The 55893-nt window shown below is 63.7% G+C and carries 54 protein-coding genes (1 of these 54 only partly in view); 21 read left to right on the top strand and 33 right to left on the bottom strand.

Annotation, left to right across the window (positions count from 1 at the left end; translation table 11 throughout):
- Positions 1–507 carry the 5' portion of a LysE family transporter gene (locus BGP00_RS08555; protein ID WP_292690343.1) on the bottom strand. 114 nt of this gene lie to the left of the window's left edge, so only the first 507 of its 621 coding nucleotides appear in the window; its start codon is at positions 505–507; the stop codon falls past the left edge of the window.
- A gap of 72 nt (positions 508–579) precedes the next feature.
- On the opposite strand from BGP00_RS08555, the gene BGP00_RS08550 reads away from it, so the two are divergent.
- Positions 580–1464: a LysR family transcriptional regulator ArgP gene (locus BGP00_RS08550; protein WP_168602000.1), complete on the top strand. Its 885-nt coding sequence runs from the start codon at positions 580–582 to the stop codon at positions 1462–1464.
- 63 nt (positions 1465–1527) lie between these two features.
- Positions 1528–2484, top strand: a complete 957-nt coding sequence (locus BGP00_RS08545) for a GNAT family N-acetyltransferase (RefSeq protein WP_292690340.1) — start codon at positions 1528–1530, stop codon at positions 2482–2484.
- On the opposite strand, the gene BGP00_RS08540 is transcribed toward BGP00_RS08545, so the two are convergent.
- From BGP00_RS08540 to BGP00_RS08530, 3 genes are read right to left on the bottom strand one after another with little or no spacing between them, the layout of a single operon-like run.
- Positions 2481–3794 (bottom strand): TolC family protein, encoded by a 1314-nt coding sequence (locus BGP00_RS08540; protein WP_292690339.1) that lies wholly within the window; start codon positions 3792–3794, stop codon positions 2481–2483. The genes BGP00_RS08545 and BGP00_RS08540 overlap by 4 nt on opposite strands.
- The gene (locus tag BGP00_RS08535) at positions 3791–4888 is read right to left on the bottom strand and encodes an efflux RND transporter periplasmic adaptor subunit (RefSeq protein WP_292923856.1); all 1098 of its coding nucleotides are present in this window, start codon (positions 4886–4888) and stop codon (positions 3791–3793) included. The genes BGP00_RS08540 and BGP00_RS08535 overlap by 4 nt, the downstream gene beginning before the upstream one ends.
- An 18-nt stretch (positions 4889–4906) precedes the next feature.
- Positions 4907–8032, bottom strand: a complete 3126-nt coding sequence (locus tag BGP00_RS08530; RefSeq protein ID WP_292690333.1) for an efflux RND transporter permease subunit — start codon at positions 8030–8032, stop codon at positions 4907–4909.
- A gap of 225 nt (positions 8033–8257) precedes the next feature.
- Here BGP00_RS08530 and BGP00_RS08525 point away from each other — a divergent pair, with 225 nt between their 5' ends.
- From BGP00_RS08525 to BGP00_RS08515, 3 genes are all read left to right on the top strand, one after another.
- On the top strand, positions 8258–8962 hold the full coding sequence (locus BGP00_RS08525; RefSeq protein WP_292690330.1) for a response regulator transcription factor: 705 nt from the start codon (positions 8258–8260) through the stop codon (positions 8960–8962).
- A complete protein-coding gene (locus BGP00_RS08520; RefSeq protein ID WP_292690328.1) occupies positions 8959–10308 on the top strand; it encodes an ATP-binding protein in 1350 nt (449 codons plus the stop codon). The genes BGP00_RS08525 and BGP00_RS08520 overlap by 4 nt, the downstream gene beginning before the upstream one ends.
- Positions 10309–10469: 161 nt before the next feature.
- The gene (locus BGP00_RS08515) at positions 10470–10826 is read left to right on the top strand and encodes a hypothetical protein (RefSeq protein WP_292690325.1); all 357 of its coding nucleotides are present in this window, start codon (positions 10470–10472) and stop codon (positions 10824–10826) included.
- A gap of 72 nt (positions 10827–10898) precedes the next feature.
- On the opposite strand, the gene BGP00_RS08510 is transcribed toward BGP00_RS08515, so the two are convergent.
- Together BGP00_RS08510 and BGP00_RS08505 are read right to left on the bottom strand one after the other, a co-directional pair.
- A complete protein-coding gene (locus tag BGP00_RS08510; protein ID WP_292690323.1) occupies positions 10899–11306 on the bottom strand; it encodes a VOC family protein in 408 nt (135 codons plus the stop codon).
- Positions 11307–11309: 3 nt separating this feature from the next.
- Positions 11310–11777, bottom strand: coding sequence for a MarR family transcriptional regulator (locus BGP00_RS08505; RefSeq protein ID WP_292690321.1), 468 nt, complete (start codon positions 11775–11777; stop codon positions 11310–11312).
- A 140-nt stretch (positions 11778–11917) separates the two neighbouring features.
- On the opposite strand from BGP00_RS08505, the gene BGP00_RS08500 reads away from it, so the two are divergent.
- Genes BGP00_RS08500 through BGP00_RS08490 form a run of 3 tightly spaced genes read left to right on the top strand, consistent with a single transcriptional unit; the run spans position 11918 to position 16022 of the window.
- A complete protein-coding gene (locus tag BGP00_RS08500; RefSeq protein ID WP_292923860.1) occupies positions 11918–13288 on the top strand; it encodes a sodium-dependent transporter in 1371 nt (456 codons plus the stop codon).
- Positions 13289–13314: 26 nt separating this feature from the next.
- Entirely contained in the window at positions 13315–14472 is a 1158-nt protein-coding gene (locus BGP00_RS08495) for an aminotransferase class V-fold PLP-dependent enzyme (protein ID WP_292690317.1), read from the top strand.
- A 26-nt stretch (positions 14473–14498) separates the two neighbouring features.
- Positions 14499–16022 carry a M20/M25/M40 family metallo-hydrolase gene (locus BGP00_RS08490; RefSeq protein WP_292690314.1) on the top strand — a complete coding sequence of 508 codons (1524 nt, stop codon included), beginning with the start codon at positions 14499–14501 and terminating at the stop codon, positions 16020–16022.
- Positions 16023–16129: 107 nt separating this feature from the next.
- Here the strand turns inward: BGP00_RS08490 and BGP00_RS08485 are convergent, their stop codons facing one another.
- Positions 16130–18517 (bottom strand): TonB-dependent receptor, encoded by a 2388-nt coding sequence (locus BGP00_RS08485; protein ID WP_292690312.1) that lies wholly within the window; start codon positions 18515–18517, stop codon positions 16130–16132.
- Positions 18518–18655: 138 nt separating this feature from the next.
- Here BGP00_RS08485 and BGP00_RS08480 point away from each other — a divergent pair, with 138 nt between their 5' ends.
- Positions 18656–18907: a hypothetical protein gene (locus tag BGP00_RS08480; RefSeq protein WP_292923865.1), complete on the top strand. Its 252-nt coding sequence runs from the start codon at positions 18656–18658 to the stop codon at positions 18905–18907.
- Positions 18908–18948: 41 nt separating this feature from the next.
- Positions 18949–20013: a cupin domain-containing protein gene (locus BGP00_RS08475; protein ID WP_292690309.1), complete on the top strand. Its 1065-nt coding sequence runs from the start codon at positions 18949–18951 to the stop codon at positions 20011–20013.
- Positions 20014–20068: 55 nt separating this feature from the next.
- On the opposite strand, the gene BGP00_RS08470 is transcribed toward BGP00_RS08475, so the two are convergent.
- The 3 genes from BGP00_RS08470 to BGP00_RS08460 form a co-directional block, all read right to left on the bottom strand.
- Positions 20069–21241: a monodechloroaminopyrrolnitrin synthase PrnB family protein gene (locus BGP00_RS08470; protein WP_292690308.1), complete on the bottom strand. Its 1173-nt coding sequence runs from the start codon at positions 21239–21241 to the stop codon at positions 20069–20071.
- Positions 21242–21382: 141 nt separating this feature from the next.
- Positions 21383–21835 (bottom strand): Lrp/AsnC family transcriptional regulator, encoded by a 453-nt coding sequence (locus BGP00_RS08465; RefSeq protein WP_292690307.1) that lies wholly within the window; start codon positions 21833–21835, stop codon positions 21383–21385.
- Positions 21836–23155, bottom strand: a complete 1320-nt coding sequence (locus BGP00_RS08460; protein ID WP_292690305.1) for an amidohydrolase family protein — start codon at positions 23153–23155, stop codon at positions 21836–21838.
- 189 nt (positions 23156–23344) lie between these two features.
- On the opposite strand from BGP00_RS08460, the gene BGP00_RS08455 reads away from it, so the two are divergent.
- Together BGP00_RS08455 and BGP00_RS08450 are read left to right on the top strand one after the other, a co-directional pair.
- Positions 23345–24769, top strand: a complete 1425-nt coding sequence (locus BGP00_RS08455) for an amidohydrolase family protein (RefSeq protein ID WP_292690303.1) — start codon at positions 23345–23347, stop codon at positions 24767–24769.
- 2 nt (positions 24770–24771) lie between these two features.
- Positions 24772–26184, top strand: coding sequence for an amidohydrolase family protein (locus tag BGP00_RS08450; RefSeq protein ID WP_292690302.1), 1413 nt, complete (start codon positions 24772–24774; stop codon positions 26182–26184).
- A gap of 47 nt (positions 26185–26231) precedes the next feature.
- Here BGP00_RS08450 and BGP00_RS08445 read toward each other — a convergent pair whose 3' ends face one another.
- The 3 genes from BGP00_RS08445 to BGP00_RS08435 all read right to left on the bottom strand — a co-directional run bounded on the left by BGP00_RS08445 (position 26232) and on the right by BGP00_RS08435 (position 28155).
- The gene (locus BGP00_RS08445) at positions 26232–26795 is read right to left on the bottom strand and encodes a sensor histidine kinase (protein WP_292690800.1); all 564 of its coding nucleotides are present in this window, start codon (positions 26793–26795) and stop codon (positions 26232–26234) included.
- A complete protein-coding gene (locus tag BGP00_RS08440; RefSeq protein ID WP_292690301.1) occupies positions 26740–27363 on the bottom strand; it encodes a PAS domain-containing protein in 624 nt (207 codons plus the stop codon). The genes BGP00_RS08445 and BGP00_RS08440 overlap by 56 nt, the downstream gene beginning before the upstream one ends.
- 168 nt (positions 27364–27531) lie before the next feature.
- Entirely contained in the window at positions 27532–28155 is a 624-nt protein-coding gene (locus tag BGP00_RS08435; RefSeq protein ID WP_292690299.1) for a hypothetical protein, read from the bottom strand.
- A gap of 26 nt (positions 28156–28181) precedes the next feature.
- Here BGP00_RS08435 and BGP00_RS08430 point away from each other — a divergent pair, with 26 nt between their 5' ends.
- Positions 28182–28598 (top strand): DUF4031 domain-containing protein, encoded by a 417-nt coding sequence (locus tag BGP00_RS08430; protein ID WP_292690297.1) that lies wholly within the window; start codon positions 28182–28184, stop codon positions 28596–28598.
- 94 nt (positions 28599–28692) lie between these two features.
- Here the strand turns inward: BGP00_RS08430 and BGP00_RS08425 are convergent, their stop codons facing one another.
- From BGP00_RS08425 to BGP00_RS08415, 3 genes are read right to left on the bottom strand one after another with little or no spacing between them, the layout of a single operon-like run.
- Positions 28693–29220 (bottom strand): peroxidase-related enzyme, encoded by a 528-nt coding sequence (locus BGP00_RS08425; RefSeq protein WP_292690295.1) that lies wholly within the window; start codon positions 29218–29220, stop codon positions 28693–28695.
- A gap of 45 nt (positions 29221–29265) precedes the next feature.
- Entirely contained in the window at positions 29266–30030 is a 765-nt protein-coding gene (locus BGP00_RS08420) for an SDR family NAD(P)-dependent oxidoreductase (protein ID WP_292690294.1), read from the bottom strand.
- Between the two features lie 38 nt (positions 30031–30068).
- Positions 30069–30875 (bottom strand): SDR family oxidoreductase, encoded by an 807-nt coding sequence (locus BGP00_RS08415; RefSeq protein ID WP_292690292.1) that lies wholly within the window; start codon positions 30873–30875, stop codon positions 30069–30071.
- 136 nt (positions 30876–31011) lie between these two features.
- Between BGP00_RS08415 and BGP00_RS08410 the strand changes: the two genes are divergently transcribed.
- Positions 31012–31938: a GlxA family transcriptional regulator gene (locus BGP00_RS08410; RefSeq protein WP_172249138.1), complete on the top strand. Its 927-nt coding sequence runs from the start codon at positions 31012–31014 to the stop codon at positions 31936–31938.
- Between the two features lie 152 nt (positions 31939–32090).
- The gene (locus BGP00_RS08405) at positions 32091–33425 is read left to right on the top strand and encodes a methyl-accepting chemotaxis protein (protein WP_292925740.1); all 1335 of its coding nucleotides are present in this window, start codon (positions 32091–32093) and stop codon (positions 33423–33425) included.
- Positions 33426–33450: 25 nt separating this feature from the next.
- Here BGP00_RS08405 and BGP00_RS08400 read toward each other — a convergent pair whose 3' ends face one another.
- The 15 genes from BGP00_RS08400 to BGP00_RS08330 form a co-directional block, all read right to left on the bottom strand.
- Positions 33451–35016, bottom strand: coding sequence for an AMP-binding protein (locus BGP00_RS08400; RefSeq protein ID WP_292690287.1), 1566 nt, complete (start codon positions 35014–35016; stop codon positions 33451–33453).
- A gap of 7 nt (positions 35017–35023) precedes the next feature.
- Positions 35024–36031 (bottom strand): alcohol dehydrogenase catalytic domain-containing protein, encoded by a 1008-nt coding sequence (locus tag BGP00_RS08395; protein WP_292690285.1) that lies wholly within the window; start codon positions 36029–36031, stop codon positions 35024–35026.
- 12 nt (positions 36032–36043) lie between these two features.
- On the bottom strand, positions 36044–36580 hold the full coding sequence (locus BGP00_RS08390; RefSeq protein ID WP_168602030.1) for a 2,4'-dihydroxyacetophenone dioxygenase family protein: 537 nt from the start codon (positions 36578–36580) through the stop codon (positions 36044–36046).
- Between the two features lie 38 nt (positions 36581–36618).
- Positions 36619–37374, bottom strand: a complete 756-nt coding sequence (locus BGP00_RS08385; RefSeq protein ID WP_292925739.1) for a glucose 1-dehydrogenase — start codon at positions 37372–37374, stop codon at positions 36619–36621.
- Positions 37374–38993 carry an FAD-binding oxidoreductase gene (locus tag BGP00_RS08380; RefSeq protein WP_168602032.1) on the bottom strand — a complete coding sequence of 540 codons (1620 nt, stop codon included), beginning with the start codon at positions 38991–38993 and terminating at the stop codon, positions 37374–37376. Before BGP00_RS08380 ends, BGP00_RS08385 begins: the two co-directional genes overlap by 1 nt.
- Positions 38990–39310 carry a cytochrome c gene (locus BGP00_RS08375; protein ID WP_292690278.1) on the bottom strand — a complete coding sequence of 107 codons (321 nt, stop codon included), beginning with the start codon at positions 39308–39310 and terminating at the stop codon, positions 38990–38992. The genes BGP00_RS08380 and BGP00_RS08375 overlap by 4 nt, the downstream gene beginning before the upstream one ends.
- The gene (locus BGP00_RS08370; protein ID WP_292690276.1) at positions 39307–40146 is read right to left on the bottom strand and encodes an SDR family NAD(P)-dependent oxidoreductase; all 840 of its coding nucleotides are present in this window, start codon (positions 40144–40146) and stop codon (positions 39307–39309) included. The genes BGP00_RS08375 and BGP00_RS08370 overlap by 4 nt, the downstream gene beginning before the upstream one ends.
- 13 nt (positions 40147–40159) lie before the next feature.
- The gene (locus BGP00_RS08365; RefSeq protein ID WP_292690274.1) at positions 40160–40693 is read right to left on the bottom strand and encodes a 2,4'-dihydroxyacetophenone dioxygenase family protein; all 534 of its coding nucleotides are present in this window, start codon (positions 40691–40693) and stop codon (positions 40160–40162) included.
- A gap of 22 nt (positions 40694–40715) precedes the next feature.
- On the bottom strand, positions 40716–41249 hold the full coding sequence (locus tag BGP00_RS08360) for a 2,4'-dihydroxyacetophenone dioxygenase family protein (RefSeq protein ID WP_292690272.1): 534 nt from the start codon (positions 41247–41249) through the stop codon (positions 40716–40718).
- Positions 41250–41316: 67 nt separating this feature from the next.
- Positions 41317–43872, bottom strand: coding sequence for a TonB-dependent receptor (locus tag BGP00_RS08355; protein ID WP_292690270.1), 2556 nt, complete (start codon positions 43870–43872; stop codon positions 41317–41319).
- A 132-nt stretch (positions 43873–44004) separates the two neighbouring features.
- Positions 44005–44943 carry a helix-turn-helix domain-containing protein gene (locus tag BGP00_RS08350; RefSeq protein WP_292690268.1) on the bottom strand — a complete coding sequence of 313 codons (939 nt, stop codon included), beginning with the start codon at positions 44941–44943 and terminating at the stop codon, positions 44005–44007.
- 19 nt (positions 44944–44962) lie between these two features.
- Positions 44963–46201 (bottom strand): MFS transporter, encoded by a 1239-nt coding sequence (locus BGP00_RS08345; protein WP_292690266.1) that lies wholly within the window; start codon positions 46199–46201, stop codon positions 44963–44965.
- Positions 46198–46752, bottom strand: coding sequence for a VOC family protein (locus BGP00_RS08340; RefSeq protein WP_292690265.1), 555 nt, complete (start codon positions 46750–46752; stop codon positions 46198–46200). Before BGP00_RS08340 ends, BGP00_RS08345 begins: the two co-directional genes overlap by 4 nt.
- A 66-nt stretch (positions 46753–46818) precedes the next feature.
- Complete coding sequence (locus BGP00_RS08335; protein ID WP_292690263.1) at positions 46819–47835, bottom strand: NAD(P)-dependent alcohol dehydrogenase; 1017 nt, start codon at positions 47833–47835, stop codon at positions 46819–46821.
- A gap of 127 nt (positions 47836–47962) precedes the next feature.
- Positions 47963–48778 carry a helix-turn-helix domain-containing protein gene (locus tag BGP00_RS08330; RefSeq protein WP_292690261.1) on the bottom strand — a complete coding sequence of 272 codons (816 nt, stop codon included), beginning with the start codon at positions 48776–48778 and terminating at the stop codon, positions 47963–47965.
- 114 nt (positions 48779–48892) lie between these two features.
- On the opposite strand from BGP00_RS08330, the gene BGP00_RS08325 reads away from it, so the two are divergent.
- Genes BGP00_RS08325 through BGP00_RS08305 form a run of 5 tightly spaced genes read left to right on the top strand, consistent with a single transcriptional unit; the run spans position 48893 to position 54267 of the window.
- A complete protein-coding gene (locus tag BGP00_RS08325) occupies positions 48893–50152 on the top strand; it encodes a Tm-1-like ATP-binding domain-containing protein (protein WP_292690260.1) in 1260 nt (419 codons plus the stop codon).
- Positions 50149–50607, top strand: a complete 459-nt coding sequence (locus BGP00_RS08320; RefSeq protein WP_292690258.1) for a biotin/lipoyl-containing protein — start codon at positions 50149–50151, stop codon at positions 50605–50607. Before BGP00_RS08325 ends, BGP00_RS08320 begins: the two co-directional genes overlap by 4 nt.
- An 11-nt stretch (positions 50608–50618) precedes the next feature.
- Positions 50619–51947, top strand: coding sequence for a biotin carboxylase N-terminal domain-containing protein (locus BGP00_RS08315; RefSeq protein ID WP_292690256.1), 1329 nt, complete (start codon positions 50619–50621; stop codon positions 51945–51947).
- A 3-nt stretch (positions 51948–51950) separates the two neighbouring features.
- On the top strand, positions 51951–53432 hold the full coding sequence (locus tag BGP00_RS08310; protein ID WP_292690254.1) for a biotin carboxyl carrier protein: 1482 nt from the start codon (positions 51951–51953) through the stop codon (positions 53430–53432).
- The gene (locus tag BGP00_RS08305) at positions 53419–54267 is read left to right on the top strand and encodes an HAD hydrolase-like protein (RefSeq protein WP_292690252.1); all 849 of its coding nucleotides are present in this window, start codon (positions 53419–53421) and stop codon (positions 54265–54267) included. Before BGP00_RS08310 ends, BGP00_RS08305 begins: the two co-directional genes overlap by 14 nt.
- On the opposite strand, the gene BGP00_RS08300 is transcribed toward BGP00_RS08305, so the two are convergent.
- Positions 54264–54719 carry a DUF1810 domain-containing protein gene (locus BGP00_RS08300; RefSeq protein WP_292690250.1) on the bottom strand — a complete coding sequence of 152 codons (456 nt, stop codon included), beginning with the start codon at positions 54717–54719 and terminating at the stop codon, positions 54264–54266. The two genes, BGP00_RS08305 and BGP00_RS08300, sit on opposite strands and share 4 nt — an antisense overlap.
- A 3-nt stretch (positions 54720–54722) precedes the next feature.
- Positions 54723–55256 carry a hemerythrin domain-containing protein gene (locus BGP00_RS08295; protein WP_292690249.1) on the bottom strand — a complete coding sequence of 178 codons (534 nt, stop codon included), beginning with the start codon at positions 55254–55256 and terminating at the stop codon, positions 54723–54725.
- 189 nt (positions 55257–55445) lie between these two features.
- Between BGP00_RS08295 and BGP00_RS08290 the strand changes: the two genes are divergently transcribed.
- The gene (locus BGP00_RS08290) at positions 55446–55763 is read left to right on the top strand and encodes a cupin domain-containing protein (RefSeq protein WP_292690247.1); all 318 of its coding nucleotides are present in this window, start codon (positions 55446–55448) and stop codon (positions 55761–55763) included.
- Positions 55764–55893: the final 130 nt, after the last annotated feature.

The following is a 55893-nucleotide window of genomic DNA, read 5'->3' as shown; positions in this document are numbered from 1 at the left end:
CGCGCCATAGCCAAGGCCGACGAACCAGAGGATGCTGGCGCCGGCAGCCCCGGCGACGAACACCGGACGCAAAGCGGGCGCCTGAGCCGAACCCGCCGCCCCCATCAACAGCACCGTGTCGAGATAGACATGCGGATTGAGAAAGGTGAACGCCGCCGTCGTCGCCAGCGCCCGGCCCAGCGAAACGCCGCCCTGCGCGGTCACGGCCATGGCCTCGGGCGTCATCATCCGCGCAAACGCCTTTATCGCATACCAGCCCAGAAACAGCGCACCGCCGATGGTCAGCGCCATGGTCCATTGCGGCATCGCGCCCAGCAAGGCCCCCACCCCGCCCACGCCTGCGGCAATCAGCAGCGCATCGGCGCCTGCGCAAAACAGCACGATCGGCCCGACATGCTCACGCTTGAGCCCTTGCCGAAGGACGAACATGTTTTGCGCGCCGATCGCTATGATGAGCGCCGCCGACATGGCAAATCCGGTGAGGAAGGTGGAGAGAATGTTTGTCATGGGGGCGCTATGACGCGGCGTTGCAATTCAGGAAAACTTGTTCTACTAATCCAGATGAAGTAAAACTTCATCATGCTGGATTACCCCGCCCTTGCCGCCGTCGCCTGCGTTGCCCGCGAAGGCAGTTTCGAACGCGCCGCCGAAAGGCTGGGCATCACGCCATCGGCGGTCTCGCAAAGGGTGCGGGCGCTGGAGGAGCGGCTGGGCAGCATCCTGATCGTGCGGGGCCAGCCTTGCGTGGCGACCGAGCTGGGCCATCGCCTGTGCGCCCATGTCGATCAGGTGCAATTGCTGGAGGCTGAACTGGCCCCTGCGCTGGCCCTGCCCACGAACGCGCCGGTCACGCTGCGCATCGCGGTCAATTCCGACAGTATCGCCTCATGGTTTCCGCAGGCCGCCGCCGATTTCGCCCGCGCCACCGGCCATCTGCTCGACTTCATGATCGAGGATGAGGAGGTCACCGCCAACCGCCTGCGCTCGGGCGAGGTGTTGGCGGCGGTATCGGCCGATCCGGGCGCGGTGCAGGGCTGCAAGACAGTGGAACTGGGCAGTCTTGAATATCAGGCCTGTTGCAACCCCGATTTCGCCGCACGCTATTTCCCCAATGGCGTGACCGGGGAAAGCCTGTCGCGCGCACCATGCCTGCGTTTCGAGCGGCGCGATGGATTGCAGGCGCGATGGGCCCGCGAAAGCCATGGGCTGGCCCTGAACGCGCCGATGCATTGGGTGCCATCGACCTATGGTTTTCTCAACTTTGCGCTGGCGGGGATGGCATGGGGCATGCACCCGGCGATGATCTCGCGTCCGCTCGTCGAACAGGGCCTGCTGGTCGAACTGACGCCCGACACGCCGCTTCGGGTCAAACTCTACTGGACCGTGACGCGGCTCCACGCTTCCGCGCTCAAGACGCTGACCGATGCGGTCCGGCGGGTGGCGGCGGCGAAATTGCTGCAATAGGGGAGGGTCTTGACAGGCACTGCAATTCCATATCATGTTATATAACGTGATATGGAGAATGCGATGCGCGATGTAATTGCCGATATGGGGCCCGCCTTTCTGGGCAGCAGGCTCAAGCGTCTGGCCGAACGAATGCAGGCGGGCGCGATGAGCACGATTGCCGACGCCGGAATGCCGCTGCAGCCGGGCCATATGGCGGTGCTGGCGGCGCTGCGCGCGGGGCCGATGACGATTGGCCAACTGGCCGAGACCATCGGCATCAGCCAGCCAGGCATCACGCGCAGCGTTGGCCAGTTGGGCAATCTGGGCATCCTTGCCGATGCGCCCGCCGCCGATCAGCGCACCCGATTGGTCGAATTGACCGAGGCGGGCCGCGCCGCCGCGCATCAGGCCGCCAGCGATCTGTGGCCCCGCATCGGCATGGCGGCGCAAGAATTGCTGGATGGCTTTGAGAACCGCTTCATGGCCCAGATTGCCGCCATCGAGCGTGCGCTCGACCAAGCCTCGATTGCCGAGCGGGCCGCCCGCGCCCGCCCCGACGGCTTGCGCCTGCGCGAATTCAGCGACGATCTCGCCCGCGATTTCCACGATATCAACGCGCAATGGATCACCGCGATGTTCTCATTGGAGGCCACCGACCGCGAGGTGCTGGAAAACCCGCGCGCGCGGATCATAGAGCCGGGCGGCGCGATCTTGTTCGTCGAGGCGCCCGGCCTCGGCGTGGTGGGGGCCTGCGCGCTGCAAAAGACCGGCGCGTCGAGCTTTGAGTTGACCAAGATGGGGGTGCGAGAGAGTGCGCGGGGCCTGAAAGCCGGGGAATTCCTGCTGGATGCCATGATTGCGCGCGCGGGCGAGATGGGAGCCGATCCGCTCTATCTGCTGACCAATCGCAAATGCGCGGCCGCGATCCATCTCTATGAAAAGCTGGGCTTTACCCATGATGCGGACATCATGGCCAGCTATGGCGCCCGCTATGCACGCTGCGATGTCGCCATGCGCTATACGGCGGGCGGGGCCTAACGCCCGCCCGTGGCCAGATCCAGATCGTTGCGAGCCGACCAGTAGCGGGCAAGATTGTCGGCATAGGCCGAGCGAGCCTCCTGGACATTGGCCTGCGCGATCAGCACAGGATGCAGAATCGCGGTGCCTGCCTGCAATCCTGCGCGGGCCAGCGCCAGCGCGCTCTGGCTGGCCACCAGCCTTTCGCGGGCCAGCGGAATCGCCTTTTGCGCCGCGATCATCTCCTGCCGCGCCGAGGCAACCTCCTTGCGCAAATCCTCCAGCCGCCGCCGCATCGCGATCCGGGCCAGCGCGCGCGAGGCCGCCGCGCTCTGCGCCTTGCCGATCACGCTGGCCGAAAGAGTCAGTGACAGGCTGGCATTGGCGCTGGGCAGGCGAAACATCGTGTCGCTGGCCTTGGCGGTTGGGATGGGGTCGGCGGTGATCGCGCTGGCCGAAACCTGAGGCCCCACGGCGGCCAGTATCGCTGCCGCCCCCGCCGCATCGCTCACCCCCACCTGCTGCCGGATCGCGGCCAGATCGGCACGGTGCGCCAGCGCGGCGGCGGTCAGCACGTCCAGCGCAGGCTCCTCAGCCGATGCCGGTTCGGGCAAGGCCCCCTGCGCGGGGACCAGCAGCACCGCCGGATCGAGATCAAGCAGCCCGGCCAGACGCAGCGAGGCGGCATAATAGGCATTGAGCGCCTTGATCTGATCCATCGCCGCGCGGGCCGCGCTTTCACGCGCCATTTGCGTGTCCAGCGCAAGGCCCAGCCCCGATGCCTCGCGCGCGCTGCTCAGGCGCAACAGCTCGCGGCTTTCCTCAACCCGGTCGGTGCTGGCGGCAATATGCGCCTGCGCCAGAGCCAGCGCGTAAAAGGCCTGCGCAATATCGTGATCGACCCGCCGACCGGTGAATTCGGCATCATGGCGCAGCGCGGACAGATTGCGCCGCGCGGCCAGAATATCGAACACCACCTGTCCGGGCCGCATGATCCAGCTGGCCAGCGCAAAGGGGCTGACGCGCTCAAACCGGCCTACCTGATAGGCGCCGCCCGCGCCCGGCAAGGCCCCGTCCAGCCGCATCGCATCGACCCCCACCGCGATCCCCGGCAGGGCCGCGCCCAAGGCCCCGCTGACCACGCCGCTGCCCTGCTTCACCCGCGCCTTGGCCTCCTCCAGATCGAGGTTGCGCGCATGGGCCAGTTGCAGCGCATGGGGTAGATCGAGGCTGACCACATCGCGCGCCAGCGTTGCCAGTTCGCCGGAAGCAGGCTCCTGCGCCATGGCGGGCGCGGCGATCAGCATCAGCGCCAGCGCGGCCCGCTTCATGGCGCCACCTTGACCGTCACGGCATTGTCCACCGGCGGCGCGGATTTGGCATTGGCCAGAATGACATCGCCCGCGCCCACCCCATCGGTGATCTCGGTCAGCTTGCCATCGGTGATCCCGGTGGTGATCGCTCTGCGCGCGACCTTGCCGCCGATGACGGCCATCGCGAAACTGCCCTTGTCATCCTTGCCGATGGCCGCATTGGGCAGGCCCAGCACGCCGGTATGGCGCGCCGTCTCAATCCGCGCGCGGGTAAAACCGCCCGCCAGCAGCCGCCCGCCCGGAATGTCGATTTCGGCCATCATCGTGCGCGTGGCCTGATCCAGGCTGCCTGCGGTGCGGGTGACACTGGCCTTGACCGGATCGTCGCTCCCCGTGCTCAGCGTCGCGCTCTGCCCCTTGCGCACTGCGGCGGCCTGCGCGGCGGGCACGGCCACCATCACGCGCAACCGGTCAACCTGCTGCACCGTGAACAAAGGCGAGGACAGGCCATTGGTGGCCGCCTGAATGAAGGCGCCATTGTTGACCATGCGCCGCGTCACCACCCCGGCAAAGGGCGCGACAATCCGCGTATAGGCCGAAACCGCCTGCGCCTTGGCCAGCGTGGCGGCGGCCAGATCGGCCTGCGCATGGGCGATGCTGGTGTGCGCTTTTGCCTCGTCCATCGCCTGATCGGTGATGCCCTTGGCGCGATAGAGTTCCTCCTGCCGCTTCTGCGTGATCTGTTGCAGCGACAATTCTGCCCGGCGCGCGGCCAAAGTCGCGCGGTCCTCGGCCAGTTCATGCACGACCTCGGGCAGGCGGATCGTGGCCAGCACCTGTCCGGCGGTCACCTTGTCGCCAATATCGACCCGCATATCGGCCACATAGCCCGAAACCTTGGCGAAGAGGTCGGCGCTCTGCCATGGCTCGATGCTGGCGTCGGCCTCAAAACTGGCGGCAATATCGGCGCGGGCGGGATGGACGGCATCCAGCGCCGAGGCCGCCGCAGGCGCGCTGGTTGCCGCTGGCGCGCTTTGCCCATGCCACCACAGGCCCCCGGCGATCAGCACGCCCGCGCCCATGGCCATCGACAGAGCCTTGGATGAAGTCATCGTCATGACGGCAAACCTTTACGCATGAGAAGAAGCCGCCGGATCATCGGGATCGAGCGAAGGGGAATGGCGCGAGGCCGAGGCGCGCAGCAGGCCAAAGATCACCGGCAGGACGAACAGCGTGGCCAGCGTGGCAGTGATCACTCCGCCCGCCACCGCCCGGCCCAGCGGCGCGGTCTGCGCCCCGCTCTCGCCAAGGCCCAGCGCCATCGGGGCCATGCCCGCCACCATCGCCATGCTGGTCATCACGATGGGACGCAGGCGGGTCGATGCGCCATGCCATCCGGCCTCCATCGCGCCCATGCCTTCGATCCGCGCCTTTTCGGCGAAACTTACCAAGAGGATGGCATTGGCCACCGCCACGCCGGTTGCCGTGATCGCGCCCATATAGCTTTCCAGATTGAGCGTCGTGCCCGTCAGCCCCAGCATCAGCACCACCCCCACCAGCGCGGCAGGCACGCTGGCCAGCGCGCAGAGCGCCAGACCGGGCGACTGGAAATAGGCCAGCAGCATCAGGAAGATCGCCAGAACCGCCACCAGCAGGCCGGTCTGCAGATTGCCCAGAATATCGCGCAAAGGCTCGACCTGACCGCGCAGCATCACGGTGATACCCTTGGGGGGCGGGCCAAGGCTGTCAACGGCGGCCTGCACCTGCCCCGCCACGCTGCCCAGCGCGGCATGTTCGTAATTGGCGGTCACGCTGACCACCCGCTGGCCGTTATAGCGGTCGAACTGGCCCGGAACGGTGCCCGGCGCCACCTGCGCCACATTGCGCAAAAGCATGGGATGGCCGCTGGCCGAACTGACCGGCAGATTGCGCAGATCCTCCATCGTCGCCGGTTTGGCGGGCGCGCCCTGCACCTGCACCTGATAGGAAACGCCAGTGTTGGCCGCCCAATAGACCGGCTGGGTAAAGCGGCTCGACGAAGTGAAAGGCGTGAGCGAGCGGGTAAGATTGTCCGCCGACACCCCGGCCAGCCCGGCAAGGCCCCGGTCCAGCGTCACCTTGACCGCCGGATAATCCAGCGTCTGGGCGATCTGGACATCGCGAAGGGCCTCAATCCGGCCCATCGCGGCGCGGATCTTTTCGGCATAGGCCCGATTGTCCTCCAACGATTTGCCCAGCACGGCCACCTCGATGGGGGTCTGCGCGCCAAAACTCATCACGCGGCTGACGATATCGGCGGGTTCGAAGGACACGCGCAACTGCGGCAATTCCTTCGCCAGATCGCCGCGCAGTCGGTCGCGCAGCGCGGCCATATCGCCATGGTCCTTAAGCTGAACCTGAAGCACCGCCTCATGTGTGCCGCCGTTCCATTGGTGGATGAAATTGATCGGATAGGCCGACCCATGCATCCCCACCAGCGCCAGACTGGCCGCCACGCCATCGCCTGTATCGCGCGCGATGATGGCCAGCGCCCGCTTGGTCAGATCCTCGGTCAGATCGAGTTTTGTCCCCGCCGGTGCGCGCAGGCGCAATTGCAATTGCGCCGCCGACCCCTGCGGGAAAATATCAGCGCCAAGATAAGCCCCTCCCAGCCCCACCACCAGCGCCGCCACAGCCAGATAGGCCCCGGCCACCAGCCCGGCGGGCAGGCCCGCAACCCGCTCCTTAGCCCCCTGATAGCGCCGCCGCAGCCCTTCCTCCGGCCCGTCATGGCCAATCGCCTCGGGCTTCAGCCACCAAACCGCCAGCACCGGCACCAGCGTGCGGTCGAGCAGCCAGGAGGCGATCATCGCAAAGCCCACCGCCAGCGTCATCGGCAGGAACAGCGCCCGCGCCGCGCCCTGCATGAACAGCGCTGGCACGAAAACGCACAGCACGCAGAGCAGCGCGATCAGCAGAGGCCCGGCCACCTCGCGCCCGGAATCGGCCACCGCGCGGGGCAGAGCCTTGCCCTGCGCCAGTTGCACATGGATATTTTCCATCGTCACGGTGGACATATCCACCAGAATGCCCACCGCCAGCGCCAGCCCGCCAAGGCTCATCAGATTGATCGTCGCCCCGGTCAGCCACAGCGCCAGACTGGCCGCCAGCAACGCCAGCGGGATATTGACCACCACCACCAGCGCCGCGCGCCCATCGCGCAGAAACAGCAGCACCATCACGCCCGTCAGCAAGGCCCCCAGCGCCGCCTCCAGCGTCAGGCTGGCCATCGCGCGGGTGACGAAGCCGGACTGGTCGAATTCATAGCTGACCGTCACATCCTCGGGCAGCGCGGCCTGAAACTTGCCCAGATTGGCCTTGACCGCATCGACCACCGCCAGCGTCGAAGCGTCGGCCCGCTTGGTGACGGGAATATAGACCGTGCGCCGCCCGTTCGAGAGCGCATAGCTGGTGACGATATCCGATCCATCGACCACCTTGGCCACATCGCCCACATGCACGGCCGGGAAGGAACCGGGGCGCAGCGGCACGCTTTCCAGTTCCTTGGCATCCGTCACCATCGCATTGGTCGGCACGATGGGATATTTGCCGTCCAGCGCGATATTGCCCGATGGGCTGACCACCTGCGAGCGGGCCACGGCATTGACCACATCATCGAGCGAGAGATTATATGAGGCCAGCTTGGCCGGATCGGTGTTGAGCACAATCGTGCGCGGCGCCCCGCCAAAGGGCGGCGGCGCGGACACGCCCGGCAACGTGGCAAACATCGGCCGGATCGTGTTGAGCGCCAGATCCTGCATCTGTCCCACGGGCCGCGCCGCGCTGGAAAACACCAGATTGCCCACCGGCACGCTGCCCGCGTCAAAACGCATGGCAAAGGGCGGCACGGTGCCGGGCGGCATAAAGGCACGGGCGCGGTTCACATAGGAGATCGTCTCGGACATGGCCTGCGACATGTCGGTGCCGGGATGGAATTGCAGCTTGAGCACCGTGGCGCCCTGAATCGATTTCGATTCAACATGTTCAAGGCCGGTGATGTAGAGAAAGTGATATTCGTAATAATAGGTGACCAGCCCTTCCATCTGGGCGGGGTCCAGCCCGCCATAGGGCTGGGCCACATAGATGGTCGGCACGTTGAGGTTGGGGAACACATCGCGCGGCATACGCGACAGGCCGAAAAAGGCCGACAGCGCCATGGCCAGAACCAGGACCACCACCGTCCATGGACGGCGCAGCGATTGATGGACCAGATTCATCGGCGCCTTGGACCTTTTCCCCCGCCCCGCCGCATGGTGCGGGCGCATCCCCTTATGGCCGCCGAAACAGCCTCTTATCGACGTTCGTAGCAGAGGGGGCCGTTCTTTCGGCGTTAAGACTTGTGGGGAAAGGTCAAGAAATGTGAAGGTCATCGCCCAAGGGTGACAAGACCGGGCCGCGCGGCTAGGCAGAACGGCAACAAAGCCCATGGGAGAGGCGCAGGCATGAACTGCCCGGTGCTGATCATTGATGATGACGCCGAACTGACGGATATGCTCGGCGAATATCTGGGCGCCGAGGGTTTTGCCGTGAGCGCGGTGCATGATGGGCTCGAGGCTCTGCGCGTGGCGGGGCAAGGGCACTATGCGCTGGCGGTGCTGGACATCATGCTGCCCGGCCTTGGCGGGCTGGAGGTGCTGCGCCAGCTCCGCCAGACCTCGATGATGCCGGTGCTGATGCTGACCGCGCGGGGCAGCGATCTGGACCGCATTGTCGGGCTGGAACTGGGCGCGGATGATTACATGCCCAAGCCTTTCAACCCGCGTGAGCTGGTGGCGCGGATGCGGGCGATCCTGCGACGGTTCGAGGCGCGCGAACCGGCGCGCCCGGCATTTTCCGGCTTTGCCGGGCTGGAGGTGGATTCCACGCGCTTTGTCGCCCGTCTGGCGGGCGTGCCGCTGGGCCTGACGGGCACGGAGTTCCGCATCCTGGAAACACTGGCGGGCGAGGCGCAGCAGATCCACCGCCGTGATGCCCTGACGCAGGCCGTGCTGGGGCGGCGGCTGCTCAATCAGGATCGCAGCATCGACACCCATATCAGCAATATCCGCCGCAAATTATCCGCCGCCGCGCCGGGCATGGTCGATATCAAGGCCATCCGCGGCCAGGGTTATGTGCTGGTGGCGCTGGGCGGCAAGGGCGCGGTGTGAGGTCGATTTTCTCGCGTATTTTCCTCAGCTTCTGGCTGGCCATGGCGTTGATCGCCGCTTCGGCGGTGGGGGTGACGGTGGCCGTGGCATGGGCGCGGGCCGAGGCGCTGGAGGCCTTCGATCCGGGCGCCTTGCTGCGCGGCGCATCGCGGGCGTGGCGCGCGGGCGGCGATGCGGGCCTGCGCCAATGGCTGGCGCGCGAGGCGCGCAGGGACGGCAATATCATGGTCTTTGTGCTGGATGCACAGGGGCGCGACATGCTGGGCCGCGCGGTTTCGCTGCGGCTGCGCCCGGATCAGGCGGCCGCCGACAGCCCGCCGGCCCCTCCGACCACCCCCGGCTTTATGCGGCGGCGCAGCCATGTGCTGCTGTTTTCGCCCTTGCCCGGCGGGCGCTGGCGGCTGGTGGCGGGATGGTCGGGGGCCACCGCTTTCGATGTGCTGGGCTCTTATGATGTCTGGGTGGCGATGGGCCTGCTGGCGCTGGGGGTCAGCGGGGCGATGGCGTGGTGGCTGGCGCGCCAGATCAGCCATCCGGTGGTCGCGCTGCAGGCCAGCGCGCGCAGGCTGGCCGAAGGCGATCTGGGCGCGCGGCCCGAAGACTGGCTGATGGCGCGGCGCGATGAACTGGGCAGTCTGGCGGCCGAATTCACCACGATGGCGCAAAAGTTGCAGCAGCAGCTCGTCAGCAAGGACGAGTTGCTGCGCGATATCAGCCATGAATTGCGCTCGCCCCTGACGCGGCTGCGGGTGGCCGCGGCGCTGGCGCGGCAGAATGCGGGGGATCTGGAAACCCATCTGGCGCGGGTCGAGCGCGACATTGACCGGCTGGACCGGATCATCGGCGACACCTTGCGTTTTTCGGCCATGAACACGCCGGGGCGGCAACTGGACAGGCAATTGGTCGATCTGGCCGAATTGCTGGGCGAGGCGGTCGACGATGCGCGGATCGAGGCCGAACAGCGCCGGATCGCGCTGCACCTGACCGCGCCCGACGGGATTGCGATGCCTTGCGATCCCGATCTGCTGCGCCGAGCTTTTGACAATGTTTTGCGCAATGCGATCCGCCATTCAGGCGAGGGCGAGGCGATTGCCATTACGCTCGAGACCGGCCCCGACCGGATCTGCATTGCGATGGCCGATCGCGGCGAAGGCGTGCCCGAGGAGGCACTGGAGCGGATCTTTGAAGCCTTCTATCGGGTGGACAAGGCGCGCGGCGCGCAAAGCGGCGGGGCCGGATTGGGGCTGGCGATCACGGCGCGCATCGCGGCACTGCATGGCGGCACCGTGGCGGCCGACAACCGGCCCGGGGGCGGCCTGATCATCCGCTTCGTTTTCCCCAAATAAGCCTTGTCAGGCGGAGTTTTGACGGGCGCCGGGGCGGTTTTCCATACGATTCGTCCAGAACAGCTTATCGCGCCCAAGCAATATTTTATCGCATTTGAATAGATATCTCGACCCATAGACAATAAATGGAATGACACCGGGAGGAAACCGGAGATTATGCCATGAAAAAACTTAAATTCATCCTCGCTGCGACCTTTATTGCTGCAGCGCCCTATGCAATTCATGCCCAAAACGTTCCGCAGACTTCACAGGATCCTACTGATTCTGCCGCAGCGGACACGACCAGTCATGCCGTTACGCCTAATATTGGCGACAATATCTATGACAAGATCGGCGAACAGGTCGGTACAATTTCGGAAGAGAACGACAAGAACGTCGTTGTCACCACCACGCAGGGGAAGGTCACCATTCCCATCGCCTCGCTGGCGCCGGGCGAAAAGGGATTGATGATCAACATGACCAAGGACGAATTTCACGCCGCCATTCAGGCAGCACGCGGTGGGCAGGCCGCCCGCTAAGGGCGCTTGATGGGCCGGTTGGGAGGAGGCATGGTCGCCCCCCCTCTCAACCGGCCTTAGGCGTGCCGACGATCAGATCCACTCAAAAAATTCGACGCAATAACCGCCCGGATCACGCACCTTGAACTCCAGCGTGCGCCCGTCGACTCCGGTCTGCAGCCCTTCGCCCGCGCCCGCCACGCCCATACGGAACAGGCGAGCGTGCCAGCCTTCCAGATCCTCGGTTTCCAGCGAGAGGATCACGCCCTTGTTCGCCTCGCGCACCGGCATCTGGCTGCCGTGGCCCGCGCCCACCAGCGCAACGCAGGACGAACCGCCCAGGCGAAAAATCTCCAGCCCCGGCGCCGACAGCATCCGCGTCAGGCCCAGCACATTGGCATACCAATCCGCGGCCGCGCCCAGATCGTCATAATAAAAGATCGTATAGGCCCCGCCGATATGGGGATGCGGCTCGCCAGAATCGGTTGCGCTGTCGGCCATCAATCAAACCTCGCTGATATTCGCCTCAATCTGCGACAGGGCGCGGCGCAATGCGGTAATGTCGGCCTTGCTGACCCCGTCGAGCGCAATTTTCTGATGCCGCACCGCCGAAACCGCGATCTCGTCGAACAATTCGCGCCCCCGCTCGCTCAGCGACACCAGCGCCACGCGCGAATCCTCGGGCGAAATCTCGCGTTCGACCATCCCGTCATTGTGCAACTGGCTGATGACGCGGCTGATCGTGGGCTGCTCCATCAAGGTGCGATCGACAATCTGCGACATCGACATCTGCCCCTGCGATCGCAAAACCGACAGCACGCGCCATTGCGAGAGGTTGATCCCGCTGGCCTTCAGCCGCCCGCTCAGGCGGATGTTCATCAGGCTGCTGACGCGATAGATCTGATATGGCAGGAAATCTCCCAGCCATCCATTGCCATCGGCCTGTGTCTCATCGGTCATATCAGGGTTCATAGATAAGGCTCCCCCTGGCTCCTTTACGCAATTTGGCGAGGATTTCCATCCGGTGACTCCATATTGCACAATTCATTTCAGAATGTATATGATTATGAATATGAATGGCGCCGCCCCCGCAAAGCGCCATGGGGACAATGATGAGCAGCCAAAATAACAAGGACCTGTGGACCTCCAACCTTGGATTCGTGCTGGCAACGGCCGCGGCGGCCATCGGGCTGGGCAGCCTCTGGCGCTTTCCCTATGTGGCCGGGGCCAATGGCGGCGGAGCCTTTGTACTGGTCTATATGCTGTTCATCGCGGCGCTCTGCGTGCCTTTGATGATCGCCGAAATGAGCCTTGGCAAAGCGGGCATGGGCAGCGTGGTCGGATCGGTCCGTCGGCTGGTGGCCGAAGAGAACGCCTCGCCCTTCTGGCGCGTGGTAGGCTGGCTCAGCCTTGCCGTCCCCTTCTTTGGTCTGAGCTATTACAGCGTGGTGGCTGGCTGGTCGCTCGATTACACGCGCGTGGCCGTCGCGCAGGGTTTTGCCGGGACCGATGCCGGGGCCTCGCGCCACCTGTTCGAAACGCTGATCGGATCGCCATGGCGACAGGGGGCGATGCAGTTCACCTTCATCATGGGCACAGCCACGGTGGTCGCCCTTGGCGTTCAGCGCGGGATCGAGATCGTGTCGCGCATCAAGATGGTGGCGATGTTCACCGTTCTGATCGGGCTGGTGCTGTATAATGCAATCACGGTGGGTCTGGGGCCTGCGGTCGATTTCCTGATCGCGCCCGATTTTGCCCGCCTGACGCCCGCCAGCCTGCTGACCGCGATGGGGCAGGCGCTGTTTTCCACCGCCATCGGCGCGGGCGTGCTGATGACCTATGCCGCCTATCTGCCCGCTGGCGTTTCGGTGCCCAAATCGGCGGGCGTGGTGGCCGGATCGGTGGTGGCCGTGTCGCTGCTGGCGGGTCTGGCGATCTTTCCTATCGTGCTGGCCCATGGGCTTACCCCTGCCGAGGGGCCGAACCTGATCTTCGTCACGCTGCCGGTTGCCTTTGGCGCGATGCCGGGCGGGCAATTCATCGCCGCGCTGTTCTTTGGCCTGATTACGCTGGGGGCTTTTACCACGGCGGTGGGCATGCTCGAACCGGTCGCGGCCTATTGGCTGGAGCGCAAGCAATGGCCGCGCCCGCTGGTGGCCTATGGCACGGGTCTGGCGATCTGGATGGTGGGCCTGCCCTCGCTGCTGTCTTTCAGCACGCTTAAAGATGTCCATCCCCTCGCCTTCATCCCCGGCTTTGGCGGCAAGACTTTCTTCGATGCGCTCGACCATGGGATCAGCGAGTTTCTCCTGCCGATCAACGCGCTGCTGATCGCGCTCTTTGCCGGATACGCGCTGCGCCGCCGCCTCAGCGCGTCCGAAACCACCCTCCCCCCGGCGCTGCACAAAGTGTGGCGGCTGTTCACCGCGGTCATCGTGCCGCTGTCCATTCTGGTGCTGATGATCTCGCAGCTCAGCCGCTGATCCGCCCTTTATTCGGAGACTATCGCGTGACCCCTTCCTTTGATCTTGACGCCCTGCGCAGCCAGTTCCCCTCGCTGCCGCGCCTCGCCTATTTCAATTCCGGCTCTTATGGCCTGCTGGCGCGCGGGGTGCGGGCGGCTTTCGATTCCTATCTCGACCGGCGCGAAGAGGTCGGCGCCGACTGGGGCGGATGGGTGATGGCCAATGAAGGGCTGCGCGAGGCCATGGCCGCGATGCTGGGCGTGGCGGGCGATGAGGTGGCGATCACGGCGTCGGCCTCGGCAGGGATCAATGCGGTGGCCTCCTCGCTCGATTATGCCGCGCGGCCCAAGATCGTGGTGACCAATTTCGATTTTCCCACCAGCGCCCAAATCTGGCACGCACAGGAAAAGGCGGGCGCGCAGATCGTCCATGTCGCCGAAGCGGAAGACGGCCTGATCCCGCTCGACGCGCTGTTGAGCGCGATTGACGAGCAGACCGCTATCGTGGCGCTCTCACATGTCTGCTATCGCCATGGCGGGCGCATTCCCGACGCGGATATTCGCGCCGTGATGGCGCGCGCACATGAATTGGGCGCGCTGGTCATCCTCGATGGCTATCAGATTATCGGCACGCAACAGATCCGCCCCGCCGATCTGGGCGTCGATTTCTATGTCGGCGGCTTCCTCAAATATCTGCTGGGCACGGCAGGCGCAGGTTTTCTCTATGCCAGCGCCAGTTCCACCGCCCACCTGACCCCGCGCACCAGCGGTTGGTTTGCGCAGGCCGACATCAACGCGATGGACATTTTCGCCAACACCCCCAGCCCCACCGCCCGCCGCTTCGAAGCAGGCACGCCCCCTGTCCCCAGCGCGATTGCCTGCGCGGCGGGGCTGAAGGTTCTGGGCGAGGTCGGCTTGCCCGCCGTGGGCGACTGGATCGGGCAATTGACAGCGCTCGCCATCACCCGTCTGGCGCAGGAGGGCATCGCCACGAACTCGCCCACCGATCCGGCGCGACGCGGGCCTTTGCTGACCGTGGTGGCGCAAGATGACAATGCTCTGGTGGCCGCTCTGGCCGAGCGCGATGTGATCACCTCCTGCCGCGATGGGCGGCTGCGCGCGGGGTTCCATTTCTACAATACGCTTGCCGATGTGGATCGCTTTGTGGATGCTCTGCTGGCCAACCGCGCCCTGTTGGCTTGAAGGCTGGCTTGAGGAAATTGCTGAAAATGATCAAATTTCATCGCTCGCTTCTTGCCATCCCGCTGGTCCTGATGGCGGGCAGCGCCTTGGCCGGGCCGATCACGCCCGCCGAAACCAAGGCCACCACCGCCACGCTTGGCGAATTGGTGGAATTTCTGCGCCTGCCCAATGTCACGCCCAAATCCAGCGCCGATATTCGCGCCAATGCCGCGTGGCTGGAGGCCAAATTGAAGGCCCATGGCTGGAAGGCGCGGCAATTGCCCGATGGCGAAACGCCGATGGTGTGGGGCGAATGGGCAGGCGCCGGAGCAAAGGCGCCCACGGTGCTGTTCTATGCCCATATGGACGGGCAGCCGGTCAATCCCAAGGAGTGGAAACAGGCCGATCCCTTTACGCCCGTTTTGCGCGCCTGCGCCAATATGGACACTTGCGCCACGCTGCCGCTCGACCAACTGAGCGCGCAGGCCGGGCCGCAATCGGACGCGCGCCTGTTTGCCCGCTCCGCCGCCGATGACAAGGCTCCGATCATGATGCTGATCGCGGCGGTGGACGCAATGAAGGCGTCGGGCCGCAAGCCTGCCGTCAACATCCGCTTCATCGCGGATTCACATGAGGAAGGCGGCCCGCCCACTCTGGCCAAGGTGGTGGCCGACAATCGCGCCGATCTTACCGGCGATGTCGTGGTGATGCTGGACGGGCCGATGCACGCCAGCAACAAGCCCACGGTGATCTTTGGCCATCGCGGCGGCGGCGGGCTGACCATCAAGGTCTATGGCCCGTCCGAGGCGATGCATTCGGGCCATTACGGCAATGTCGTGCCCAATCCGGCGCAAAATCTGACCCGCCTGATCGCCAGTTTCAAGGATGCCGACGGTAAAGTGACATTGCCGGGCTATTACGATGGCATCGACCCGGCGTTCAAGGCGGCGGTGAAAGCCTATCCGGTCGAGGATGACGAGGCGGGCCTGTTGAAACGCGCGGGCGTGGCCAAGGCGGAGGGCTTCGTGGCCAACTATCGCGAGGCGATGGCGGTGCCCACGCTCAATCTGGTGGGCCTGTTTGCGGGTTCGGGCGGCGTGCTAGACCGCTCGATCATCCCGGCGGATGCCAGCGCGGCACTCGATCTGCGCACGGTGCCCGGCGTCAGCTTCGACCATGAATTCGCCCTCATCCGCGCGCAGGCCGAGGCCATGGGCTTTCACCTGATCGACGGCGCGCCAACGCCTGAGGATCGCGCGCGCTATCCCCTGCTGGCGACGATCAAGGGCGGCAGCTTTTCCAAGGCTTTGTTCACCGATCCGGCGCAGCCGATGGGGCGCTGGCTGATCGGGGGATTGAAGGACAGTTTCGGCGGCGATCCGGTGGTAATCCCGCTGATGGGCGGCGGCGTGCCGACCGAGCCTCTGGTGCGCGAATTGAAGGCCCCGGTGGTGATCCTGCCGCTGGTCAATCTGGACGACAACCAACATGCCGCCAATGAAAACCTACGGCTGGGCAATTATGCGCAAGGCGTTCACAGCCTCGTTTCGCTGATTTCGCGCAAGCCGTAATCGCGCCGGAACGACAAAAAGGGCGAGCGGGATATGTCCCCCTCGCCCTTTTTGTTACCTGTCCTGCGGCGCAGGGAAGGAGGCGAAACGCCCCCTTTCCCTTATCCTTACCAGCGATAGGTGAAATTGGCGCCAATGGTGCGCGGCGCCAGCGTCGAGGTCATCAGGAAGATATTGGCCGCACCCGACTGCGAGCTTTTGTACAGCGTGGGATAGGCATTGGTCAGGTTCTTGGCAAAGACCGAGAAGGTCCATGCGTCCTTCGCCACACCCGCGCGCAGATTGACTAGTTCATAGGCATCGCCCTGAAAATTGATGGCATTATACAGGGTCGAACCCAGCGCCGGGGTGCGCGTATATTGGCCCGCATACTGATAATCGACGCGCAGCGAGCCGTTCAGCCCATACCACGGCAGCGGATGGTTGAGATCGAGCGCCACATCCGCCGTCCAGTCCGGCACGAAGGACAAGGCGCTGCCCTTTGTGGCCAAAACCGGGGCGACGCCCGTGCCGGCATTGGCGGTGCCGGTGACGTTCTGGTCCAGCGTGGCCTTGGTATAGCCAACATTGCCGCTGATCGTGGCCCATGTGGTCGGGCGCGCGGAAACCGACAGGTCGAAGCCCTTGCTGGTCGCGTCCCCGAAATTGCCGACATAGCTGAACGAGCAGTTCGAAAGCGACAGGTTCTGCTGAACATTGTGCCACTTCAGATAGAAGCCGCTGCCCGAAACCGACAGCTTGCCGCCCATGAAGCGGCCCTTCATGCCGCCTTCAAAGCTCCACACGCTGTCATCGCCATAGGTCTGGGGGATGCTGCCGTTCTGGGCAATATCGGCGGCGCAGCGCGCGGCCGGGATCGGACGGTTGGCCCCGCCTGCACGGTTGCCCTTGGCGGCCGTGGCATAGAGCAGCAGGTTGGGATTGGTCTGCCACGAGATGTTGAACTTGGGATTGATCGGCGTCGATTTAGTCGAGGTCAGAGGCAGGATCTGGACCCCGCCCTGGAAATAGCCATTGCCGATATATTGGAACGAATAGCTCTGGCGCGCCACGCGAACGCCTGCATTGATCTTCAGCTTGCTCGTTACGTTCCATGTCGCATCGGCGAAAGCCGAGGCCTGACGGTCGATTTCCACTTGATACTTGCTGGCCAGAATGCCGCCCGCCGAATAGGGACCGCTGTTCACATTGTAATTGAACGCATTGCCCGGCACCAAGGCACCGCCCTGCAGGAAATAGACCGCCGCGGGATAGGACGCATTGGCATCGCCCCATTCGACCTGAAGCAGCGACTGTTTTGACGTGGAAAGGAACACGCCCACCGTGCCATAGATCGGCGCGGTCTGGTCATTGGTGGTCAGGCGGATTTCCTGTGTGAACAGGGTCTGCTTGGTGGCGGTCGATTGGGGCGAGCCGAAATTGGGATTGGCCGCCATGAAGGCCGCCGTCTTGCTGGCGCCAAAGATGTTATAGGCAGCCACCTGTGTGTAATCGTCCACGCGCGACAGATCGCGCCAGTTGCCCGAGGTGATCGACGTCAGCGTGGCTCCGCCGAAATTGTAGGCCATCTTCAGGCTGCCGATCTTGATCTCGTCCGTATAGGGCGTGCCGATCTGTTCAAAGCTCTGGTACTTGCCCGAGGTGGGCCAGACGCCCGACCAGATCAACCCGTTGTCATTGCCGTGAAGGCGCTGATAATTGAAGAAGGGCGTGATGGTCAGCTTGTCATTGGGCGCATAGGTCAGCGCCACGCGCAGCGAGGTATTGTCGGTGCTGTTGATGTTGCTGTTCAAAACCTTGCCGGTCTGGGTGCGCGACATCTGATCGACGAAACCGCCGTCGCGGCGATTGTCGACCGAGACGCGGATGCCCAATTTGTCGGCGATCAGCGGGCCGCCCAGGGCAACGCCGGTTTCATAGCCGATGCCGCCATTGGCGTTGAAGTTGACCTCGCCAACCGCCTTGCCGCTCCACTGGCTCAGGCTGGGCGCGGTGGTGATGAAACGGACCGTGCCGCCTTCCGAGCTGGCGCCGTAAAGCGTGCCCTGCGGGCCGCGCAGCACTTCGACGCGTTCAAGGTCGAACAGGCTGGGGCTGACCGGCTGGGTCCAGTTGTTGGCGCGGCTTTGGGTGGGCACGTCGTCAATATAGATGCCGACCGTGGCCGCGCCTTGCGTGGTGGAAACGCCGCGGATCGAGATATTATTGCCGCCACCGATCGTCGCGCCGGGGCTGACGTGGAAGCCGGGGGTCGCTTTCGACAGTTCCGACACGTCGGTGATGCCGGTCTTTTCCAGATCCTTGCCGCTGAAGGCCGCGATGCTGATGGGAACCTTGGAGAGCGATTCATTGCGGCGCTGGGCGCTGACCACGATTTCGCCGGGGGCCGAGGCAGCCTCAGCGCTTTGCGCATGGGCGCTCATCGGGGCAAGCGCCAGAAGGCTGGCGGAGGTGCAGAGCAGAGCGGTCAGACGCGAGAAAGTGGCAGGTCTCATGTTCCCCCCTTGATGGGTTATGGATTGGTCTGGCCCGGCCCTTTTGGCTGATGGTTTGTGCTGTTGGTCGGCCAATCGGGGTCTTGCCGGGATGTGACGCCATCATTGAATGCAAAATCATATGAAATCAACTGGCGCATGACGCAGCATTTTACCAGCTTGGCAAATTGCCCGGTTTTGCAGGATTGGCGGGCCGGGCAAAGGCGCGCAATTCCGCCATTTAACTTGCATATGACACTATTTTACATCGCCTACGCAATTTTGCCCCTTGCCATGATTTTGGCGGTTTCGCTGCGCCGCAGCATGGAAAAATGGCGGAAAGCCGGGGGTGATAGCGATTCGGACTTGCCGCAAATTGCATCAGGATATATATCCGTTTTCATGTTTTAGACGGAACAACCCCCGACCCGCATCAATCAAGGAAGTCTGCTGTGACCGAGTGCAAAGCCGCTGACACCTGCCCCGCCCGCAAGGCTCATATTGCCAGTCGCAAACCCTATTACCGCGAATTGCGCGCCGGGCAGAAGATCAAATGGTGCGCCTGCGGCCTCTCCAAGCGCCAGCCTTTCTGCGACAGCGTTTCGCACGAGGGCACCGGGTTCGAACCCATCGAATATGTGGCCAAGGAAGCAGAGGAAGTGCTGCTGTGCGGATGCAAGCAGACGAAAACCGGCCCCTTCTGCGATGGCGAACATTCGAACCTGCCTGGCGGATACAAGGACGAGGAAGAGCCGCAGAACACCACGCTGGTCGAGGCCGATGCCGAAGGCTTCGCCCGCCTCAACACGCCCTGCTATGTGGTTTCGCCGCCCGCGATGGGCGATGTTTATGCGCTGGCCCGACTGGTCGCGCCCGACACCGGGGCGCAATATCAGTCGCAATTCTATCTGACGCTGCCCTCCGGTTCCTCGCCGGTGCTCGCCTCGGATGTGGGCGATGTGGTGCTGTGGGTGCGGCATGGCGCGGGCACGGTCGAAATCGAGGGGCGCAGCTTTCCCCTCGATGGCCCCTGCGGCGTCTATATCCGCCGCGGCGAGGGCTTCCGTCTGACCGCCTCCAGCCCACTGGCCGTCTATGTCTCGGAATGCCCCGGCGGCAACAGCCTGTCCGAGCGGGCGGCCATGGGCGACGCCTTTGACGAAACCTGTCCCGAACGCATCGCGCTGATCGACGAAGCCGCGCGGCAGGCCATGGGCCCGCGCTATTTCCAGGTGCTGCTCGACGATCGCCACGGGTTGCGCAACACCGCGCAATTCATCGGCCATATCCCGCGCTCCAAGGCCGAAATGCACCGCCACCTTTACGAGGAAGCGCTTATCATCATCTCGGGCACCGGGGTCATCTGGAACGATGATTTCCGCGCCCCGGTCAAGGGCGGCGATGTCATCTTCTTCCCGCGCAAGATCCGCCATTCGCTGCAATGCACATGCGATGAAGGGCTCGACGTGCTGGGCCTGATCCATCCCGGCACCAATCCGGGCATCAATTACGAATAACTCCGACCGGGTATTCGCAGGAGGAGCAAGGGGAGCGTGACGGCTCCCCTTCTCTTTACGCGCCGATGGCGGCGCGGAGACGCGCCATATCCTCATGCCTGCTGGCAATATCGCCGCGCGGCGCGGCCATGCGCAGATCGCGCAGGATCTCCAGCGAACGCAGCAAAGCCTCCAGCGGCGGCCCGCTGGCGGTGATGCCCTGCATATGGCCCGGCGCCATTGTCTGCGCAGGACCGGCCACGAAACGGCTGACCAACTGATCGTGATGCTGGGCCGCAATCGCGCCAAACGCATCGCACACCCCCAGAAAGGCCCGCACATTGGCCACGAACCAAGGCGCATCGCGGTCTGTCTCCACATGATCGAGCAATTGATCGAGGATCGAGCGGCGGCTCATACACTCACGCAGGCGCAATTGTTCGGCCGGAAGCATATAGGGCAGCTTTTCATGCAGCAATTGCGCGTAATAGGGATCGCTGGCCCGGCACAGGCCCAGCATCAGGTCGATCTCATTGATCCCGGCAAAATCGCCCGCATTGGCCCCGCGATAGACCTGCCGCCCCACGCGATAGGGTTTGTAATAGGGTCGGACGCAATAGAAAAAGCGATCAATGTCAAGCGTTTCAAACAAGCGCGCATTGCACGCCGCCACGCCTTTCAGCGCTCTTTCTGCCTCGGCAAACAGCACATCGGCCACCGGGCTGCTCGCGCCCAGCGGCACCAGACGGGTCAGCGCATAGGCCGCGCTTTGCAGGCCGAAAATGCCGCGCGTGTTTTCATCGATGAACAGGAATTCGTCGTGCAAAGTGGTAAAACTGCGCCGCAATCCGCCCACCGCGCGATTATGCGTGGCCAGATGCGCGGTGGCGAAACGCGGCGCCATACCGATCGACACGCCCACATGCAGCGCCAGCGCGCTGGCCGTGGCAAAGGGCGAGGTAGTCTCGCGGTCCGGGTTGGTCAGTTCGTGGCGGCGCAGCGCCCCCAGATACATGCCCACATCGCCCAGCAATTCGAGCGCGCCGTCAAACCCGTCATGCGTCCGCCCCTCGGCCAGCAGGGGGGCCAGCAATTCCTCGCCCCGGCGCACCAGTTCCTCTTTCAGCTCGCCGCCTATGCCCTCGACCTGCGCGCGGTCGCCTTGCGCGAAATAGAGTTCCTCCAGCGCGGTGTTGATCGCGGCGAAATCGTGGCGGATCCATTGGTTGAGGGCGACATCAGGGGACATGGCGGGGGGCATGGCGCAAAGCTCCGGCAAGAAGTGAACCGCAACATCCTATTCCAGCATATCCGGAAAAGGGTTCCTGATTTCCCGCCACAGCGCCCTTGCGCAAAATAGATCACAACGCCAAAGGGCCACCAAGGAACTCTATTCCGCCGCCGCCATCACCGCGCCCGCCCGCTTGATCCGCTTCATGCCGATGGTGGTGTTGAACCGCTCCACCCCCGGCATCCGGCGCAATTGCCCGCGCAGCAATCCGTCCAGATGGGCCACATCGCGCGCCATCACATGCAGCAGATAATCCGCATCGCCCGCCGTGGTATAACAGGCAATCACACTGGGATGCTCGCAGGCCGCCGCCTCGAACGCGGCATGGTCGGCAAAGCTGACCGACACCTGCACAAAGGCGTCCAGCGTCAGCCCCACCGCTTCCGGCTCGACCATCGCGCGATAACCAAGGATCGCGCCCGACGCCTCCAGCCCCTGCACCCGGTTCCAGCAGGGCGTCTTGGACATGCCCACCTCCTGCGCCAAATCGGCGAAGGACTGGCGGGCATCGCGCTCCAGCGCGCCCAGGATGGCGCGGTCGAACCTGTCCATTTACAGTGTGCTCTTGCCCGATTGCTTCACCACGGCACCGCCCTTCATGACGAAGGAAACCTTTTCCAGCCGCCGCACATCCTGCAACGGATCGCCATCAACCGCCACCAGATCGGCAAAACGCCCCGCCTCAACGCGGCCCACATCCTTGCTGCCCAGCAATTCGGCGGCAACCCCGGTGGCGGCGCGGATCGCGTCCATCGGCTTCATCCCGGCCTCGACCATCAGCGCAAATTCCTGCGCGTTCTCGCCATGGGCCGACATGCCGAAAGTGTCGGTGCCAAAGGCGATCTTCACCCCCGCCAGATAGGCGTCATGAAGGTTCTTGCGTAGCACCGGCGCGACATGCAAAGCCTTGTCGGCGGTCGAGGGATTGAGCTGTTCAGGGTGGGTCTTGGCCCGCTGATAGACCTTGTCGCCCACCAGCATCGTGGGCACCAGATAGGTGCCATATTGCTTGTAGAGCTTATAGCTGCCCGCATCGCCAAACGATCCATGCTCGATCGAATCGACGCCCAACGTAATGGCATGGTCGATCGCCTGCTTGCCATGGGCATGGGCCGCCACCTTCATCCCCAGCGCATGGGCGGTTTCCACCACCGCCTTGATTTCATCGTCGCTCATCAATTGCCAGTCGGGATTGTCGCCAATCGACATCACCCCGCCCGAAGGCATGATCTTGATCAGATCCACCCCTTCGCGATGCAACCGGCGCACGGTGCGGCGCGCATCATCGGCCCCATCGACCAGATTGTCGGCAATATGCGGAATTTCCGCGATTTCCGGGTTCAGCCCGTTGGCCCCGTCGCCATGCCCGCCCGTCGGCCCCAGCGCCGATCCCGCCACCCACAGGCGCGGACCGGGCACGGCGCCTTCGTTGATTCCGCGCTTTAATGCCACGACCACCGCCGTCTCGCCCCCGCAATCGCGCACCGAGGTAAATCCCGCCAGCAAGGTGGCGCGGGCATAGGCGGTCGCGTCGATGGCGTGCTGGAAATCGCTGCGCGTCACGGCGTTGCGGATCGGGTCGCCGGGGTGGAAACCATGGGTGATATGGTCATGCGTGTCGATGAGGCCGGGCAGCACCGTCTTGTCCGACAGATCGACCACCGCCGCGCCGGGACGGGTAATGAAACCCGCCTCGATCCCGGTGATGCGATCATCATGGATCAGGATCGAGACTTTCTCGCGCACCGCATCGCCAGCGCCATCGATCAGCCGCCCGGCATGGACCACCACATCGCCCGCATGGGCCGGGGCAGACATCAGCGCGGATGCCAGAAATGTTGCCGCCAAAGCCCGTCCTGCCACTTTACGCATAAATTCCCTTTCCCCCGGCGGCGATGGCCTGCCCGCATCGTCATGATAGCGCAATTTTGATCGAACGCTATCGCTGAAACTTGCGTCAGCATGAATTATATCATATGATTTTGCATACGTTAAAGAGCGAATTGCTCCAGGCTGCTTTCCGCCCTTCCATCCGCCCACTCCCACCTTATGAGGTCAATCATGCCAAACCTGCTTCGATGGGCTATGCTGTCCGGCCTGCTCTGCGGCGCGGCGATGGCGCCCTATGCGCTGGCCCAAAGCGCCCTGTCGCCCGCCGCGCAGGCCGCTCTGGCCACGCCGGGCGCCCCGGCCCAACCCGAAGCCGAACATAGCCGCCTGCGCCTGCTGCGCGCCGGGGCCTTGCTGGCCGTGCCGGGTGAGGCGGTGCGGGGGCAAAGCACGCTGGTGATAGGCGCGGATGGACGGATTACCGCTATCCACCCCGGATGGCCCGAGGCCGCCACGCTTGGCCTGCCCGCCAATACCGAGGTGATTGATCTCAAGGATCAATTCGTGATGCCCGGCTTCATGGATGTCCATGTCCATCTGACCAGCGGCGGCATCGCCGGGCATATGCCCGATGCTGCCCTGCGTGAAGAGGATGGGTTCTTTGCCCTCAACGGCGCGCGCAATGCGCGGGCAACGCTGATGGCGGGCTTTACCACGGTGCGCGATCTGGGCGCGGCGGATGGGGCGATCTATCCCTTGCGCGATGCGGTGCGGGTCGGGATCGTCGCCGGGCCGCATATCCTGGCCGCAGGCGCCGGGATCAGCCCCACCAACGGCCATGCCGATGTCCATGGCCTGCGCAAGGCTTTGTTGGCGGCGGCCGATCGCGGCAACACCTGCAACGGCGCCGATGATTGCATGCGCGCCACCCGCGAGGCGATCCGCGCGGGGGCCGATGTCATCAAGGTCCATGTGACCGGCGGCGTCACCGACAGTTCGGACACCGGCACCGGCCAGCAATTCACCGATGCCGAATTGCAGGCCATCGCCTGGACCGCGCATTCGATGGGCCGCAAAGTGACCACCCATGCCCATGGCAAGGAAGGCATCGATGCCGCCGTGCGCGCAGGCTATGACAGTATCGAACATGCGATGTGGGCGGATGAGGAAAGCCTCAAGGCGATGAAGGCGCGGGGCACATGGCTGGTGCCCACGGTCTGGCCCATCGACTGGGTGGGCGATACGCCGGACAAGGTGCGCGCTGGCCCGTTCCGCAATCTCAACGAAAACTCGATGGCCAAGATGCTGCTGCTGGGCGATCAGCCCAAGAAGCTGGCGCGCATGGCGGTGCGGCTGGGGGTTCCGATTGCGCTGGGCACGGATTCGGGCATTTCGCCCCATGGCACCAACGGGCGCGAGATGATCGAATATGTCGCGGTCGGGATGAGCCCGATGGAGGCGCTGAAAACCGGCACGGTCAATGCCGCCGCCGCCATGGGCCTGAAGGATCGCGGGCGGATTGCGCCGGGGATGCTGGCCGATGTGATCGCGCTGGGCGGCGATCCGATCCGCGACATTGCGCAGGTTCTCAATGTCCGTTTCGTGATGCGCGACGGCATTATTTTCAAACAATCAGGCATCGCGCAGGGAGAGTGAATATGCGTGCGTTTCTATCCGTCATGGCCATGGCCGCCGCGCTGGCCTCCGCTCCGGCGCGGGCCGAGGATCTGATTATCGACCATGTGACCTTGCTCGACGGCACAGGCACGCCTGCCCGCGCCGATATGAGCGTGGGGATCGACAAGGGCCGCTTTACCTTTATCGCTCCCACCGCCTCGGCCCCGCGCGCATCGGGTCGGCATATGGATGCCAAGGGGCAATTCCTGATCCCCGGCCTGATCGAAACGCATGCTCATATCCGCCTGCCCTCCAACGCCAATCCGGCGGCCGAGGCGCCGCTTGATGAAAACGACCTGCCTATCCAGCCGACCTATTCCGCCGCCGAGCTGGAAAAGGCCCATGAGATGGGCGTGGGCGTGCTGGCGGGCTATCTCTATTCGGGCGTGACGACGCTGTTCGATGCGGGCAATTATGCGCCCTATATCCTGCGCCTGCGCGCCGAGGAACGCGCGGGCAAGATCGCCGCGCCGCATATCATGGCCACCGGCAATCTGGTGACCTATCCGGGCAGCCATGCCGATGCGGTGGCGGTGCGGATCGCCGACTGGCCTGCGGATCGGCCCAAATTCCTCGCCTATCTGCGCGAGCAAAAGCCCGATATCGTCAAGATCACCTATGAGGAACATGGCTGGGGCACGCGCCCGATGGTGTCCCTGATGCCGCTGCCGCTGATGCAGCAGATCATTGTGGAGGCCAATCGCCACGGGGTACGCACGGTGATCCACACCTCCAACGAAATCCGCTCGGTCGAGGCGCTTTCGGTGGGGGCCGATGCCCTGGCCCATCCCGTCATTCAGGCGCCGATCAGCGAAGGTTTTGCCCGAGAAATGGGGGCGAAAAAGACGCCCTTTGCCACCACGCTGACAATTGGCGATGGCTACAGCCGGTTGGTCGAACATCCCGAATATCTCGATCAGCCGCTTTATCAGGCCACACTTTCGCCGCAGGAAATCGAGACCCTGCGCAAGGAAACCCTGCCCGCGTGGAAGGCGCGGGGATGGACATGGTGGATGAAGCTGATGACGCCGGTGGCGGCCGAGAATATTCGCAAGGTCTATGAGGCAGGCGGCGTGGTGGCGATCGGCACCGATCAGTCGCTGGGCCCGGCCGTGCATCGCGAGATGGAACTGCTGCAACAGCAGGGCATAGCACCCGCCGCGATCCTGCGCATGGCCACGCTCAATGGCGCGATGCTGTTGGGCCGGGCGGCGGATCTGGGCAGTATCGAGTGCGGGAAACTGGCCGATGCGGTGTTGCTCTCGGCCGATCCGGCGCGGGACATCAACAATGCCAAGGCCATCGTCGCGGTGATCAAACAGGGCGTGCTGGTCGATGAGGACAAGCTGCCCCTGCCCGGCGGCAGGCGGGGACTGCGGCGCCCCTTGCGGTAAAAAGCGTCAAAGGCGAGCGCCGCCCCGTCGGGCGGCCTCACCGGCGATTACGACGGCTCCTTGCCAAGACGGCACAGGGCGCCGCTGTTCGCCTTGATGGTGCAGACCAGACCCTCGGCCGCGTAATCGAGATCGACATCGGCCTCCAGATCACCCGCCAATGCCCGCTCCAGCATTCTGGTGCCGAATCCATATTTCTCGGGCGGAGAAACCTGTGGACCGCCCGCCTCTGTCCAGACGAAATGCAATTGGCCTCCAATCCATTCCCAGGCGATGGTCACGCTGCCGTTCGGGCGGGAAAGCGCGCCATATTTGATCGCGTTGGTGCAGAGTTCATGCAGGGCCAGAGCAAAAGTGACCGCCGCCCTCGGGTCCAGCAAGACCTGTGGACCGCTGGCCTGCGCCTGATCGGAAACGCCGCAGGATTCGACAGATCCCGCAATAACATCGGCCAGCGTGGCATGTTCCCAATGGGTCTGCGTCAGGGAATCATGCGCGCGGGCCAGCGCGACAAGGCGGCGGCTGAACGTCTCATGCTGGGCGGCTGATGCCGCCTCAAGCCCAAAGGTCTGGCGCGCCAGAGCCTGGACGACCGCCAGCGTGTTTTTCACGCGGTGGTTCAGTTCCTCGATCAGCAATTGCTGGCGGCGCGCACTGTCGGCCAGAGCGCGCGGCGCGAAGTTCGGTTGAATCATAATAATAGCAAATCACGCCCAACTGATCATCCGGCAGGCGCACCCGGTGCAATTCCCACTCATAGCCTTCCACATCATCCACATCGTTCCTGTTCCGCACGAAATTGCGCGAAAGATAGGGTTCGCCCGTTTCCAGCGTATGGCGAAACCGGCCGATGATTTCCTCCGCCGTTTCGGGGGGCCACAGAATATGCATGGCTTCGCGAAAGGGGCGGCCGATCACGGGGCGGACATTGCGGAAGGCGCCGTCTTGCGAACGCTCGTTCATGGCAAGGATGCACATGTTCTCATCAATCACATAGATGCCAAAGGGGCATCGGTTGATAAGTTCGATGAAAATATCGTCCTGGCGGTCGGTATGCTGGATGATCTGCTCCAGCCATTCATCGGGATTGTTGCTCGTAGAAATACGGAGCAATAAGCTGCTGCGCTTAGACAAGCGGCCCGAAATATTTTCAACTTCAAAGCCGGAACGATGCCCCATGACTTTTTCCTTAAGGGGTTTTACATTGGCATGATAACCTAAACATCCTCAGAGAACATGCGATTTTTTGCAAACATATCGCAGCAAATTCATTGCCCGCCCCGCTATTGGCATCAGGATGATTTTCGGCAATAATCAAGGGCAGTCATGGGCGGTGCTGAGAAGCAATCAGCCAGGGCCAAAGTTGCTTGTGCCCAACTCCCACCCGATATTGCGCTCCAGCATTTTGGCCTCTGCCACGGTCAGTTGGCGGCTCTGAAGCAGATCATCGCCAAGCCCGGTCAATATTTTCACCCGCGCCGCGCGGAACGGATCCTCGGGCACGAAGGCATATTCCTTGCGGACGCCCGCCGCATACCATGCATAGACAGCAGGATCGGAATGCCACAGAATGCTCAGATCGGCCTTGAGGAGAAGATTGACCGCTTCATCCTCGACCTTGCGTTCCTGCCGGAAATGGTGGCTCTTGGTTGCCATGATCATCGCTGAAACCAATGATCTGTCGAGCGGCGGCGGTGCGCATTTGTCTGCAACGGACTCGAACAGGGCCAGTGATCTTTCCTCATTGTCGGAGCGGGTCGGGTCATAAATAATGTCATGAAACAGCGCCGCCGCCGCCATTTCGGACGCGAAAGGATGCTCGGCCGGAATCTGGCGCAGCATAAGATCGATATGGCGAAGCGTATGGTAGTAGCGATGCGGTTCGCTATGATGGTCGATGATCAGCGCGCGGATATCGCCGGGAATATTCAGCCGGTCGAAAGCGGCAATCAGCCAAGGATGGTCGGACATGCTCTGGCCTCCGGAGCCCAGACTAGATGGACGGGAATGACAGTGCAACCGCCGGTGATGCCATGAGTGTCTATGTCGACAGCGCCATTCACACCCTGCGCGGGCGGTTGATGTGCCATATGTTCTCGCCGAATCTGGACCAGTTGCACGCCATGGCCGAAAGGATCGGCATCGAGCAACGGTGGTTTCAGGACCCTTTGACCATGCGCGTATCCTGGCCCCATTACGATCTGGATCAGGCGCGCCGCGCCATTGCGATAGATATGGGCGCGGTCATTTGCGACAGGTATCAGACTGTTGCCATGGCCGCGATCATTCAGGGCAGGCCCGACAAGTTGCGGCGCATCCGGGCCCTTGCCGATCCGGGCCGTGGCTTTGCCCCGGCGGTCCACGTTCCGGCATGGCTGGCCGAGCAGGGTTTCCCGCAGGTCTGGGACTGGTAAGCGGGATCTGGGGACACAATGACCCTTATGCGCCAAGACATCGCACGAGCGGGTCGCACGATGCCTTGCCATGGCCTAAAAACCGGCGGAACATTCAGATTGCGGGGAAATCGACCTGCGTTCCGGCCACATTGTTGATCAGGTTGGTGAAGAAATTCTCCGCCACCGTGGCCACGATTTCGATAATCTGCGCCTCGGTGAAACCGGCCGCGCGCAACGGTTCGAGATCGGCCTGCGTCACCTTGCCGCGCGTGTGGGCCACCTGCCGGGCGAAGGCCACAACGGCGGCATCCCTGACTTCCGGCGCATCACCCTGCTTGGCCATGGCGATTTCGTCATGGCTCAGCTTGGCGAAGGTGAAGGCGGTAAAGCTGTGCGCGGCATCGCAATATTCGCAGCCATTGACCGCCGCCACGGCCAGAGCAATCCGCTCGCGCGTCTTGAGATCAAGCGCCTTGCCGAGATTTTGGCTGAGGGCGGCATGGGCAGTGATGACGGCGGGGCTGTTCGACAGGACGCGGAAGAAGTTGGGCACCTGACCCAGCCTGGCCTTGATCGCCTGCAGGGTGGCCTGTGATCCCTCGGGGGCGGCATCCATGGCCGGGGCGCTGATACGTGACATGGGATTATCCTTTCAAATTCAGGGTGTAACTTGCAATGGCGCGGCTCATGCGCCGGTGGGGATGGGATTTTCGGCAAGGCTCTGGTTGAAGGCTTCGAACAGCGTGTGTTCACCCGCCCCCGGATTGTCGCGCAGCGGGCGAACGGCATCGACAATCACTTCGGGATCATCCTTGGCCAATTCGACCAGCGTCTGTTCGATGAAATCGGCCAGCGGCATCGCGCGCGGATCGCCGCTCTTGTAGATCAGGTCCGTATCCACCCAAGGCGGCGCGATTTCCTGTACCCGCACACTGGTGTTCCGCAATTGAAAGCGCTGCGACAGGGCGAAAGAATGGATCGCCGCCTTGGTGGCCGAATAGATCGCATTGCCCGCCAGCGGCACGAAGGCTAGAACGCTGCTGGTATAGAGCACGGTGGCCTCGGGCCTGCTCTTGAGATGCTCGATCAGCGCCGCCGTCACCCGGACAGGGCCGAGCAGGTTGGTGGCAACCAGTTCCTGCGCCACCGCATCGTCGATCGGGCCGGACACATCGTCAAAGGGCATGAAACCGGCATTGTTGAACACGACATTGAGGTCGGGATATTTGGCGATCAATTCTTGCGCGGCGGCCTGGATGCTGTCCAGCCGGGTGACGTCGAGCGTGATAGCCTCCATACCGGGATTGGCCGCGGTCACTTCATCGAGCAGCGCGGCGCGCCGACCCGAAATGATGACCTTGTTGCCAAGTCTGTGAAGCGCCTCGGCCAGACCGCGACCGATGCCGCTGGTGCCGCCGGTGATGAAAATGGTGTTGCCGGTAAGTTTCATGGGATCGGTCCTTTGATCGGGGGACTGGGTTGGCGGGATCAGGCCGCCTGTCCAAAGCGCGGGGCGGAGCGGGTGGCGGAAAGTTGGGGCCCGAGCGCATGGCGGGCCGCTTCAAAAGCGTGCCAGAGCTTCACATCGCGCAAGGCGGGGATGGTGGTGGTCTCGCCCTGATCCAATCCGGCCAGCGCCGCATCGACCATATCGGCTGCGTCCATCACGATCTCGCTGGGGAGATGTTCAACCGGCAGGCCGCCCAGCGCCCAGAAATCGGTGCGCGTGGCGCCCGGCAGCACGGCCTGCGCCCGGATGCCCTTGTCGGCCATTTCGTGGTTCAGCGAAGCGGTGAAGGCATGAACGAAAGCCTTGGTGCCGCCATAGACGCCGTTGAGCAATTCGGGCGCCAGCGCCACGATCGAGGCGATGTTGATCACCACGCCCCCGCCGCGCGCCACAAAGCCGGGGACGGCGGCATAGGTCAGCCGCATCAGCGCGGTGACATTGAGCTGCACCATGGCATCCATCCGCTCGACATCGCTTTCCAGCAGCGGGCTGTGGGTGCCGATCCCCGCATTGTTGACCAGCGCGGTAATGCTGGCATCTTCACGCAGCACTTTTTCGACGCGGGCGAGGTCCGCCCTGTCGCCCAGATCGGCGGCAAGCACTTCGACAGCGCGGCCGGTCCTGTCCGAAATCCGGGCGGCCAGATCCTGCAGCTTGTCCTTGTTGCGGGCCACAAGGATGAGGTCATGGCCGCGGGCCGCAAGGCGGTCGGCATAGATGGCGCCGATACCCGTGGAAGCGCCGGTGATCAGCGCGGTGCCTTGGTGGGATGAGGTGGTGGTCATGGGCCGGGTCCTTTCTGGGGGAGAGCGCCGTCGCTCTCGACAAGGGCCTTATGGACGTGATCCGCCATGTCTGATATGACGTATAAACTACGTTTTTCAGACATTGGTTTTGGAGGCCTCGATGCCGCATGTTTCCATGGTCCTCACCCCCGGCTTCCAGTTTCTGGCGCTGGGCGTGCAGGCAGGCTTTGAACTGGCCAATGCCCAGAAGGGTGAGGAATATTATACGCTTTCCATGGCATCGGTGGAGGGCGGGCCGGTCATATCCTCCAGCGGCTTTGCCGTGCCGACCGTCAGGCTGGACGAGGTGGGGCCGATCGACACTTTGCTGATGATGGCCGGGCTGGAGCCGCCGCCGCAACAGGATGAGGCCACGCTGGACAGGCTGCGCGCAATGGCGCGGGAATCGCGGCGGATCGCGGGCCTGTGCACCGGCGCCTTCCTGCTCGGACAGATGGGGTTGCTCGACGGGCGGCGGGCCACCACCCATTGGGCCTATGCCCGACAGATGCGCGACACTTTTCCCAACGTGCGGGTGGAGGATGACCGCATTTTCATCAACGAAGGCACGGTGTGGACCTCGGCCGGTCTGACTGCCGGTCTCGATCTTGCCGTGGCCCTCATCGAGAAGGACCTTGGGCGCGACCTCGCTTCCTCCGTCGCGCGGCGGCTGGTCATGCATCATCGCCGCGCGGGCGGACAGTCCCAGCATTCCGAGCTGCTCGACCTGGCGCCCAGCAGCGACCGGATCCAGAAAGCGCTGATCCATGCCCGCGCCCATCTGGCCAACCCACTGACCGTGGACGAACTGGCCGAGGTGGCCGCACTCTCGCCCCGCCAGTTTGCCCGCGCCTTTCGCGCGGAAACCGGCCAGACGCCCGCCAAGGCGGTGGAGCAGATCCGCCTTGAAGCGGCCCGCCTGATGATCGAGGAAACTCGCCACCCGATGGACCGGATCGCCCGCGAGTCAGGCTTTGTGGATCTGCGCCGGATGCGCGAGGCCTTCATGCGCCAATACGGCCAGCCACCCCAGACCCTGCGCCGATTGGCAAGGGTCGATTAGAGGCGGCCGATCAGGGACGGCCGATTTGCCGCCTTTGCGCCCCGCCCCGGACGTTTTGATTTGGCTAGGGGAAACTCCTAGGCGCCGGAATTGGACTATATTATTCCGCCTGGGCCAGAAGATGGGCCATCGTGATCAATGGTCGAGATCCCATGTTCAGAAAATCATCCAAGCCATCACTGGAAACGCGCCTGGCCGAAGCCATGTTTGAACAGTCTCCTGATGGTATGCTGCTGATTCAGAATGGCGTGTTCACTGCCTGCAATGCCGCGTCCGAAAAGATCTACGGCTATCCGCGCAGCCGAATCATCGGCGGCACGCCGGTCGACTTTTCCGCGCCGATCCAGACGGATGGCCGCCCGGTTGCCGAATGCGTGAACGAAAGGCTGCATGAAGCCTTCTCCAACGGATCGGCCCGGTTTGAATGGATCAATCTGGACAATGCCGGCGCAACCAAGCGCATTCTGGTGACCCTGCTGCCCACGCGGATCGAGGGCGATCAGGAAGTTCTGGTCATCGTGCAAAGCCTTGCCGAAACAGCGCAGGTCGTCGACCAGCTGCGCGAAGGGCTGGAACAGCTCTCGCGGGGCAATCTGACCTATCAGATCACCACGCCCTTCCGTTCGGATTACGAAGGGCTGCGCACCAGTTTCAACGCGGCGGTCGATGCCATCGGCTCCTCGATGGAGCGGGTCGTAAAAACCGCGCAGATGGTGGCCGCCGGCTCCAGCGAAATCGGCGGGGCGGCGCAGGACCTCTCCTCTCGCACCGAGCAGCAGGCGGTCAAGGTCGAGGCCACCGTCAACGCCTTGCATGAAATTGGCAACACGATGGCGCAGGCCGCGCGTTCGGCCCAGACGGCCAATGCCATGGTCGAGCAAACGCGCAAAAGCGCCGAGCAATCGGGCGATGTCGTGGGGCGCGCGGTCGAAGCGATGGGGGCGCTAGAAGCATCCTCGCGCGAGATTTCGGACATCATCAGCGTGATCGACGCCATTGCGTTTCAGACCAACCTCCTGGCGCTCAACGCCGGGGTGGAGGCCGCGCGCGCGGGCGATGCGGGGCGCGGTTTTGCCGTGGTCGCATCCGAAGTGCGCGCCTTGGCCCAGCGCAGCGCCGATGCCGCCAAGGACATCAAATCGCGCATTCAGGGTTCGGCCGTTCAGGTGGAAAACGGCGTCCGTCTGGTGATGGAAACGGGCAATGCCCTCTCGCGCATTGCATCGGGCGTGGGCGAGATCAGCGGCATGGTCAACGCCATTGCCGCCGACACCAATGAGCAGGCAGGCAAGCTGCAAAGGGCCAATCAGACCGTGGCGGAAATGGGCACCATCGCCCAGAGCAATGCGGCCATGTCGGAAGAGACGTCGGCCGCCGCGCGCGGGCTGAGCGAGCAGTCCGACACGCTGATCCGCGAGTTGCAGCAGTTCCGGACCGGCGGCCCCGCCCATGCCGAAGCGCAGCGCCAAAGGCGGTGGGCGGCCTGATCGCCTGCAGGGATCAAAGCGCGGCCTAATTGACGCTGCGGCTTTGGCCCTGCCAGAACTCGGCGCGCATGGCCTTCTTGTCGAATTTGCCCACCGGGGTGCGCGGCAGGTTTTCACGAAAGAACACATGTTTGGGCGCCTTGACGCTGCCCAGCCGCGCCTTGCAATGGGCCATGATGGCGGCGGCATCGGGCGCCTTCGCCGGATCGGCCACCACCAGCACGCTGACCGCCTCGCCCCATTTTTCATCGGGGATGCCGATGGCGGCGCATTCATGGACACCCGCCATTTCGGACACCACCGCCTCCACCTCGCTGCAAAAGACGTTGAAACCGCCGGTGACGATCATGTCCTTCTTGCGGTCGACGATATAGAAAAAGCCGTGCTCGTCGCGGCGGCCAATGTCGCCGGTGTGATGCCAGCCATGGGTGCGCACCTCGGCGGTGGCTTCCTCCATTTCAAAATAGCCGTCGCAAACGATGCCTCCGCGCCCGACGATCTCGCCCACCTCGCCTACAGGCAATAACGCGCCATCGTCATTCATCAATTCGACGCGCACCGATATGGTGGCCCGCCCGCAACTGGCCAACCGCTCAGGGTGATCGCCGGCAGCGGCGGCGGCCACGATTTCGGGCGGCAGCCATGTGGCGATGAGATGGAATTCGCTCTGTCCATAGGATTGGCACAGGCAAGGGCCAAAGACTTCGACCGCCTGCCGCAGCTTTTCCGGGCTGCAGGCCGAGCCCGCGAGCAGAAAATAGCGCATGCTGGAATAGTCATAGTGGCGCACATCGGGGTGGGCCAGCATCGAGTAAAGCGCCGTGGGCGGCAGAAACATATGGGTTACGCGATGAGTCTGGATCGCCTCCATCACCGCATGAGCGTCAAACGCGGGCAGCATCACAATCGTCGCCCCCATGGCGATCCCCGCCAGCGCGAAAGGTCCTGCCGCATGGGACAAGGGCGCGGTGGCAAGGAACACCGGTATCTCTTCAACCGCCATCAACATGGCGATGCTTTCCAGCATCGTGCCCCAACTGCGGTTCAGCGCGCGCACCCCTTTGGCCGGGCCGGTGGTGCCGCCTGTGGCGATGATCGCGCATAGCTCGCGGTCGCCACCATCCGGGCTGCCCAAATCGGGCATATCCGGCGCATCGGCGGGCAGCATGAAGCCATCGAGGCAAGGATTGCCTGCATCGGGCGCATCAAGGCAGATCAGATGCCGGATCGATGGCACTTGCCGCGCGGCCTCATGCGCCTCGGCAGACAAGCTGGAATGATAAAACAGCCATCCCGCGCGCACATAGCGCAGATAGGCAATCGTATCAGGCAGCGCATTGCGGGTGTTGACCGGGATCCACACCGCCCCTGCGCGCCACAGCGAGAGCATCGCCGTCAGCACGCCCGGATGGTTGGGCGACATGATCGCCACCGCCTCCTGCGGCTGCAGGCCCGCCGCCGCCATGGCGCCCGCCAGACGGTGCGTCATCCGCTGCATCGCGGCATAGGTGATCGCGCCCTGCGCGGTTTTTAGTACAGCACGGTCCGGATAGAGCCCGGCGGATTTGTCGAAATAGTCGATGTTGCGCATGGGCCTGCTATCCAAACGGGTTGATCAGCACCTTGCAGTCATGGGTGCGCCGCCGCAGCGCCTCGAAACGCTCCGGCGTGGCGGCCAAGGCAATCGTGTCGGACACGAGATGGCGCGGCTCGGGCGCCCCGCTGCACAGGGCGTCGAGGGCGGCCTCATATTCCTGTCTGTGGAAAAAGGCCGAGGTGACCAGCCGCACTTCCTTCGACAGCATGGCAAAGGAATTGAACGTGTCGGGCTGGGTGCAGAGGCCCAGCAGCAGGATCGTGCCGCGCGGGCGGATCTGCTCAACCGCCTGCGCGATCAGGCCGGGGCGGCCTACGCATTCGATCACCACATCGGCCTTGCCGCCAAGGGCGCGCTCTGCCGCCCCGACCGGATCGTCGGGTTCGGCGACAAAGCCGGTCGCCCCCATCGCCAGCGCGCGCTCGGCCTGAAACAGGGCCACATCCTGCACCACCACCGCGCCCGCCCCGCGTCGCCGCGCCCAGAAGGCGGCGGCAAGCCCGATCGGCCCGCCGCCCAGCACCAGCACCTTGTCGCCGGTCTTCATCCCCGACAGATTGATGCCATGCAGCGCCACGGCCAATGGCTCGATGATCGCACCATCGGCAAGACTGGCGGTTTTGGGCAGGCGCACGCACTGGTTGGGCCGCGTGACGGCATATTCGGCATAGCCGCCGCCCTGCAGCCCGAAATGCTCGCACCAAGCCACCTCACCCGCCACGCAGGCGGGGCAATGGCCGCAGCTTTTGAGCGGGCTGACCGCGACGAGGTCACCCGTGGCAAAACCCTCGACATCCTTGCCCAGCGCCACGACTTCGCCCGCGAATTCATGGCCCAGAACGCTGCCCGCGGTCATGCCATAGGCAGGGTCCTCCGTCATATGCAGATCCGACCCGCAAATGCCGCAGCGCCCGACCTTGACCACAATCTCGCCAGCATCCGGCGTGGGATCGGGCAAGGTTTCGAGCGCCAGCGGCCTGTGCAGCCCCTGCATCACGACTGCACGCATCAGCCCAGCCCTTTAAACGTAGAGCTTGGGATTGATGGCGATGCCATTGTCCCGGCAATAGGTCTCATAGTGGTTGATGAACCACCACACATCAGCGGTATCGACCAGATTGGCCTGATCGTCGAAGAAGTCGATCGGCCCCTGCATCCAGCCAAACAGCTTGCATCCTTCGGGATGCTCGGTCACCAGCGTATGGCTTTCACCCGGCACTTCGAGGATGAGGCCGCCCGGCGTGGCGGTCCAGTCATATTCCAGATAGCGCACGCTGCCTTCGAGACAGACCATGGTGATCGTGCCGCGATGCAGATGGGTGCCGATCACCCCCGGCCCCTTGACCCACAGGATGTTCGAAAACAGGTTTTGCCGCACGTCAAAGGCCAGATGCTTGATCGCGGCATGTTCGCCAAAGGGCACCCATGGGCTGTCCACATCGGTCTGCGCATCGATATAGCGCCCGCCGGGGCTGAGGCGATCAACCAGGGCCTTGTGCGGGAATTTCACATCGACAATGGCGGCCTTGTTCGAAGGCGGCGCGGTCATAACGGCCATGGCAATTCTCTCCTTTATAATTTTGTCTGTGATACATACTAATGCGCCGTCTGGCCGCCGTCGATCACAAATGTGGCGCCATTGATGAAACTGGCCCCATCGCTGCACAGATGCAGGACGGTGGGGGCGATTTCCTCGGGTTGCGCGGCGCGGCCGGAGATGTTCTGTGCGAAGAACATGTCGGTAAAGGCGTTGCTTTCGGCCCAATGGCGGGTCATCGGCGTGACGACAAAGCCGGGGGCGATGCAATTGGTGCGGATGCCCACCCGCGCATATTCCACCGCCGCCGCCTTGGTCAGGCCCGCCACGGCATGTTTCATCGCGCAATAGGCGCTCATATTAGGGTCCGCGATCAAGGCCCCCACGCTGGCCGTATTGACAATCGCCCCGCCGCCTACGGTCAGAAAGTGCCGGATTTCCGCCTGCATCGCATAGAACACGCCCTTGAAATCAACATCGATGGCCAGATCCAACTCCTCCGGCGTTACCTCATGGATGGGGCGCTGGGGCGGCAAAACGCCCGCATTGTTGAACGCGCAATCCATCCGCCCGAAATGGGACAGGCAAGCCTTGACCAAAGCCTCAACCGCCGCCGGATCGCGCACATCGGTATGGCAAAACTCCGCCTTGCCGCCCGCCGCCGCGATCATTGCGCGGGTTTCCTGCGCGCGCGGGTCGATGTCGCCGATCATCACGCTGGCCCCCTCGGCGGCAAAGGCAAGGGCGGTGGCCCGCCCTATGCCCGTTGCCGCCCCGGTGATCAGCACAGCCTTGCCCTCAAACCGCGCGCCCATCATGCGATCCCCGATTTGCCGGGGGCAAGGATATGGTTGGGGTCAAGCGCCTGTTTGATGGCGGCATTCACCGCGCGATTGGTCTCGCCATATTGCGCCGCCACCAGGTCCATCGCGTGAACCCCGGTACGATAGGAGCACCAGCCGCGATCGCCAAATCCGGTGACGAGTTCGCGATAGCAATCATCGGCGCGCTTTTCCTCGGCCGGGTCGCTCTTGTCATACAGCAGCGCGATGATGTGGTGCAATTCGCGCATGCCCACGGCAAAGGCGGCGGTATAGTCAAAGCCGTGACGCGCGAGGATCTGTTTGGCCAGATCGATCTGCCCCTGCGTCTCGCTGCCCTTGGCCGGGGCCACGGGCGCAAACCAGGCAAGGCCCCCGCCCGCGCCCTTCCACCGCGCAAGGCCCACTTCCTCAAGGCTGAGGCCGCCGCGCATCAGCGTGGCGTGGTGGTGGAACCACGGGTTGTCCTTCATCTGCTCCTGCGTCATCACATCGCCGTCGATGGCGGCAAAGGCGCCCCGGATGATGCGCTCGCTTTCGGCCACCTGCGCGGGCGTGCCGTAAAGCGCGATATAGGTGTTCCACATGCCCAGATCATGCTTTGCGGCGAATTGGGCGATTTCCTCATCGCTGACCTGTGCGGGTTTGGTGGTGACTTCGCCGCGCCGGTGGAACATGGCCAATTGATAGGCCGCCCCCATCATCAGCACCACATTGGGCACAATCCCGGCTATGCGCAAAGGCCGCATGGCATCGGTAATGCGTGCCACATCCTCCATCTTCTTGTGGCGCACCACCAGCGGTTTATAGACCGGCGGCGCGGGCATCAGCCACAGGCCCATTTTCGTCACCACGCCAAAATTCGACTGGGTGAAAATGCCGTCCAGATAAGGGCCATAGCCCCATTTGAACGCCTGCCATGCGCTGGGGTTCTTGGTGCTGCCCATGCCGGTTTTCAAAATGTCGCCATTGGCCATGACGACCTCCATGCCGCATTGCACCATGAAATGCTCACCATAGGGCGTATAGCCCACGCCGCGATCCAGCGTATTGCCGACCGGGCCGACAATCGGGCCAACGGTGGGCACATCGATCCACAGCGGGATATTGTGCTCGTCCAGATAGTCGCGCAGCTGCTGATAGGTGACACCCGGTTCGACCAGCGCGGTGCACAGCTCGGTATCGACCGAAAGGATGCGATTCATGCGCTTGAGATCGAGGACGATCTGGCCCGGCGCGGCGGTGGTGGTGCTGCCATAGCCCATATTCTTGCCGGTGCTGACCGGCCAGAGGGGCTGGCGATATTGGTTGGCGATTTTCAGGATCGCCTGCACCTGCTCGACATTTTCCGGCGCCACCGCGCCCACTGGCGCATGGCGGCCCGTAGGGTCGGGCGTATAGCTTTTCGACCATGGCCGCAGGCTCTCGGCATCGCCCGCCACCCAAGCATCGCCCACCACGGCGCGCATGGCCTTGAGCGCGGCGGCCAGATCAGCCTTGCTGACGCCCGGTGCCAGAACGGCGCCCTGCGCCATCGCCTGTCCGGCAATACCAATGGTCGCCGCCACGCCCGCGCCCAGCAATCCGCGTCTGTCGATGGTCGCCCCGCTCATTGGCCGTGCTCCTTGATGTCTTTGGGGGCCTTGGAAATCCATGCGGCCAGTGCGTCGAGTTCGGCGGGCGAGATTTCGGTCGGGCGCATCGCGGGCATCCCGTTGCGGCCCGCGCGCACCATCGCCTGAATATATTCAACCGGCAGTTTGCGGCCCAAAATGATCGGCCCCACATTGTGGCCGTGGCAATAGGCGCAAATGCTGGCATAGGTCTTGGCCGGGGGCCGCTGCGCCAGCGTCTGGCCCAATGCCTGCCCCGTTTGCGCCGAGGCGGGGGCCGCCAGCAGCATCAGCGGCAACAATGCCCAGCGCCTCATTTAAACCTCCCCAGCATCATGCCGCCATCGATCACCACATGGGCGCCGGTCATGTAATCAGAGGCATCGCTGGCAAGCAGCAGCGCCAGCGGCTTCATCTGCTCGGTTTCGGCCACGCTGCCCAAGGGGACGATGGCGTCCCATGCCGCGCGCACGGTGGGATCTTTCTTCAGCCAACCACCACCGATGTTGGTGACGAAAGGCCCCGGCGCGATGGCGTTGATGCGGATGCCGAACTCGGCAAGCTCCAGCCCCAGCGCGCGCACCATATGCAAAATGCCCGCCTTGGCAGGCATATAGGGCAGGCCGACAATCGGTTCGGTGACGAGGCCCGCATTGGACGCGGTGGCGATGATCGAGCCCCCGGTGCGACCATTGGCCCGACCCGGCTGCTTCATAACCCGCACGGCATTGCTGATCGTATAGAACATGCCGGACAGATTGACCGCGATCGATTTGTCCCAGCGTTTGGGATCATAGGTATCGACCTGCCCATCGGGGTTGCGATGGCCTTCGGGGTTCCAAAAGCCCGCCCCGGTGTCGATCCCGGCATTGGCAAAGCAGATGTCCAACCCGCCGAACACCTTGGCGTGATCGTCGAACACGCGGGCCACGGCATCGCTGTCGGACACATCGAGCGCAACGGCGCGCACTTCATAGCCCGCATCGCGCAGGCGCTGCGCCTCGCGCTCGGCGCCGGCCAAGTCAATGTCGCTCAGCGTCACCGCCGCGCCGCCTTCGGCCATCGCCTCGACATAGGCAAGGCCGAGGCCCGAGGCGCCCCCCGTGACCAGAGCGCTGCGGCCCGCGACCGAAAATCTGTCCAGAATTGCCACTGTGCCTGATCCTTTAAAGATAGAGCGCGGGGTTGATGGGGATGTTGTTTTCGCGGCAATAGGTCTCGTAGTGGTTCATGAACCACCACACATCGAGCGTTTCGACATGCTTGCCATCGGCGTCGTAAAACTCGTTGGCGCCCTGCATCCAGAACAGGGCCTTCATGCCGTCGGGATCATCGGTGACGAGCGTGTGGGCCGTGCCGGGCGTTTCGGTGATGAAATCGCCGGGGCGGCACACCCAGCCATATTCGAGATAGCGGAACGAGCCTTCCAGTCCGATGGCCCAGACCGGCCCGCGATGCTTGTGGGTGCCGATCACGCCGGGGGCCTTGATCCACAGGATGTTGCAATAGATGTTTTGCCGGACGTCAAACGCCAGATGGCGGATCGCCGCGCCCTCGCCAAAAGGCACCCACGGGCTTTCGCTCTCTTCGCGGCCGACATAGGTGCCTTCCACGCCCTTGTTCTTGATAAGATCGGCGTAGAGCTCCTCGACCTGCACGATCTTATAGGCCGAGGACGGCGGTGCTTTCATAGTGCCCATGGGCTGTTCCTCTTGTGGAGATTTATCGGATGAGCGTGTCGACATAGTCGGCGCCGATGCCGTTGCTCGCATAATGGGCGCGGGCCGCGGCGATGTAGTCGAAGACATCATAGTGGCCGGTGGTGTTGCCCGCCTCGTCCAGCCACATCAGCGGGCCGGAGACGACGAAGAACACTTTCATCGGGTCGGCATGTTCATAGCAGACCAGCGTGTGGCTCTCGCCGGGGGTTTCATAGACGAAATCGCCCGCGGTGGCCGTCCACTCATGCTCCAGATAGGCCCATTTGCCGCTGATCGTATAGGCCCAGATCGGGTGCGGATGGTAATGGCGGTTCACCAGCCCGGCCTGTTTGCTCATCAGCACATCGGCCCACATGTTCTTGGACGGGCTGATCCACACCGGTTTGGACGAGACGGTCTCGCTGATCGGCACCCAGTAGCGTTCGTCGCCCTCGGCGATCTTGGGCAAATAGACTTCGGGCAGGCCGCCCTCGCGAAAGACCTTTTCGACCGGCGTGATGTCTTTCCAGAATTCGCTGTGCGCTGTTTCGGGCATGGATGCCTCCTTCAAGGGAAAGGGCGCCGGACGGACGAGGCCCGCCCGGCGCAAGGCAGGGTCTCGATTAGAACTTGATGCCAAGCCGCGCGTACCATTCGGCCGGGCGGCTGTAGGTGCCGTAGATCTGGCCACCGGCATATTGCGCCTGACCCGTGGTCAGATAGCGCTCGTTGGTCAGATTGGTGCCGCCCACGGTCAGATCCCAGAACCCGCTGAGCGGCCTGTAGGTGGCGCTGGCGTTGATGACGGTGGTGGCGGGACGGTCGAGCAGGAAGGTGCCTTCGGTGTCATTCTTCATCTTGTCGGTGAAGGTGACATCGCCCAGCAGCACCAGCTTGCCATGCTTGCCCAGATCAGCCTCGTAACGGGGGCTGATGTTGATCTTGTATTTCGGAGTCTTGGGCAGGCTGGCCCCCGCGAACACGCCCGCCTGCGAGGCAGAGGCGGCCACCTGCGCCGGGCCGTCGACCGAGGTATAGACGGCATCGGTATAGCCCAGCGATCCGGTCAGCGTCAGGCCCTGGGCGGGCGCGGCGGTGAGTTCCAGTTCAAAGCCGCGAATGCGCGCAACGCCCGCGTTCTGGATGGTGGGCGAGACGCCCTGCTGGAAATTGAGCTGGATGCCGGCGTAATCGGTCTGGAACACTGCGCCGTTGATCTGAAGATGGCGATCAAAGAACTGGGTCTTGGCGCCCACTTCATAGGTCGTGGCCTTTTCGGGGCCAAAGCCGGGGGCATAGGGCAGCGGATTGGACAGGCGCGTGGTCCAGCCGCCGGTCTTGTAGCCCTTGGACCAGCTGGCATAGAGCATGATCGCATCGCTGGGGTGATATTGCAGGCCCACCTTGGGCGAGAAATTGTTGAAGCTCTTGTGCTGCTCGCCCGCAATGTAATAGCGCAGGGGCTGGCCCGGATTGGGGAAGTTGTTGTCGATGCGGCACTGGTTCGAGATCGGCGTCAGCGAGGCGCAATTGGGATCGCCGAAGAACTGGGCCAGCTTGTAATTCAAGCCATTATTGTCCGACTGGAACCCTTCGAACGTCTTGCTTTCATGGGTATAGCGCCCGCCCAGGGTGATGCCCAGCTGCTCGGTGAGCTTATAGTCGGCCTGACCATAGAAGGCGAAGTTCTTGGTGGACAGATTGTTCGGCCCGTCCACCTGCAGCAGGCCTTCGGCAAAGGTCACGTAATCATGCAGATTACCGCTTTCGGTGAAGTAATAGGCGCCCAGCACATAGTTGAGCTTCTTGTCCATCGCCTTGCCGGTCAGTTGCAGCTCCTCGCTGAACTGCTTCTGGTTCATTTCAAAGCTGGTGTGCAGGAAATCGAGCGGCGAACCGTCCAGATCCATGCCCGCCTTCCAATGCAGTTCGCGATAGGCGGTCACCGACTTGATCGTCATGTTTTCGGCCAGATCGTAATCGATGGTGGCCGCCCCGCCATAGGACTTCATTTTCGAGAAATTGTTGCCATTGGCATAGCTAGTGTCGATGCTGTTGGTCACAAAACGGTTGTCATAGGGCAGCCGGTTGTTGTTCGGATTGGCATCGGCATTGACGCCGTAAATCGAGGGCAGATCGACCACCGAATTGAGCCCGCCCCGATTGCCGACAAAGGCGCCCGACGGAGGCCCGCCGATAAAGCTGTCGCAAGGGCCGGTCACGCCACCCACGGTCTGGGTGGGATTGCCCGCGATGGCGCAATTATAGGTGCCCGCAAACACCGCCGGAAAGGTGGCGATGAGCTTGTTGGCGATCTGGGATGTGTCGATATTGCTGTAATCGCCGCTCAACGTCACGCGCAGGGCGCCGCCGTCATTGTAACGCAATTTGCCGCGCAGATTGTAATTGTTGTCACCCCCTTCGGTGCCGTAACCGCTGTTGTAATATCCGGCCGCCTTGAACGAGGTGATCGGGTCCTCGGCATAGTTCGAAGCGCCGGGGAACGGGATGCGGTGCATATAGCCGTCGCGGTGCGTCGTTGAAAAGCTGAGCGAGGAGGACAGACTTTCGGTGATCGGCAGATCAACCGTGCCCTTGGCCGAAAACATCCGGAAGCTGCCGGTGGTCACGCTGCCGGTAAAGCGGAATTCCTTGCCCGGATCATGGGTGACGATGCTGATCGCGCCGCCGATCGTGTTACGGCCAAACAGCGTGCCTTGCGGCCCTTTCAGCACCTCGACCCGCTCCACATCGGGCAGATCCTGGTTGGCGCCCACCGAACGGGCCAGATAGACACCGTCCAGATAGATGCCGACGCCCGGATCGATGTTAAAGGCAAAGTCATTGGCGCCAATGCCGCGGATATATGCCGAGAGCACGGCCGAGCTGCCCGAAAAGGGTGTGCCGGCGTCAAGCGTCACGTTGGGCGCGATGGCCGAGAGCGAGGCCACGCTGGTGACCGCGCGCTCCTGCAGCGCATTGGCGGTAAAGGCGCTGATGGCAATCGGCACGTTCTGCACGTTTTCCGACCGCTTTTGCGCGGTGACAACGATGGCCTCAATGCCGCCGTTATCCTTGGCCTTGGCCTCCTCATCGGCGGCAGATGCGGGGGCGGCAAAAGCGGGGGAGGCTGTGATCAGCCCGCACAGCGCCACACCCACGAGCAAAATGCTACGCATAGTTCCGGTTCCTCTCCTGACTGCCGGTCTTTTTACCGGTTCGTCGTTGTGTGAATTTAGCGACTGAAAAACCCTTGGCTTGCACTGTGACGCAAGGGATTGGGACAGAGACGCAAAATCAGGGCCGCAAACCTATTGCATGCCCCGCCATTGCGAAGGTGTGGCGCCATAGGCGGCGCGAAAGCAGCGGGCGAAATAGCCGCTGTCGGAAAAACCAAGGTCGAAGGCGATGGCGGTCACACTCATCGTCGGATTGACGATCAACAATTCGCAGGCGCGCGCCAGACGCCGCGAAAGAATATAGGCCGAAGGGGTCGTGCCCATCGCGGCAAAGGCGTTCTGCACCGTACGCACGCTGACGCCCAGCTCCGCCGCGATTTCGATCGACCCGAATTGCGCGCAGCCCAGATTGGCATCCACCAGCGTCTTGATCTTCTCGCGCAGGGGCCTGCAGGATTGAACAGGATGGTCCGCATCACGCACCGCAAGGCTGAGCAGATCGAGGAAGACGTTGGACACGCCCTGCTCCCATGCCGTATCGCCCCGCCCCTGATCGCCATACCCCTGGTCGCCCTGTTGCCAGAGCGAGAGGATGAAATTGTGCAGCAGGCGGCTGCCCGGTGTGGCCCCGGAAATGCGGCGCGAGAGGGCGGCATCGAGATCGGGCAGGCGCGCCTCCAACCCGGCGCGCGGCATTTCCACCACCAGAAACTCATGCTGACGCAGATCGATGCGATAGGGTTCGTTGGCGCTGGACAGCACGAAATCGCCCACGCCCAGCTCGGCCACCCGCCCGCATTGTTCATGGCGCGACCGGCCCGAATGCTGGACATGCAGCACCACCGCCTCGGGCGCCGATCCGGTCGGGCGACGCTGCACCAGGCTGCCGCAGGATCGCGGGCGGATCATCACCAGATCGCCCAGACTCCACCGCCGCATTTCCGCTTCAAAAGCATCCTTGCGCTGATCGACCAAGGTGCCGGGATAGGTCTCATTGGTCAGCCGGTTCCAGAAATCGAGACGCTCATTGGCGGCGATCCGGGCGGTGGAGAAATGTTCGATCGTGCTCATGTTGCCTACCTTTGCAAGATCAACGTACGCGCCGGGCCAGGACGGCAGGCGCGGATTCCAAAAGCCCCAGCGCCAGCACCGTGGCCGCCAGAGCAAGACCGAGCATGATCCACAGCGGCGCGCCCAGCCCCCAGACATCGGCCGCAGCCCCGGCGACAAAGGGGCTGAGCACACCGCCCAGCACCTCGCCCGCGCCCATCACCATGCCGGTCAGTGTGGCGGCCAGACGCGGATCGACCGATTCCGAAGGGATCGTGGCCATGAACATGGGGAACAGGCCATTGAGCCCCCAGCCGAAGAAGAAAATCGCCGCCAGCCCCCAGCTTCCGCCCGTGTAATAGAGCGCGCCCAGCGGCAGCAGCATCCCCAGCGCCGAAAAGCCGATCATCACCGGCTTGCGCCCGATGGCATCGGATATGGCGGGCACCAGAAAGCTGCCCAGCCCCGCCGAAATGCCCAGCACCGCCATCATCCAGCTCATCGTTTCGGGCGCCATGGCGCGCACCTTGGTCAGATAAAGCGGCATGAAAGCCCAGCACACCACCAGATAGCTGACCAGCAGTACGGCAATCGCGGCGCACAGGATGACATTGCGATTGGCAAAGGCCTCGCGCATCGTCACCTTGGGGCGCTCGGCATGTTCATGGGCTTCCCGGGGCGGTTCGCGCAGGGTGAAAGCGATCAGGGCGGCCGTGACGATGCCGGGCAGCGCAGCCAGATAAAAACCCTCGCGCCAGCCCCATGTGTTGGCGATCCACACCAGCACCAGCGGCGCCACAAAGGAACCCAGCAGGTTCGACCCCAGATTCTGTCCGATGCCCATCGCCATACCGCGCCGCGCGGGCGCCACTTCCTCGACGATCATCGCATGGCTGACCGGCATGATCCCGCCTTCGGCCACGCCCATCAGCAGGCGTGCGGCAAACAGCACCATGAAACTGCCCGCCGCGCCCGATACGAAAGAGCACAGGCAAAAGGCAAGGCTGGCCCAGACGACGACGATCTTTTGCTTGCCCATCCGGTCCGACAGGCCGCCCACCACAAATCCGGCAATCGCCCATGTCAGCGACAGCGCGCTGGAAAGCAGGCCGACGGCCTTGTTGCTGAAACCCAGATCGTGCTGGATAAAAGGCATCAGGAAATTGGGAGCGTTCCGGTCGAAAAAGACGATGCCGAAATTGAGGCTGAGCAGCCCCACCACCCAGATCTGATAGGCCGCGCCGCGCCTTGTGGCGGCATTGGGATCGGGCGCGCTCATGCAAAAGGCCTTACGCGATCAGAGCCATCCCAATTCCGGGCCGCCGCTTGAAAACGGGTAAACGCCTCGTCCATGCCCGATGTGGCGGGGATCAGTTCGAGCATCCCTGGATCATTGCGCCCATCGTCCAGATAGGCCACTGCGCCGCCGGTCGGCACCTGCGCCCGGTAGGCGACCTTATAGCCGCGCGCCTCATATGCGGGGATTTCGGCATCAACATCGCTCACCGCCACGCCGATATGGTGAAAACCATAGCCGCGCCTGTCGATCAGATCCTTGTAAACCGAAGGATTATTATCCAGCGGCTGGATCAATTCGATGCACATCGACCCGGCAAAAGCCATGGCGATGGCGACATCGCCGGTGGCCTGCGCCCCGCGATAGACATGATCGGGCGCCAGAAAATGGTCGAGCAGGAACCACGGCCCCACCCGCGCCTCGTCAATCCACCAGTCAATCGCCTGATGAATATCGCGCACCACATAGGCCGTCTGAATCGTCTGGCCCACGCGGGCGCCAAAGCCCATCGCATGCCCTTTCGGCAATTGCATCGCTCTCTCCTTTACCGGCGCGAGGTCCATGCCCCGCGCTCTGGTTCTTGCGTTTCGCGGCCTAGGTCACAGGCGTATCACCACTTTGCCGAACAGATCGGGCGAGGCCTGATAGGCATAGGCGGCCTTGGCCTCCTCCAGCGTAAACACCTTGTCGATCACCGGCTTGATGCCATGGGCGTCGATAAAAGCGTTGAGCCTCTCGGCCATGCCGCGCGATCCGACGAAAATGCCGCGCAGATTGGCCCCCTTGAACATCAGCCCATGGGGCGAAGTATTGCCCTCACGCGTCAACACCCCGATCAGCGCGATTTCGCCCGCAAAGCCCACCGCCGCGATGGATTGCGCCAGAGTTCCGGCGCCGCCCACCTCGACCACATGCTCGACGCCCGCCTTTCCCGACAGGGCGGCCGCCTTGGCGCCCCAGTCGGGCGTGGTGCGATATTGGATCGTTTCATCCGCGCCCAGCGCCGCCACGCGCACCAGCTTGTCATCCGAACCGCTGGTGGCGATCACCTGCGCGCCCGCCGCCTTGGCGATCTGCAACGCCAGCAGCGACACGCCCCCGGTGCCCAGCACCAGAACATGCTCGCCCGCCGACACCGGATGCGCTCCTTCCATCAAGGCGTTCCATGCCGTCACCCCGGCGCAGGGCAGGCAGGCCGCCTCCTCAAAACTCAGGCTTTGCGCGATCCTGACCACACCGTTTTCGGGCAAGGCAACATATTGCGCCAACATGCCCCTGGCCCCCGCCGCGCCCAGTGCAGGCCCCATCGCGGGATTGGGCGGCCCATCCATCCAGTTCTGGAAAAAGGTCCCCGCCACCCGGTCGCCCACGGCAAAGCGGGACACGCCCTCGCCAACAGCCACAACCTCGCCCGCGCCATCGGAGAGCGGCACGATATCCTGCGTCACCGGCCCGCCCATATACAGGCCGAGCGGGATCATCTGATCGCGGTAATTGAGCGAACAGGCCCGCACCCGGATCAGCACTTCTCCGGCACCGGCCACCGGCGCATCCTGTTCCACAAGCTGCATGGCGTCGAGGCTCGTCGCCCCCTTGCGCAAGATCCAGGCTTTCATCCTATCCCCCGATGGGGCGCTTTGCCGCCCTCTGAAGGCCCGCTTCGTCTTCCGGCGGCCTCTGGTTGCTATAGGTCATCCAATCGGCGCCGCTCCGCAAGCGCTGAAAATTTCATCTGGTGAAACTTCATCCATCAACCAGCCGGCCGATGCGCGCCGCAATGCCCTGAAGGTTGGATAAATGGCGCAGGGCCACTTCCTCGACCACGGCGCGACGGGCAGGCCATGTGATGTTGATGGCCGCAATCGGGCCATTCTCGCCATTGACCGCCACGGCGATCGAATTCTTGCCGTCGCGCAGCACCGTTTGCCGGTCACGGTCCGACCATGGATGATGCGGCAGGCGCGTTGACCATCCCCGCTGCCGGGTCTGGGCAATGATCGCATCGATCTGTTCGCGCTGTTCGCTCGTGGCGCCGGGCGGGGTCAGGCGGGCAATGATCGCGTCGCGCTCGGCATCGGCGCAGGCGGAAAGATAGGCGCGCCCCGTGGCCGTATGCAGATAGGACAGTTTGGCCCCCACCGGCCCCAACGCGGCAAAGTCAAAACGGGCGACCTGACCATTGGTTTCGATGATTTCCATATGGTCGAACCGGGGGATGGCGATCACACTGGGCCAGACCACCTGCGCCGACAATTCGACCAGCAGCGGCGAGGCGATTTCGGCCATGCGGCACACACGATCAGGCGCCGCCGCACCCGCCGCGCCCGGCAACCACAGGCCATCGGCCAGACGCCGCCACACCAGCCGCCGACTGGCCAGCGTTTGCAACAGGCGCAGGAGAGTCGCCTTCGCCAGGCCCAATTGCTGGTGCAGCGCGTTGAGGCTCAGCCCCCCGCCCCCCGCCGCCCTGATGGCCAGCAGCACATCAAGCCCGCGTTCCAGCGCGCGGATTGATTTGACGCCCGATTGCCGGGCCATGTTGTCTTCACCCAAAGCCATGCCGCCCCCCGTTTCACGCTGTGAAATTTACCGCGCGAAATGCATTAGGCAATCCGTGTCGGCCATGAAAATATCGGCGTCAGAAAAAGCCTGCGGCCAATGGACCAGCAAGGCATGAGAGAGGATCCGAACACTATGGGCGATGCGTCGCGCAAGAATGTGATGCTGATCATCACGCAGGATACCAAACAGGAAGAGGCCCGTTTCGTGCGCGAGCATCTCGAAGGCGCCGGGGCCAATGTCGTGCATCTCGACCCCAGCGTCCGGCGTGATCTGGGGGGCGCCGAGATCGGGCCGGATGCCGTGGCTGCGGCGGCCGGATCGACCATTGCCGACATTCTGGCGCTGGGCCATGAAGGCCAGATCCATGAAATGATGATCGCAGGCTCGATCCGCGCCGCGCATGAATTTGCCGCGCATACGCCGATCCATGGCATCCTGTCGGTGGGCGGGTCGATGGGCACCGCACTGGCGGGCGCCTTGATGCAAAGCTTCCCCTATGGCCTGCCCAAGCTGATCGTTTCGACGATGGCGTCGGGTTTCACAAAGCCCTATGTAGGCGTGCGCGACATCGCCATGATGAATGCCGTTACCGATATCGCCGGGATCAACACGATCAGCCGCGATGTCTATCGCAACGCCGCGCTGGCTATTGCGGGCATGGCCAAAGGCTATGACGGTATGCCCGTTTCCGAGCGCCCGCTGGTGTTGATGACCACTCTTGGCACCACTGAGCCGACCACCCGCGCGATCCGCCAGGCGCTGGAGAGCGATGGTTGCGAGGTCATGGTGTTTCACTCCTCGGGCGTGGGTGGGCCGACGCTGGACGCGATTGCCGCCGAGCGCGATGTGGCGCTGGTGCTGGATCTTTCGGTGACCGAGATCATCGACCATATGTTTGGTGGTCTGGCCGATGGCGGCCCCGCGCGCGGCACGGTGGGCATGGCGCGCGGCATTCCCACGATCTGGGCGCCGGGCAATGCCGATTTCATCATCGGCGGCCCGATCGATGCGGCGCAGGTGCAATTCCCCGGCAAGCGCTATCACAAACACAATCCGCATCTGACCGCCGTGCGCACCGATCTGGCTGATCTGGAACGCATTGGCGACAGGCTGATCACGATGATGGGGCAGGCCAAGGGGCCGGTGGCCTTCTTCACCCCGCTGGGCGGTTTTTCCAGCCATGACAGCACGCAGGGCCACCTCTACGACCCCAGCCTGCCGCCGCCCTTCGCCGAGCATATGCGCCGATCCATGCCGCAAAACGCAAAGTTCCATGCCATCGACGCCCATTTCAACGATCCCGCCTTTGCTCAGGCGATCATTGCCCATGCCCGAAGCCTGCTGGGCCAGCCCGCGATGGTGGCGGCATGAGCGCGCCCTTTCTCAGCCCGGAGGATGTCGGCGATGTTGTCGCCATCCTTGACGGCAGCAATTACCGCGAACTCGACATTGCCACCGCGCGCTTTCGCCTGAAAGTGCGGCGTGATGGAGATGGCGGCGGATGGTCGCAGGAATGGCAATGGGCGGCCCAGCACGCGCCCACCCAGACCACCAGCACCGCCGCGCCCGATACGCCCGAGGGCCTTGTCGCCATTCGCGCGCCCCTGCCCGGCACCTTCTATCGCGCGCCCGCGCCCGGCGCCGCGCCCTTTGTCGAACTGGGCAGTCAGGTGCAGGCCGACACAGTGGTGGGCATTGTCGAAACGATGAAACTGATGAACCCGGTCCATGCCGGGGTGAGCGGCGAGGTGGTCGCCTTTGTTGCGGGCAATGCCGAAGCGATCGGCCATGGCGCCGAGCTGATCCACATCCGGCCTGCCGCCTAAAAGGAAAAATCATGATCCGAAGGCTGTTTATCGCCAATCGCGGCGAGATCGCCCTGCGCGTTGCGCGCACGGCGCAAAGACTGGGAATGACCGCAATTCTGGGCGCTTCGCAGGGCGATGCGGCAAGCCTGCCCGCCATGCTGGCCGACGAGGTGGCGCTGGTTGGCCCCGCCCCTTCGGCGCAGAGCTATCTGGATGTGGACGCGGTGATCGCAGCGGCGATGGCCGCGCGGGCCGATGCCATTCACCCCGGCTATGGCTTTCTGTCGGAAAACGCCCGGTTTGCGAAGGCAGCAGCCGATGCCGGCATCATCTTTGTCGGGCCGGACATCTCCAGCCTTGAGGCGATGGGCGATAAGCTGATGGCGCGCGCGGTGGGGCAGGCCGCCGGATTGCCGGTGGTGCCGGGCGGAGAAGCCTCGACCCCGGAAGAAGCCTTGGCCCGCGCCCGTGAAACCGGCTTTCCGGTCCTGCTCAAAGCCGTGGCGGGCGGCGGGGGCAAGGGCATGAAGCGGGTGGAGCGCGAGGAAGACCTGATCCCGATGATCGCCATGGCCATGGCCGAGGCGCAGGCTTCCTTTGGCGACCCGCGCGTCTATGTCGAACGTTTCATCGCCAGCGGCCGCCATGTCGAGGTGCAGGTGCTGGGCGATGGCGAAAGCGCGATCCATCTGGGCACGCGCGATTGCTCGATCCAGCGGCGGTTTCAAAAGCTGGTGGAGGAAGCGCCTGCCCCGATGCTGCCTGATGCCACGCGCAGCGGGCTGGAGCGGGCCGCCGTCGCTCTGGCCAAGAGCCTGCATTACAAGGGCGCGGGCACAGTGGAGTTTCTGGTCGATGCCAAAACGGGCGATTTCTACTTCCTTGAAATGAACGCCCGCATTCAGGTCGAACATCCCGTGACCGAGGCGATCACCGGCGTCGATCTGGTCGAGCAGCAATTGCTGGTGGCGGGCGGCGCGCGGCTCAGCCTGGATCAGGACGCCATCCGCCCGCGCGGCCATGCCATCGAAGTACGCATCAATGCAGAGGACCCCGAGGCCGATTTCCGCCCAAGCCCCGGCACGGTGACGCGCGCGGCATGGCCCGCAGGCCCCGGCATCCGCGTGGACAGCCATATCGCCAGCGGCGGCATGATCCCGCCCTTTTACGACTCGCTGATGGGCAAACTGATCGTGTGGGGCGAGGATCGGCCCGCCGCCGTGGCACGGCTCGCCTGCGCGCTCGATACGCTGAGCATCGAGGGCGTGGCCAGCACCACCTCGCTCCACCGCCGCATTGCCGCCGATCCGCGCTTTATCGCGGGCGGGGTCGACACGCGCTTTCTGGAAGGGCTTTAAACCATGGCCGAAATTTCGCTTGTCGATGTCTCGATCCGCGATGGCAACCAATCTCTGTGGGGCGCGACCGGGCTGAACACGGCCCAGATCCTGCCGATTGCGGGCGCGATGGACCGGGTGGGCTTCAGCGCGATCGACTTCACCTCCTCGACCACCATGGCCGTAGCGGTGCGCTATTTCCGCAATGATCCGTGGGAACGCATCCGCCGGATGCATGCGGCCATGCCCAACACGCCGCTACAATTCATCACCACCGGCCTGCGCTTTATCGCCTGGCAACAGGCCGATCCCGATTTCATGGCGCTGGCCTATCGCCTGTTGCAAAGGGCGGGGATCGGCAAATTCATCATCCTTGATCCGATGCATGACGCCGATGCGGTGATCGAGGCGGCGCGATTGGTCAAACGCGAAGGCGGGGCGCAGGTGATGGGCGCGCTGACCTTCACGCTCTCGGCCATCCACACTGATCAATTCTATGCCGATTTCGCCCGGAGGCTGGCGGCCTGCCCCGATATTGACTGCTTCTATCTCAAAGACCCCGGCGGGTTGATGAGCCCCGAAAGGGTGCGCAGCCTCGCGCCTTTGGTCAAGGCCGCCATCGGCGACAAGCCATTGGAAATTCACGCCCATTGCACCATCGGCTATGGCGGCCTGACCAGCCTTGCCGCGGCCGATCTGGGCATTATCGATGCCGTGCATGTGGGCATTGGGCCTTTGGGAGATGGCTCGTCGCTACCAGAAGCAGGGCGGATGCTGGCCAATCTGCGCGCCGCGGGGCATACCGTGCGCGCCGACGAGGCGATGCTGGCCAAGGTTTCGGACTATTGGTGGCGGCTCGCCCGCGCGCAGGGCCTGCCGGTCGGTACGCCGCAGAGTTTCGACGCCAGTTTCCTGCGCCACCAGATCGCGGGCGGGGTGATGACCACCACCCGCCGCCAATTGGCCGAACTGGGGCTGGAGCATCGCTTTGACGAGGTGGTGCTGGAAACCGAGCGGGTGCGCGCCGAACTGGGCTATCCGATCATGGTCACGCCTTTTCCGCAAATGGTGATGAGCCAGGCGTTGTATAATGTCATCGGCGCGCGCCGTTATGCGCAAGTGTCGGATGAAATCCTGCGCTATGTCATGGGCAAATTCGGTCGCCCGACCAGTCCACTCGACCCGGCGGTGGAGGCCGCGATCCTAGACCGCCCCCGCGCCGCCGAAATCGCCGCCGAACCACCCTTTCCCACGCTGGCCGATTTGCGCCGCAAATGGGGCCATACCATGCCTGACGAAGAATTCTTGCTGCGCGCCGTGATGCCATCGGATCAGATCGACGCGATGATCGCGGCCGGGCCATCGCCTGCGCATTACAACCCCGACGCGGCCGGAATCCTGCAGCTGCTCAAGGAATTGGCCGCGCGCCCCGCCGCGCGCGACATTGTGATCGAGAGCGGCTCCACCCGCCTCGCCCTGCATGGAGGCGCGCATGTTGCCGGATGATTTGGCCGAGAAAATCGCCGGGGCGCGCGGGTTCATCTTCGACATGGACGGCACCATCGCTTTGGGCAATGCGGCCAGCGGCCAGCATGAGGCCCTGCCCGGAGCGATCGAACTGCTGGCCCGCCTGCGGCGGCGCGGCATCCCGTTTCGCGTCTTCACCAATGGCACGGCCAAGCCGCCTGCCGCCTATGCCAGGGGCCTGCGTGCGGCCGGTTTCGATCTGGCCGATGAGGAGATGATGACCCCATCGACCAGCGCGGCGATCTGGCTGGAGCAACGGGGCCTGCGGCGCGTACGGATGCTGGGCGATCCGGGGACGGAAGCCCCGCTGGTCGAACGCGGGATCGAGGTGATCGGGCCGTCGGACAGGGCGCAGGTGGACGCGGTTTATACGTGCTGGTTTCGCGGCTTTACCTTTCCCGATCTGGAGGCCGCCTGCCAAAGCGTGTGGGACGGCGCGCGCCTGACCACGGCCAGCCATGTGCCATTTTTCGCCACCGCCACGGGGCGCGGCATCGGGTCCAGCTTTGCCATCAATCAGATGATCGCCTCGCTGACGGGCAAGCGGGCGCGGGTGCTGGGCAAGCCTTCGCGGGTTGCCCTTGATGTGGCCATGGGCGCGATGGGCCTGCCGCGCAGCGCGGCGGCGCAGATGGTGGTGGTGGGCGACGATCCGGCGCTGGAAATGGCAATGGCGCGCAAGGCGGGCGCCATCGGCATCGGCATGACTACCGGATTGATGCGGCCCGACACGATCCACGCGCTGCCCCCCGGCCAGCAGCCCCATGCCGTGATCGACCGATTGAGCCTGATCACGCAGGCCCTATCGGGCTAGAGGATCTGGCGCCGCCTCGGCTCCTGAAGCCGATCGGCCAGCAAGGCGAGGGTTGCCTCGTCTTGCTGGCCATCGAACCACCGCGCCAGCGCGGAACGAAAGGCGCCTCCGCCCCCGGCTGCGAGGAAGAGCGTCAGGCAGGAGCGCAGCTTCATCGCGTCCACAGGGCCAAAGACCATTTCGGGCGCAGACAGATCCAGCCCATCAAGCGCCGCCACGCAAGCCCGCAACCTTGGCCCCAGCACCGGATGAGCAAGATAGGCCCGCGCCTCATCCAAAGAGCGGATGGCATAATGCCGGGCCATCGCGCTCTCCCCCAAACCGGCCATTTGCGGAAAGATGAACCACATCCAGTGGCCCGTTTTGGCCCCGACGCTGATCTCGGCAAGCGCGCCGTCAAAGGTGTCGGCCTGAGCGGAGACAAAGCGCTGGAGGTCAAAGGGGTCGGTCATGGTTTAGCCCTTCCGGGCCTGCGCCATGAGCGCTTCCTTGCGCGCCGCCATTTGGACGCCCAGATCCTTGAGGTCGACCTTCGTGTCGCGCGCTTCGGGAAACATCTCGGTCTCTTCCTCCTCAACGTGATGGTTCACATATTCGCCCAGAACCGTTACCTTCGCGTCAAACAGGCGGTCGCCGGCCTTCATGGCCTGAATTTCGGCAATCAAATGCTTGGCGCTGGCATGTTCCACCTCCGCTTCGTCCAGCAGGTCATCATCATCGATGGCCTCGCGGATGGCGGGATAGAAAATTTCTTCCTCAATCTGGGTATGCACGGTCAGCGCCAGACAGATCTGATCGGCCAAAGCCTGCTTCTCGCTGTCTTCCTCCAGCGCTTCAAACTGCTTGAACCAGGTCTTGACCTCCTTGTGGTCATCCTTGAGCAGTTTGATCGCGTCGGCCGGTTTTGCGGCGGCGCGTGCGCTTTTGCGCGCGGTTTTGGATCCGGCCCTGGTCTTTACTGAGGCTTTTGCCGTCTTTGTGCTGGTCATCAATCTCTCCATCTTATCGCCCGCATGATTGCTGAGCCTAGACGGACGAAAGAATTGGGCGGGAGCAAGGTGCCGCAGCCGGGAAAATTTTATGACGGGGAGTGTCGAGGCAGGCTGTGATTTTCATTGAAAGGGCCGGACCGATCTCTCAACCTTCAGGACCCGTCCACTCAAAGGAAACTAAAGGTCATGCCGGACAATCTTCTGCAGATCGGGGCACCGATCGATGGCAACGAAACCTTCGAAGACCTGCTCAGCCGCCCCGGCCTGCGGATCGAGCGCATCGTCTCGCGCGGGCATGTGACGCCTGCCGATCGGCCTTACGTGCAGAATTGGGATGAATGGGTGCTGGTCCTGCATGGGAAGGCCCGGCTGTTGATGGAGGGGAGCATTGAGCATGTGCTGGAAACCGGCGCCTGCCTGCTGATCCCCGCCGGTACGCCTCACTGGGTCACCTATACCGCCGATCCGACCATCTGGCTCGCGATCCATATTGAGCAGGGTTGAAGCGGAAGATCTTGGAGCCGGGGGGCGCTTCTTTTTGCCTCCGGCGGGCAAAGGGCGGGGGCCCTTTGCAATCCCGTTACTGGGGGTGGTGCTGGTTGGCTGGGGGTGGTTTGTGGTTCGGGGGTTTGAA

This window comes from Novosphingobium sp. 63-713, from assembly GCF_001898925.1.
In the GTDB taxonomy this organism is placed as follows: Bacteria; Pseudomonadota; Alphaproteobacteria; order Sphingomonadales; family Sphingomonadaceae; genus Novosphingobium.
The sequence above is the reverse complement of the archived record's forward strand: the minus strand, read 5'-3'. Positions and strand labels throughout refer to the sequence as shown.

What these genes read in the sequence shown, in the direction of transcription:
- BGP00_RS08550 (WP_168602000.1), top strand. Translation starts at nt 580, where the DNA reads ATGCTGGATTACCCCGCCCTTGCCGCCGTCGCCTGCGTTGCCCGCGAA.
- BGP00_RS08545 (WP_292690340.1), top strand. Translation starts at nt 1,528, where the DNA reads ATGCGCGATGTAATTGCCGATATGGGGCCCGCCTTTCTGGGCAGCAGG.
- BGP00_RS08540 (WP_292690339.1), bottom strand. Translation starts at nt 3,794, where the DNA reads ATGAAGCGGGCCGCGCTGGCGCTGATGCTGATCGCCGCGCCCGCCATG.
- BGP00_RS08535 (WP_292923856.1), bottom strand. Translation starts at nt 4,888, where the DNA reads ATGACTTCATCCAAGGCTCTGTCGATGGCCATGGGCGCGGGCGTGCTG.
- BGP00_RS08530 (WP_292690333.1), bottom strand. Translation starts at nt 8,032, where the DNA reads ATGAATCTGGTCCATCAATCGCTGCGCCGTCCATGGACGGTGGTGGTC.
- BGP00_RS08525 (WP_292690330.1), top strand. Translation starts at nt 8,258, where the DNA reads ATGAACTGCCCGGTGCTGATCATTGATGATGACGCCGAACTGACGGAT.
- BGP00_RS08515 (WP_292690325.1), top strand. Translation starts at nt 10,470, where the DNA reads ATGAAAAAACTTAAATTCATCCTCGCTGCGACCTTTATTGCTGCAGCG.
- BGP00_RS08510 (WP_292690323.1), bottom strand. Translation starts at nt 11,306, where the DNA reads ATGGCCGACAGCGCAACCGATTCTGGCGAGCCGCATCCCCATATCGGC.
- BGP00_RS08505 (WP_292690321.1), bottom strand. Translation starts at nt 11,777, where the DNA reads ATGAACCCTGATATGACCGATGAGACACAGGCCGATGGCAATGGATGG.
- BGP00_RS08500 (WP_292923860.1), top strand. Translation starts at nt 11,918, where the DNA reads ATGAGCAGCCAAAATAACAAGGACCTGTGGACCTCCAACCTTGGATTC.
- BGP00_RS08490 (WP_292690314.1), top strand. Translation starts at nt 14,499, where the DNA reads ATGATCAAATTTCATCGCTCGCTTCTTGCCATCCCGCTGGTCCTGATG.
- BGP00_RS08485 (WP_292690312.1), bottom strand. Translation starts at nt 18,517, where the DNA reads ATGAGACCTGCCACTTTCTCGCGTCTGACCGCTCTGCTCTGCACCTCC.
- BGP00_RS08480 (WP_292923865.1), top strand. Translation starts at nt 18,656, where the DNA reads ATGACGCAGCATTTTACCAGCTTGGCAAATTGCCCGGTTTTGCAGGAT.
- BGP00_RS08470 (WP_292690308.1), bottom strand. Translation starts at nt 21,241, where the DNA reads ATGTCCCCTGATGTCGCCCTCAACCAATGGATCCGCCACGATTTCGCC.
- BGP00_RS08465 (WP_292690307.1), bottom strand. Translation starts at nt 21,835, where the DNA reads ATGGACAGGTTCGACCGCGCCATCCTGGGCGCGCTGGAGCGCGATGCC.
- BGP00_RS08460 (WP_292690305.1), bottom strand. Translation starts at nt 23,155, where the DNA reads ATGCGTAAAGTGGCAGGACGGGCTTTGGCGGCAACATTTCTGGCATCC.
- BGP00_RS08455 (WP_292690303.1), top strand. Translation starts at nt 23,345, where the DNA reads ATGCCAAACCTGCTTCGATGGGCTATGCTGTCCGGCCTGCTCTGCGGC.
- BGP00_RS08450 (WP_292690302.1), top strand. Translation starts at nt 24,772, where the DNA reads ATGCGTGCGTTTCTATCCGTCATGGCCATGGCCGCCGCGCTGGCCTCC.
- BGP00_RS08440 (WP_292690301.1), bottom strand. Translation starts at nt 27,363, where the DNA reads ATGGGGCATCGTTCCGGCTTTGAAGTTGAAAATATTTCGGGCCGCTTG.
- BGP00_RS08435 (WP_292690299.1), bottom strand. Translation starts at nt 28,155, where the DNA reads ATGTCCGACCATCCTTGGCTGATTGCCGCTTTCGACCGGCTGAATATT.
- BGP00_RS08430 (WP_292690297.1), top strand. Translation starts at nt 28,182, where the DNA reads ATGGACGGGAATGACAGTGCAACCGCCGGTGATGCCATGAGTGTCTAT.
- BGP00_RS08425 (WP_292690295.1), bottom strand. Translation starts at nt 29,220, where the DNA reads ATGTCACGTATCAGCGCCCCGGCCATGGATGCCGCCCCCGAGGGATCA.
- BGP00_RS08420 (WP_292690294.1), bottom strand. Translation starts at nt 30,030, where the DNA reads ATGAAACTTACCGGCAACACCATTTTCATCACCGGCGGCACCAGCGGC.
- BGP00_RS08415 (WP_292690292.1), bottom strand. Translation starts at nt 30,875, where the DNA reads ATGACCACCACCTCATCCCACCAAGGCACCGCGCTGATCACCGGCGCT.
- BGP00_RS08410 (WP_172249138.1), top strand. Translation starts at nt 31,012, where the DNA reads ATGGTCCTCACCCCCGGCTTCCAGTTTCTGGCGCTGGGCGTGCAGGCA.
- BGP00_RS08405 (WP_292925740.1), top strand. Translation starts at nt 32,091, where the DNA reads ATGTTCAGAAAATCATCCAAGCCATCACTGGAAACGCGCCTGGCCGAA.
- BGP00_RS08400 (WP_292690287.1), bottom strand. Translation starts at nt 35,016, where the DNA reads ATGCGCAACATCGACTATTTCGACAAATCCGCCGGGCTCTATCCGGAC.
- BGP00_RS08395 (WP_292690285.1), bottom strand. Translation starts at nt 36,031, where the DNA reads ATGCGTGCAGTCGTGATGCAGGGGCTGCACAGGCCGCTGGCGCTCGAA.
- BGP00_RS08390 (WP_168602030.1), bottom strand. Translation starts at nt 36,580, where the DNA reads ATGGCCGTTATGACCGCGCCGCCTTCGAACAAGGCCGCCATTGTCGAT.
- BGP00_RS08385 (WP_292925739.1), bottom strand. Translation starts at nt 37,374, where the DNA reads ATGGGCGCGCGGTTTGAGGGCAAGGCTGTGCTGATCACCGGGGCGGCA.
- BGP00_RS08380 (WP_168602032.1), bottom strand. Translation starts at nt 38,993, where the DNA reads ATGAGCGGGGCGACCATCGACAGACGCGGATTGCTGGGCGCGGGCGTG.
- BGP00_RS08375 (WP_292690278.1), bottom strand. Translation starts at nt 39,310, where the DNA reads ATGAGGCGCTGGGCATTGTTGCCGCTGATGCTGCTGGCGGCCCCCGCC.
- BGP00_RS08365 (WP_292690274.1), bottom strand. Translation starts at nt 40,693, where the DNA reads ATGGGCACTATGAAAGCACCGCCGTCCTCGGCCTATAAGATCGTGCAG.
- BGP00_RS08360 (WP_292690272.1), bottom strand. Translation starts at nt 41,249, where the DNA reads ATGCCCGAAACAGCGCACAGCGAATTCTGGAAAGACATCACGCCGGTC.
- BGP00_RS08355 (WP_292690270.1), bottom strand. Translation starts at nt 43,872, where the DNA reads ATGCGTAGCATTTTGCTCGTGGGTGTGGCGCTGTGCGGGCTGATCACA.
- BGP00_RS08350 (WP_292690268.1), bottom strand. Translation starts at nt 44,943, where the DNA reads ATGAGCACGATCGAACATTTCTCCACCGCCCGGATCGCCGCCAATGAG.
- BGP00_RS08345 (WP_292690266.1), bottom strand. Translation starts at nt 46,201, where the DNA reads ATGAGCGCGCCCGATCCCAATGCCGCCACAAGGCGCGGCGCGGCCTAT.
- BGP00_RS08340 (WP_292690265.1), bottom strand. Translation starts at nt 46,752, where the DNA reads ATGCAATTGCCGAAAGGGCATGCGATGGGCTTTGGCGCCCGCGTGGGC.
- BGP00_RS08335 (WP_292690263.1), bottom strand. Translation starts at nt 47,835, where the DNA reads ATGAAAGCCTGGATCTTGCGCAAGGGGGCGACGAGCCTCGACGCCATG.
- BGP00_RS08330 (WP_292690261.1), bottom strand. Translation starts at nt 48,778, where the DNA reads ATGGCTTTGGGTGAAGACAACATGGCCCGGCAATCGGGCGTCAAATCA.
- BGP00_RS08325 (WP_292690260.1), top strand. Translation starts at nt 48,893, where the DNA reads ATGAGAGAGGATCCGAACACTATGGGCGATGCGTCGCGCAAGAATGTG.
- BGP00_RS08320 (WP_292690258.1), top strand. Translation starts at nt 50,149, where the DNA reads ATGAGCGCGCCCTTTCTCAGCCCGGAGGATGTCGGCGATGTTGTCGCC.
- BGP00_RS08315 (WP_292690256.1), top strand. Translation starts at nt 50,619, where the DNA reads ATGATCCGAAGGCTGTTTATCGCCAATCGCGGCGAGATCGCCCTGCGC.
- BGP00_RS08310 (WP_292690254.1), top strand. Translation starts at nt 51,951, where the DNA reads ATGGCCGAAATTTCGCTTGTCGATGTCTCGATCCGCGATGGCAACCAA.
- BGP00_RS08305 (WP_292690252.1), top strand. Translation starts at nt 53,419, where the DNA reads ATGTTGCCGGATGATTTGGCCGAGAAAATCGCCGGGGCGCGCGGGTTC.
- BGP00_RS08300 (WP_292690250.1), bottom strand. Translation starts at nt 54,719, where the DNA reads ATGACCGACCCCTTTGACCTCCAGCGCTTTGTCTCCGCTCAGGCCGAC.
- BGP00_RS08295 (WP_292690249.1), bottom strand. Translation starts at nt 55,256, where the DNA reads ATGACCAGCACAAAGACGGCAAAAGCCTCAGTAAAGACCAGGGCCGGA.
- BGP00_RS08290 (WP_292690247.1), top strand. Translation starts at nt 55,446, where the DNA reads ATGCCGGACAATCTTCTGCAGATCGGGGCACCGATCGATGGCAACGAA.